Origin of the sequence: Kitasatospora sp. NPDC056531 (assembly GCF_042794375.1) — a bacterium.
Lineage (GTDB): Bacteria > Actinomycetota > Actinomycetes > Streptomycetales > Streptomycetaceae > Kitasatospora.
Window position 1 is genome coordinate 57,672 of the sequence record NZ_JBHTTU010000017.1, and the last position, 54,689, is coordinate 112,360.

Sequence of the window (54,689 nt, forward strand, 5' to 3'; positions counted from 1 at the left end):
CTTCGGCCACAAGATGGGGCCCCTGGAGACCGGCGACCTGATCGGCCTCGACACGATCCTGAACTCGATCACGGTCATGTACGAGAGCTACAAGGACAGCAAGTACCGCCCGGCTCCGCTGCTCCAGAAGATGGTCGACGCACGACTCCTGGGCCGCAAGACCGGCCAGGGCTTCTACACCTACTGACCCCGAACTACCCAAGGAGAAAACCGACATGACGAACGACGACGCGCGCGCCCGGGTCCGTGAGTTCCTCGCCCCGCAGCTGGCCGGCCAGCCACTCGCCGACAACGACGACTTCTTCGCCCTCGGCTACGTCAACTCCCTCTTCGCGATGCAGCTCGCGCTCTTCGTGGAGAAGGAGTTCGCCCTGACTCTGGGCCCGGCGGACATGGACTTCGACAACTTCCGCACGGTCGACGGCCTCGTCCGCCTGATCACGTCGCGGACGGCGACGGCGGCCTAGTCCCACCTGCGGGCGCGCGGCGCCGCCGCGCGCCGACCCGGCCCCCCTTCGGCCCGTTCACGCATCGGCGAGGAAGCAACCCACCATGACGCACCCCAACGAGGTCCTCATCCGGATCGACCTGCACAGCCCGATCCCCGAGGCGCTGGCCGTCGAGATCGAGCGCCGACTCTTCTTCGTGTCGCCCGAGATCACCGGCTTCGAGGTGACCGCGGACGGCGGCGAGGTGCGCTCCGTGACACTCCGCTCCGAACAGCCGCTCCCGCACGACGCCCTGACCGAGAAGGTCAACTCCATGGTGGACAACGACGTCCGGAAGCAGTGGGTGACGCCGGCCAAGGCCGCCTGGACCTCGCCGCACCAGCGCACCCCGCACCAGGACGTCTTCGAACTCCTCGCCACGACCGGCGCGGTGACCGAGGTCGGCGAGGGCCAGGTCGCCCTCGGGGAGCCACTGCTCTCCCTCTTCACCTACTTCGACCGGGCCGTCTGCGACCTGCTGGCCGAGGACCACGAGGTCCGGGAGTACCAGTACCCGACCCTGATCAGGACGAAGGCACTGGAGACGGCGGGCTACTTCAAGTCCTTCCCGCAGCACCTGATGTTCGTCACCCGGCTGCGCAACGACCTGGACGTCTACCGCACCTTCCAGAAGCAGCAGGCCGTCACCGGCATCGACTCCGCGGTGCTGGACTCCTGCGGCAACGTGGACTACTGCCTGCCGCCCACGATGTGCTACCACACCTTCAACCAGCACAGCAATCGCACGCTGGAGGCGGGCCGGCTCCACGTGGTCACCTCGCGCGGCAAGTCGTTCCGCTTCGAGGCGGCGTACGCCACCACCCTGGAGCGGCTCTGGGACTTCACCATCCGGGAGATGGTCTTCATGGGCTCCCGGGAGGACGTGCTGAACTCCCGCGAGCGCTTCATGCGGAAGGTCTTCGCCTTCGTCGAGGAGCTCGGCCTGAGCGGCTTCTGCGAGGTGGGCAACGACCCGTTCTTCTGCGGCACGGACACCTCCGAGCGGATCTGGTCCCAGCGGCTGATGGAGCTCAAGTACGAGCTGCGGCTCCACGTCGCGCCCGGGCGGACGATCGCCGTCGGCTCCTTCAACTTCCACGACGACCTCTTCGGCAAGGCCTTCGGCATCGACCACGGCACGGACGGCCCGGCCCGGAGCGGCTGCGTCGGCTTCGGCCTGGAGCGGCTCGTCTACGCCTTCCTCTGCCAGTACGGCCTCGACACCGCAGCGTGGCCCGCCCAGGTCCGCACCGCCGTCAGCGGGAGCTGACCATGAGTGCGAAGAAGGGCCGCGCCCCGCGAGGCCAACAGGAGGAGATCCTCTGCGCGGTGTTCGCCCAGGTGCTCGGGCTCGACCGGGTCACCATCGACGACTCCTTCTTCGAGCTGGGCGGCCACTCCCTGCTGGCCACCCGGCTCGCCGGTCGCATCCGGGCCGCCCTGGACGTGGAGGTCCCGGTCCGGACGGTCTTCGAGGCCCCGACCGTCGCCCAGCTCGCCGAGCACCTGGAACAGGGCTCCGGCAGTCGACGCCCACCACTGCGCCACCTGGACCGTCCGGCGGAGATCCCGCTCTCGCAAACCCAGCGGCGCCTCTGGTTCCTGAACCGCCTGCACGGCGCGGTCGGGCACTACAACATGCCGATGGCCTACCGGCTGCGCGGTGACCTCGACCTGCCCGCCCTGCGACTCGCCCTCGACGACCTGGCCACCCGGCACGAGAGCCTGCGCACCGCCTACCCCGACTGGGACGGCCGGCCCCAGCAGATCGTCCTGGACCCGGACGAGGCTCCGGTCGAGCTGCCGATCGACGACGTCACCGAGGCCGGCCTGCCCGAGGCGCTGAGCGCTGCGGCCGGTTACGCCTTCGACCTCACCGCCGAGACGGCCCTGCGGGCCCAGCTGTTCCGGCTGGCCGCGGACGAACACGTCCTGCTGCTGACCATCCATCACATAGCCTGCGACGGCTGGTCACTGCTCCCCCTGAACCGCGATCTCGCACTCGCGTACGCCGCGCGCCGCCTCGGAAAGGAGCCGGTCTGGCCCGAACACCCGGTCCAGTACGTCGACTACACGCTCTGGCAGGACGATCTGCTGGGCGACCCGGAGGACCCCAACAGCCTGGTCAACCGCCAGCTCTCCTTCTGGCGAAGCGAGTTGGCGGGAATGCCGGACCGTCTGCGGATCGATGTGGCGGCCCCGCGCCCGGACACCCCCTCACACCGGGGCGGTCGAGTCCCCTTCCACGTCACCCGAGCGACCCACCGGGCGCTGCACCAGCTGGCGCGGGAGACCGGCACCAGCGTGTTCATGGTCGTGCAGGCCGTCCTCGCGGCCCTGCTCACCAGGCGCGGAGCCGGCACCGACATCGCCATCGGCATCCCCACCGCCGGGCGCACCGACGAGGGCCTCGACGACCTGATCGGATTCTTCGTCAACACGCTGGTACTGCGCACCAGGACCGACAGCGACCCGACCTTCCGGGAGCTGCTGTTCCGGGTGCGCAGCACGGACCTGGCGGCCTTCGCCCACCAGGACGTGCCGTTCGACCACCTGGTCCAGGCCCTCAATCCGCCGCGCTCCCCCGCGTGGCACCCGCTCATCCAGGTGATGCTCGCGTTCCAGAACAACGCGAGCGCCGAGCTGCGCCTCCCCGGCCTGGAGGTCCGGTCCGAGCCGGTGGCGGAGCGGATCACCCGCTTCGACCTCCGCTTCGAGCTGTTCGAGGGCTTCACCGACCACCGGGCACCGGACGGCATCGACGGCAGCCTCACCTACGCCCTCGACCTGTTCGTCCCCGCGGAGGCCGAGCGGCTGGTCCGGGAGTTCACCGAGCTGCTCGACGCCGTGGCCGCCGCTCCGGGTCTGCGGCTGAGCGAACTCGGACGGGCACCCGTCCACTTGCTGACCAGCAGCCCGTCCGCCGGGCCGGAGCCCGCCGCCGCGGGCGGCCCCCGGATCGCCTTCGTCTGCTCCCCCTACGGCCAGCAGTGGGTCGGCATGGGGCGGACGCTGTTCCGCACCGAACCCGCCTTCCGCTCGGCCCTAGAGGAGTGCGACAGCGAGCTGGCCCGGCACACCGGCTGGTCCCTCGTCCACGAGCTCTTCCTCGACGAACCCGAAGCCAGGACGGGCGATGTCGGCGTCATGCAACCCGTCGTCTTCGCCATCCAAGTGGGCATCGCCCGCTGGCTGGAGGAGGCGGGCGTCCGACCGGGCGCCGTCACGGGCCACAGCATCGGCGAGATCGCCGCCAGCGTCATCGCGGGCATCCTCGACCTGCCGGACGCGGTCCGGCTCGTCCACCACTACAGCGATCAGCAACGTCGCGTGGCCGGCCCGAACTGCGGCATGGCCGTGGTGGAGCTCTCGGCCGCCGACCTCTCGGAGCACCTGCGCGGGCTCGGGGGGAGCGTGTCCGTCGCCGCGCGGAACGGGCCGCGGACCACCGTGCTGGCCGGTGACCGGTCCGAGTTGGAGGCCATCGTCGCCAAGCTCCAGGCCGCGGACGTGCTCTGTGCGATGGTCCGGGTCGACCTGCCGGCCCACAGCCCGGCGATCGATCCGATCCTGGCGGACCTCGAACAGGCCATCGGTGAGCTCACCCCGCGGCCCGGCCGCATCCCGATGATCTCCTCGGTGACGGGGCAAGCGCTCGACTGGCGGCAGGCCACCGCAGGGTACTTCGCCCGGAACCTGCGCCAGCCCGTCCTCCTGGCCGACGCGACCGCCAAGCTGCTGTCGGACCATGACGTGCTGGTCGAGATCAGCGCTCACCCGGTGCTCGCCCCGGCCTTGTGGCAGAGCGTCGAGGAGTCCGGCGCCGCCGCGACCGTCCTCACCACCATGCGCCGTGGCCAGGACGACCGGGCGGGCCTCATCGAGGTACTGAACGCCCTCGAACGGCTCGGCCTGAAGGTGGACTCCCCGGGCCGGCAGACTCGGTCGGCGTAGATCCGATGAGCCGCGCCCACTCCGCAACCCTCAAGAAGTACCCGTCCGTGCTCGTGGTGTGCACGGTCCGAGAGGCGTTCCTCAATGACAGTCCCCTCGTAGCGTGGAGTTGTGACCAGAGGGGAAGTCGAGGGGTCATGGCGGGGAAGAGGCGCTCGTACGACGCGGAGTTCCGCGCGGGGGCGGTACGGATCGTGACGGAGACCGGCAAGTCGGCCGCGGAGGTCGCGCGGGACCTGGGCGTGCACGAGAGCACGCTGCAGAACTGGGTCCACCGCGCCCGGCTGCGGGCGGACGCGGAGGCGGCGGGAGAGCGCATCTTCATGAACTCCACCGGCTGGAGGAACGGGCCGGATGCGGTGCCGTCGCCGGTCACGGTGGGGCGGACCAGGGCGTCGGCGTTGGAGTAGTGGGTGCCGAACGGCGCCAGGATCAGCCCGCCGGGGCGGGTCTGCTCGATCCACGCCTGCGGGATCTCCCGCAGCCCGTAGGTCGCGGTGATCCGGTCGTACGGGGCGCCGGGTCGGTGGCCGAGCGCGCCGTCCGCACAGACGACGGTCGGCCAGTAGCCGGCGTTCTCGAGTGCGGTGCGGGCCTGGGCGGACACGGCGGCGTCGATGTCGACCGTGGTCACGTTCGCGGCGCCGAGCCGGTGGGCGAGCAGCGCGGCGTTCCAGCCGGTTCCGGTGCCCTGTTCCAGCACCCGCATCCCCGGCTCCGCCTTCAGGTCGTCCAGCATAGAGGCGACCAGGGAGGGCATCGAGGCGGAGCTGGTAGGAACCGTGCCGGGCTCGGCGCCCTGGTGCTCGCCGTCGTCCCACTGGGTGACGATCGGGATGTCCGCGGCAGCCGCCGCCATCCAGCCCTGCTCGTCCTCGGCCCGGTTAACGGGACGGCTGGTGCCGATGGCCATGTCGTGCGCCCAGATCAGGTCCGGCAGGAACAGCGAGCGCGGGGCGGTCCTCCTGCTCAGGTGCGAGCGTCACTTGCGGTGTCCCCCGTCTCCGGGCGGGGTGGTGCCGTCAGGGGACGGCGGGTCGGACGGCGGCGTCCACGGGGTGCCCGGGTGCCCGTCCCCCTCGCCGCCACCGCCGCCCGAGCCTCCGCCGCCGTGGCCTCCGTCGATGTAAATGCCGACCTCCTTGTCGTCACTGTGATGGTGCCCTCCCGGTGCCCGGGAGGGGGCGCGCGGGAGCGCATGACCGGTCCGGGCGTCGGCCGTCCCTCGGGATTCAGCATTCGTCTGCCGAGTACCGGCCATCAACGACACGATCGGGTCCGACGACGTTGTGAAGGAGGACATGAATGACGACCAACTCCACCGGCAGCCAGACCGGTGTGCGGTCGGACCTCACATCCAGGCTCTTGGAGCTCGCCGAATTCCTCGGGCTGGGCAAGGAGACCGAGGCGCTGCGCGGTGACCTGCGTACCGAGCGGATCCTGCCCCGGCTGAAGCGCGCGCTCGATCTGCTCGGCTTGCCGATCAGCACCGGTCACGGCGTGCCCGGCATTGCAGTCACCCTGCTGGAGAGGGCCATCGCGGGCTGGCCGGCCGGATCAGTCGCGGTTGAGTGGAGGCCCGGCGCCTCCCTCATCGCCTTGGACGACGAAGCCGATGCCGGTGACGCCGTTGACCGGTTCACGCGCGGCGTCGTCACGAGCGTGGAGGAAGCCCTCGGCGCCGTCCTGCGCCGATCCGGCCTGCGCGTGCAGGCCGCCCACCACGCCGAACACCCCGGATGGCCGACGGTCGCGGCGCGGCGCCTCGCCCAGGCCCAGTGTTGGTGATCGCCGGACCTGTCTGTTCGAAGCCGGACTTTAAAGGACTCCCGGCAGACGACATCGCCGACGTTGTCCTACGGAGCGATCGGGTCGCGTATCCCAATGAGCGGTCGAGTCGTCGCGGGGCTCCGGGCGGCCAAGTTCTTTGAGCCATCAGGCGGCGACAAGCTCACAGCCATACCCGGAACCCCGGGGCTTCACTGATCCTACGAATGATCAGATCCGACCCGCTTGAAAGGTAGGACAAGCTCAGCAAGAGGCTCTGTTGCTCGCGCCTATCGGTGCCGGCCTCGCAGAGCAAGCCTCCCCGGCCGGGTGAGCCGGAATCGATCCGCGTTCCCAACCCCGCTCGCCGCCGGGCGGGTTACGCTACGACCTCGCCGAACGGGTGAGTTCACTAACCGATCCCGTGCCCTCGGGTCTCCGGCGGTGTCGTCGCATCTCGGGAGGGAAGCCCATGTCGGACCGCACCACCTCGGACGAGCAGTTCGCCAAGGACCTCGCAGGCATGCTGGCCGCGCCGCACACCGTCCCGCTGGGCCTGAAGCCCGGCATCCCGTGGTTCGACTTCGACCTCGCCTTCGAACTCGGCCTCGGCTACGCCAACCGCGGCGAGATCGCCGCTGCCGAGGCCGTCGCCGCCACCGCGATGGCCTCCTCCGGAGCGAAGACCCAGGCGGCGGGGCACCTGGTGACCGCCGTGGTGCAGCTGAGCCGCGGCCGGTTCCGCCGGGCCTGGTCGGCGGCCGGGAAGGCCGCGAAGGTCGCGAAGGTCGCGAACCCGGACGTGGCGGCCGAGGTGGCCTACGTCCGGGGGCTCTGCCTGGAAGGGCGCGGGAACCACCGGGACGCGAGCCGCCAGTACGCTCTGGTCGCCGACTCCGGGCGGCCCCGGACCTTCGCCCGCGCCGCGCTCTCCATGGGCGGGATGCTGGCACGCGAGACCCAGGACTGGGACCAGGACGCCTTCGACACCCTCGGCACCGCCATCGCCACCGGCTTCCCCGAGGTCGTCGGCCCGGCCCAGCTCGCCCAGGCGCTGATGGCCGACCGCGTCGGCGACCGGGACCTCGCGGAGTTCCTCTACCGCGAGGCGACCCACGCCGCGGTGCCTCAGACCGCCGCGCAGGCCGCCTTCCACCTCGGCGACATGCTCCAGGCCCGCGGGGACGTGGCGGGAGCCCGGGCGCAGTTCGCCGCCGCGGCCCGATCCGGCGACCCGGAGTTCTCCGGGAAGGGCACCCTGAGCCTGGGCGTCCTGCTCATGGAGGCGGGTGAGAGTGCCGACGCCATCGAGGTCTTCACTTTCGCCTCGAACTCCAACTACGAGCCGGCCGCGGCCCGGGGCCACTGTCACCTGGGCCTGCTGTCCATCGACGCCGGGGACCTCGTGAGCGGAGAGCGTCACCTGAAGATCGCCCTGAAGCACAAGGACCCGCAGGTGAAGGCCGCGGCCGAGGCCGGCCTCGCCCGGATCCGCAGCGCCCGCAGGTAACGCGGCGGCCGAACCGGCGCCTCGGGTCATTCGCTGGTCGGGCCGCTCGGGCGGCTCCTACAGTGACGGCGGATCACCAGCCGACCCGGGAGCGGACCATGCGCGTGCAGTACCCGCGGACGCCGCGCCTGCCCTGGTCGGGGCGCTCGGCGGGGTCAACGAGCGGGTGGCGCGACGGGGACGGGGCTGGAGGAGGTGGCCGCTTGCTGCTCGCTCCCGTGCGCCTGCTGAACGTGCGCCAGTCTGGTGTGGCACGGCTGCCGTTGGGGATTGTTGTGTCTCTGGCGGCCGTGGTGCTGTGGTTCGACTTCCTGGTGCGGGGTGTCTGCTTTCCGCTGGCCCAACCGGACACCAGGACGTCCTGGGGTGGTCCCACGATGGCTGGCGCCTGGTCCGTGCACTTCGCGCTGCTCGCCGCGTTCGTGGTCGCGCTGCACGGCACCGCGTTGGCCCTCGGCCCGAAGGTCTCGCGGCGATCACCGCGTAGCTGAGCCAGGGGCGTGACTGGGTTCAAGCTCAGGAGTGCGGGTGGTGCACCGTGGCGGGCTGGGTGGTCAGCGCGTTGCGGGAGCGCAGTCGCAGGGTGACGGTGCGGGTGATCACTGCGGCTACGGCCATCAGCACCAGGCCGTTGGTGACGATCGCGCTGACCTGGATGGGCAGTGCGCCGTGCTGGACGAACCAGCGGCCCATGCTCTGGGTGAACCAGTAGGAGGCGCCGTAGGAGAACAGCGTCCGTGCGGCGGAGACGGTGATCCAGATGGCGGCGTAGTCCCAGCCGCCGGTGGTGGACACGGTGCCGCCGGATGCCTGCCGCGTGATCTTCAGGCGGCTGGCAGCGGTCAGGCCGACCAGGACACCCGCCGCCAAGCCGACCGTCTCGATGGTCAGGCCGATGCCGTTGGTGAAGAGAGTGTGCATGAACAGCGGCACGATGACGGCGGCGATGATCAGCGGCCGGGTCAACCGGCCGCGGGTGACCTGCTTCGGGCCGAGGTCGGCCAGCAGGGTGGTGGTCAGGACGGCTACGTTCACCAGCAGCGCCTGTTCGAAAGCGGTCACGGTGGCTCCTCGCGGGATGGGGAGAAATGGCGGGGTTCGATCTACCGGCGATCCGGTGAACGTCGACCAGTGTGTGTCCGCCAGGCCGCTCGGGGCCTCGGCCCCTGGGCGGAGCAGGGTTGAGCCCGCGACCTCCACCCTTGTCCACCCGCCGGTTGAGATGGGCCGGGCGCCGGTTCGCTTAGCGTGATCGCATGCTGTCTGACTCCCGGCCTGATCCGGCCGCGCACGACGGGCACGACCCGACCGGTGACGCATCCCGGCGCCTGTCCAAGGCGCGCGCCGAGGTGTGGACGATGGTGCTGTTGCGGCCCATCGCACTGGCCCTTGTCCTGGCCTTGCTCGTGCCGGGGCGGCAGTTCCAGTGGAGTACGGCCCACCTGGCCGCCTTCATGGTGCTCACGCTGGTCTGGCTGGTGTGGTGCGTGGTGGCCGCAAGGGCGGCGTTCGCCCTCGACCTGGTGCCGCAGCGCACCGCGGCCACACTGCTGACAGTGGTCGTGGTGTCCGGCAGCCTGCTGCTGACAGCGGCACCCGGCACCGAACCACTCTCTGTGCTGGTCGTCGTGGCGCTGATCGCGGCTGGCGCCGACCTGCCCATGCTGATCAGCGCAGGGTCGCTGGCCTGCGGCGTGCTCGCCCTGGCCGCGGGTACGGCCCTCGGCCCGCACGGGGCCCGCACCCAGGCCCTGGAAGTGTGGAGCGCGGTCCTGCTGGCCGCCTATCTGACCGGGGTCACCCGCCGCAGCATCCGCATCCAGCACCTGCAGGCCCGCCGCCTGCTCGCGGAAACCGAGGAGGCGCAGGAGGAGCGCCAGCGCGCGGCGGCACTGGCAGAGCGCGCCCGCCTCGCGCGGGAGATCCACGACGTGCTCGCCCACTCCCTCGGCGCGCTCGTCATCCAGCTCGAGGTGATCGAGACCCTGCTCGCCGCCGATCCTGCGGACGTGGAACAGGCGACGGAGCGCGCCGGCAGAGCCCGTCGGATCGCGAAGGACGGTCTCACCGAGACCCGCCGGGCCATCGCCGCGCTACGCGCCGACACCCCGCCCCTGCCCGAGGCCCTCGCTGCCCTGGCCGCCGGCCACCACACGGCCGCGGGCAGCGCCGCGGACTTCCGGCTGCACGGCGATCCGCGTCCGCTGGGGGCGGAGGCCAGTCTGGCGCTGCTGCGCGTGGCCCAGGAGGCCCTGGCGAACGCGGCCAAGCACGCCCCGGGCCGACCGGTGCGCATGACCCTGGAGTACGCCGAGCACCGCGTCCAGCTCACCGTCGTCTCCCACGGCCCTTCCATGTCACCGGACGGGGCCTCGGCGGCTCCGGGCCCGGCCGAGCCGCCTACCGTGGAGGGCATGTCCGGCGGCTACGGGCTGGCCGGGATGCGCGAGCGACTGCTCCTGGTCGGCGGGGAGCTGACCGCCGGTCCCTGTCCGGAGGGCTGGCGAGTGACCGCGGAGGTGGAGGCATGACGGTACGGATCGTGGTCGCGGACGACCAGGCAGCCGTCCGCGAAGGACTGATGACCCTCCTCGACATGGTGCCGGGGATCGACGTGGTCGCCGGCGCCGCCAACGGCGAGGAAGCCGTCGCCCGCGCGGCCGAACTACGCCCGGACGCCGTCCTCATGGACCTGGTGATGCCCGTCCTCGACGGCGTGGCGGCCACCCGCCGGATCACCGCCGAACTGCCCGGCGTGGCCGTGGTCGTGCTCACCACCCTGGCCGACGAAGCCAAGATCATCGACGCACTGCAGGCCGGCGCCCTCGGCTACCTCACCAAGGACGCCGGCAAGGACCAGATCGCCCGCGCCATCCAAGCGGCCATCTCCCGCCAGGTCACCCTCGACCCCGAAGTCCAGCACCGGCTGCTCGCCGCAGCCGTACGCGGCCACCAGACCCAGGACCGCCCCGACCACGGCGACGAACCACGGCAGACACCGCCCTCAACCCTCCAGCTCACACCCCGCGAGGAGGACGTACTACGGCTGCTCGCCACCGGACTGCCGAACGCCGCCATCGCCCGCCGCCTGCTCATCGGCCCGGCAACCGTCAAAACCCACGTCAACCACCTGTTCGCCAAACTCGGCGTCACCACCCGCGCCGAAGCGATCGCCTGGGCCCACAGCCACGGCTACACCACCGGCAACACCGACTGATCACAGCCGCGGCCGAGGTGACGACCAGGGAAATGGGCGTTCGCCCGCACTGCCCGTCGCGTGCACCACCCAGACCCCGGCCCTCGCCGGGCAGGAACACGCCGGGCCGTCGGCCTCAGGACAGCAGGTCCAGAGCCGGGGGGATCCGGCCGACATCGAGTACCCCGTAGATCGGTACCCCGGCCTGGTAGGTGCGCCCGGCGTCGCGGACCTGCACGTCCGGGTCGAGGACGCCGCGGAGCCTCGTCTTGGTGAGGGTGCGCCTCTGGAACGCGAGGACGAACGCCGGGGCCATGGGCACGCCGAGGTAGGCCAGGGCGGGGCATTCGGGCCACATGAGGTCGAGCACGGTGCCGTCCGCGGTCGAGCACCACGCGTGCGCTTGTGCCGTGCCGTCGGCGGTGAGCGCGTACCCCTCGACGTACGCCGCGCCGGGCAGACGCCTGGCGATGCGCAGCGCGTTCGGGTGGCATTGGCCGGACGAGCCGCGGCGCGGGGCCCCGGAGCGCGGCCATGGTGCGGGGGCGAGCAGGCGGCCTTGGGCGAGCACGACGCGGGCCGCCGGGGAGTCGACCGTGGTGCCCAGGGCCGCGACGGCGGTAACGAGGGCATGGTCGTCGGCGGTCAGCAGGTCGGCAGGCATGTAGTCGAGTCTCTGTCCGGCCCGTGAGTGCGGCGAGTTGACGGACGTACCGCTGATCCGGGCGAGGGATCCCGAACACCGGCGCCAGTACGCCCTGGTGCGGCCGACGGGCGGACGTGCTGGACGCGCGGGCTGAACCGGGTCGGGGCCTCCCCGACATAGGCCGTCGGCGTGCCGGGCCTCTACTCGCGCGGGATGCCCGAGTTGTCTGGCAGCATGCCGTGGACACCGATTCCATGGTCGAAAGTGGGCATGATGAACCGCACCGAGCTGGTGGAAGCTCTCTCCGTCCGAGCATCCGTCAACAAGAAGGACGCCGACGCCGTCCTCTCGGCATTCGCCCAGATCGCCGGGGAGGTTGTCCAGCAGGGCACCGAAAAGCTGATGATCCCCGGCTTCCTGACCCTGGAGCGCACCCACCGCGCCGCCCGTACGGCCCGCAACCCGCAGACCGGGGAACCGATTCAGATCCCGGCTGGCTACAGCATCAAGGCCACCGTCGGCTCCAAGCTCAAGGACGCCGTGAAGTAAGCCCGCCACGGCCCGGACGCCTTTGCGGGCGTCCGGGACTCGTGTACCGCCATCTGCCGATCGAGGACCGCGGTGCCGACGGGTCAGCCTGCGCCGGGGCCCAGGACGGCGTTGATCTCGGCCTCGTGGCAGGCGCTCTCGATCTCGACGACGCGTCGGCAGACTCCAGCACACCGCCGCTGTTGGTCACATAGGCGTAGCGCCCGCTCGGCGTGAAGGCCATACCGATGGGCCCGGCCCCTACTGTCACGGTGGGGTCCTCGATCGCCCACGACAGCATTGGGCGAGTCGGCGTGTGCAGCACCCGCATCAGCGTGCCCTTTCGCGGTTGCGCGGGCGTCCCCACACCGTCCCCATCTACAGGACGGTGCACACCCCGCCCGGGCGACACTCGACAGGCCGCTGAACCGTCATGCCCTGCCTCATCCCGCCACCAGCCGGGGATGGGCAACCCACCAGCTAGTCGCGTCAAGTCAGCCACGCACAGTCAAGCTGCCACCACCACAAGCACGAGTTCCCACCCGAACGGCCAAGCGCACGCGACTGCCAGCACTCCAGCCGCGCCGTTCCAATTGCACCGGCCCACGCCGCCGGCCCACCGTCTGGCGGGGACGTCGAAGCCGTCGTCGTAGTCGTCGGTGCGGGTCCCGGAGAGGTCGGCCAGCAGGTTGTTGAGGTCTTCGCGCCCAGGTATGCCAGTCGCAGCAGCACGGTCGATTATGATGCCGCGGACCTCGTCGGCTCTGCCAGAGTGCTGGCTCGACCGACGAGGTCGGCACCAGTGCACCCTCGCGAAGTGCCTCTCACCAGGGCGGACGAGGCTATCGGCAAGGGCGGTGTCCTGGGGTGTCCGTGCCCCGTTCAGCGGTGATGGACTTCAAGGAAGGTGCGCACCGCGGACTCCAGGGCGCCCTCGATCCAGGCCGGCTTGAGGCTGGTGTGCTCGCCGGCGAAGTGGACGCGCCCTTCCGGGGTCCGGGTCGCCGGGTGGAGCTCGTGCAGCTGGCCGGGGGTGGCGATGGCGGCCTCGCCGAGAGCGTAGCGGGCTCGGGCCCAGGACTGCGTGGCGCCGGCACCGGTGAACTCCCGCCGTACGCGCGGGCCGAACAGGCGCTCCAGGTCGTCGAGGGCGAAGGCGTACCGCTCGCCCGGGGTGAGGGAGTCCCAGCGTGCGGCGTCGTCGGACCAGGTGTAGGAGGCGAGTACGACGCCGCCCGAGGAGTCCTGCGGGGCGTGGGAGGGCAGGTAGGTGAAGCGGCTGGCACTGTCGCTGACGCATCCGCCGCCGGTGAAGCCGTCCGGGCCCTGCTCCCAGAAGCGGTGGTGGAACTCCAGCAGGACCTTGGTGGCGCTGTCGTAGTGCAGCTCCGCGACGGCCCGGCGCTTGGGGTAGGACATCAGCGGCTCGACGCGGCAGAACCGCAGCGCGCTGAAGGGGATGGTGACGATCGCGTAGTCGCCCTCGAACGCCTCGGCCCCGGCGGTGGGGGCGCCGTCGCAGGACTCCTCGTCCCCGCTCTCCGCGACCGTTTCGATGGTGACCTTTCCCGCATCCTGCCGCAGGCGGGTCATCCGGCGCCCCAGGCGCAGTTCGTCCCCGAGCGGTGCGGCCAGGGCGTCGGTGAGCGCGGCGGTGCCGTCCTCAAGTTCCCAGTAGCGGTTGGCGGGGCTGATGACAGCGTGATCGATCAGGGTCGGGATCAGGGAGTAGTGCAGACGCGAGGTGAGGTTCTCCAGGGTGCCGGCGGCCTGGATGGACGCCGTGTCCCAGCCGGCTTCCTCGCGCAGGTACCGGCGGGTGGAGTGGTAGCCGTAGGTGCGGAAGACACCGGTCCAGGCGTCCAGCCGGGACCGGATGTCGCCGTCCGGAACGGTGACCTTCTCGAACGCCTTGTTCAGGGCGGCGGCAGCGGTGGAGTCGAACCGCGCGCCGAAGGAACGGTTGACCGTGGCCGGAGACTTCGAGTACGCCGCACGAGTGGTCATGGCGCCGTTGACCGAGATCAGGGACCGGAAAACGGCCGCAGGAGCGGTGAACGTCCCCTGCGGGCCGTTGCTCCAGGTCTCCCCGGTGAACGAACGGTACGTCACCGGTGGCACGGCACCAGACGGACCGGTACCCGGTTGGACATCGGCGTTGTAGAACAACCGCCGCTTCAGACCGAGCTTGTCCGCGAGGCCCAGGACGAGCGGGTGGAAGTCGGGCAGACGCATCGCACCGGCTTCGGCATGCAGCAGCGGGTCCGAAAAGATCCGGCGGAAGGTCTTGATCCGTCCCCCCACCCGGCTGGCATTGGCCTCGATCACGACCACCTCATGGCCGGCCTGCTTGAGCAGCGCCGCAACTGTCAGGCCCGCGATGCCCGCGCCCACCACCAGCACCCGCTTGCGGCCCGTGCGCACAGGCAGCCGGCCATCGATCAGAATCCGCAGGTACTCCAGCGTCAGATCACTCTGCTCGTCCTCACCGACCATGAGCATCTCACGCGCCAGGGCGCGGCTGACCGCCTCATCGGCCACCACCCCGGCACTCGGCGCGAACGCACGCACCGGGGTGCCCAAGGGGACGGCCGAAGCCCTCCCTCCGGCCCCGATCGCACCAGCCGCCGCGACGGCGCCAGCCGAGCCCAGCAGGGCACGGCGCGCGAGCCGGGGATGTTCCAGAGCGGCACTCGACGCGCCGGGACGGTCCACGGTCGGATCTGTCATCTCTTCTCCCAGTCATGGCAGTTGGACACCTCATCGAAGTAACGCCCGACCGCCGTCCAGGGGAACGCCAACAAACCGAAGATCACCCACACCAGTCACAGCCCGCCTGGAAACCACCCCTTCAAAGCCAACCTCGACCGGCCACCACTACCGGCCGCCCCGCCGCCGCAGGCGCGCTCGCGCTCGGCCCACCGCTCGTCCGGAAACGGCTTCGAGCAGCGGGTGTCCCGGCCGACCGCCAGGACAGTGGAATGCCGGTCAGGGAACGGGCCTCCGTGTCGCAGTCTTCCGCGCGATGCGGCGCGCCGACTGCGCGAGCGCAGGCGTGCTCTCCGCCGGTTCGACACCAGTGATGTGAGCCCTGCTGCGGTGAAGGCGTTCCGCACGGGCCCCCTGGCGAGCCATCCACACGTCACATCGCGGGTGATCGATGCGACGGCGATCGACGCGGCGGGCGACTCGTGGGATGTGGCGGTGTTCGCGATGCTGCTGCACCACCTCGGTCCCGCGCAGGTGCGGCAAGTCCTGTGCGAGGGGACCAGGGCGGCCCGTCGGCCGGTCCGCACCCGCCATCGGACCCCGTCGATCAGCCTCCGCTGGCGAACCGCCGGACGCCCCGCCATCGCCACCGGCAACAACGGTTCCAGCACAGCCCACTGCTCATCAGAAAGATCACCGCGCCCCACAACGAAGATCATCACTGCTGCGGAACGCGAGGGCCATCAGTTCCAAAACACGGCCTAGGTCCGGTGAAGTGATCGCCAAGCTTCAGCCAAGTCAACACTCGGCCTCCTCCACCATTGCACCACACCCCCGCCGTGCCGCCATCGCGGGGCCGCTGGCGAACAGACCTGGCCGCAGCCGGTTCTGGCGCTACGTCAGGCCCTTGCCAGAGATCATTGACCCGCCGCGGCAGTGGGTGGCAGTATCAGGAACAGAGCAGCGCCTGCGTCCCTCGGATGGGGGTATGCCGGGGGGCGCCGTGGTGATCACCGCGAGAGCGAGGCGGTCACCGCCCGCGTGGGCGCGTCAGCAACGGGGGTAGCGCTTGATCTCCTGGTTGCAGCGACACCGATTCGCGGGCTTTTTCCATGCTCTCAGGCGGGGTGACGATGCGTCTCCTCGAGGCGCCCACCCGTCGTCCAGAAGCCGGATCTCGATGATCGGAAGACTCGGAAAGCCATGAACCGCACCACCGTAGGTCCAGACCACATCCGGCACATGCACACGCTCGGTCCGCACGGGACCAACCTCGAGGCGGCCTCCCACGAGTGGCTGCGCCGTCGCGGCGTCAAGGGCACCGTCGAGCTCCACCCCTCGATCGAGTCGGCCCTGGAAGCCGTCCCCGCGGACGGGCGGCACGCGCTGACCGCCTGTGCGGTCTACCCGGCCCTGCACACCCTGGTGTTCAGCAACCTGCACCGGCTGCACATGATCGACAGCTTCGTCATGCCGACGCACAACATGGTGCTCGCCTCCACCGGCACGGGTATGCCCACCACTGTGGCCTCGCATCCCGCTCCGCGGGGTCTGGTGCCGACCGGCGCCCGGATTCGTGAGGTCCTGAGCAACTCCCAGGCGGCCCTGGACTGCGCCGCCGGCGAGGTGGAGGGCTGCATCACCACCATTGTGGCGGCCGAGCGCAACGGGCTGCGGGTCCTGAGCGACTTCGGCCCGGTGCCGATGGTCTTCACGGTGCATCAGGTCCTGGCGGTGGACGCCGGGACGCCCGCCCCGATCGCGGTGGGGGCGGGCCGATGACGGCCCGCGCACCGATCGCCCCGCAGGTCCTGGCGTACGCTGCCGAGCTGCGCGGGGCGCTGATCCCCCTGGTCGACACCTTCCGGCAGCGGCAGGCCGACGACGGGACGGTGGCCGATCCGTCGTCGGCCGACCGGCGGCTGCTCGAGCGGATCCGGGACGAGGCGAGCGCTTTCCACCGGCGACACGGCAGGCCGGAGCAGGCCGAGGCGCTGATCGCGGACGTCGACGGCTGGCTCGCGGCGGGCCTGGACACGCCACCGCACTTCGGCCGTTCCCGGGACGTGCTGCAGGCCCCCGCCGACGGGAGCACGGTCTTCTTCCTGGCGCCGTTGCAGAGCACCAACAGCGCGCCGCCGGTCGGCAAGCGCCTGGACTTCTTCTTCGCTCTGCGCAAGGAGCCCGACGCCCTGCCCGAGCTGGCGCTCAGCTACCCCCACCCCAAGAACAACTGCCAGTCGCTGATCCTGCTCGCCGGCAGCGCCGGCTTCGCACAGGGCAACTGCATCGTCTTCTTCCCGGAGAACGTGGCGGCGCACGACAAGATCACCGAGCAGCCCTACGCGATGTTCTTCTACAACAAGTTCCGCAGGATCCACGAGACATACGCCTTGCCGGGCGCCGCCGCCGTGCTGACCGCCGACTCGCTGCCCCGTGCCTCCAGCGACCTGGCGCCCGAGGTCTGCTTCGAGGCCCGGGCCATCTGGGGCTACCTGCACGACTCCATGCACTACCAGGGCCTGTGGCCGTTCGACCAGCACATATCGCTCAAGATGAACTGGTTCGTCGGCCTGCTGGAGGAGATCAAGGTCGACGCCAAAACCGCGTTGGCCTGTGCCGACGGCGGGGTGCCGTTCGCCCAGCAGCAGATCGACATGATCCTGCTGGAGCGGATCTTCCGCTACCCGCAGGCGGACGACGCGACGCGCAACTTCGACTCCGGTACCGGGGTCTTCCTCTACTCCTGGCTGCGGGAGTACGGCGCGCTGACCGGCTCGCCCGCCGAGGGTGGACTGCTGCACCTGGATCAGGACAAGGCCCTGGCGGCGCTGCGGGAGTTCGTGGCCACCGTGGAGCGTCTGGAGGCGGCGGTCGCCACCGACGACGACTACCGCGCGGCCGCCAAGGACCTGGTGCGCCGTCACCTGCCGGCTGGCGAGGCCAAGCAGCGCTATCGCTTCACCGAGGACCAGCGGGTACTGCTGCGGGCCAAGGGCGGTCTGGACCGGCTGCCGCCGCTGACCTTCGCGGAGGCGGAGTGGTGACCAGCGCGGCCGAGCCTCGTCGAGAGGGTGGGAAGCTGGTGGTGCCCGCCCTCTCGACGCTGATGGCGCTGCTGCTCGCCACCGGCTGGCTGCTCTCCGGTCACTTGGTCAGCGATGCGCCCGCGCTCGCGGTCGCGGCCGGGCGGACGGCGGCCAGCTTCGTGACCATCTCGCTGGTCGTCGCGCTGACCTCGCGCGGCCGTTCCGAGCGCGGCCGTTCCGAGCCCGGCCGCTCCGGGCGCCGCGGCTCCGACCTGCGAGCCGAGGTCCGCATAGCGGCGAGCCGCCGCAGGGCGGTCGTGCTGCTCGCCTTCCTGGGTTTCTTCGTCTACTACTCCGGCACGCTGCTGGGAACCAGTCGAATCGGGGCCTCGCGGGTCGGGCTGATCGTCTCGCTACTGCCCTGTCTGACCTTCCTGATCGGCATCGCGACCTTCGGCGAGAAGTCCACGCTGCGCAAGGCGTCGGGGACCCTGCTTGCCGTCGCCGCGGCGATCGGCTACGCGGTGGCCGACGGCGCCGCGGGCACGGAGAAGGCCGGCTCCGGCCACGGCGGGCTGGTGACCGGCGTGCTGCTCGCGCTCGGTGGCACGTTGTCCTACGCGCTCTACGGCTACGTCTACCGCTGGCGCATGCCCGACCTCTCCCCGCTGGCCTCGCTGCCGGCGATCACCGGAGGGGGCACCGTGATGCTGGGACTGGCCACCGTGCTGTTCGTACCGCTGGGCGGCATCGGCCTGAGCTCCTGGGCCGGGATCGCGCTGCTCGGCGCCGTCCTGACCGCTCCGGTCTTCGTCATCTCCCACGAGCTGATCCTGCGCAAGGGACCGCTGTTCACCTCGTCCGTGGCCCTGATCGTCCCGTTTCTGGTCCGGTTGGGCGAGTGGACACTGGGGTGGGCCACCGCGCCAGGGCCGCTGGTGCTCGTGCTGATCTTCCTGTGCGCGGCCGGGGTCTGGCTCACCGTGGGTGGGCCCGCCCGGCCGGTGCTCAGGACCCGTCTGAAGCAAGGAACCCCGTGACCACCTCGCAGAGTCCGACCCTCGTCCTGGTCTACCAGCGCAGCACGCTGCCCTGGATCTTCGAGAGCGCCCAGCGGGCCGGTATCCGCCTGATCCTGGTACCGCGGCCCGACGAGGCGGTGACTGAGGATCAGCTGCCGCCCGCCGTGGTGGAACTGCTGCCACTGGACCTCGAAGCCGACCGGGCCGGCGCGCTGGCCGCGTTGCGGCGGCGGTACCAGGCTGATCCGTTCCAGGGCATCGTCACCCTCTACGACCCGGCGGTGCCGTTCGTGGCCGAAGCCGCCGAGTCGCTCGGGCTGCCCGGCATCGGCCACCGGGCCGCGGTCGGCGCGCAGGACAAGCGGGTGATGCGGGAGCGGCTGGCGGCGGCCGGGCTGAACGTGCCCGGCTTCGTGCGGCTGGACGTTCCGCAGGACTGGGCCGCCGCCGAGGCGCTGATGTTCCCGGTGGTGGTCAAACCGGCACACGGCTTCTCCAGCCTCGGCGTGATGCGAGCCGACCGGCTCACCGACCTGAAGGCCGCCGTCGAGGAGGTCTGGCAGCTCTGCCTGAGCAAGCTCGGGCACGTGGCGGGCCTGGTGGTCGAGGAGTACCTGGACGGCCCGGAGTTCGCCGTCGAGTCGCTCGCCCACCGCGGTGAGGTCCAGGTGCTGAGCATCGGTGACAAGGGCTGGCCCGAGGGACCCTACTTCGAGGAGAGCATCTACCGCGCGCCCGCGCTCCTGCCCGAGGAGGTGCTGCGGGATATCCGACGCGAGGTGGTGGCCGCCCACGCCGCGCTCGAGATCACCGACGGGCCCACCCACACCGAACTACGGCTGCACGGCGGCCGGCACCCCTACCTGCTGGAGATGGGGGCCCGGATCGGCGGCTCCGGGGTCTCCCACTACATCGCCTCCCGGGTGACCGGGCGGGACTTCGCCGCCGACGCGCTGCGGATCGCGGCCGGTCTGCCCCCGCACGCGTTCCAGCCCGGAGGGCCGGTCGGCGAGATCGGGGCGGCGGCCAACTACATCGTGCCGTGCGGTGGTTTCGGCCGGATCGAGGCCATCCACGGGCTGGACGAGCTGCGCGCGGATCCGCGGGTCGAGCACGTGGTGCAGATGCTCTTCCCCGGCGACGTGGTCCGCCCCTACCCGGACTTCACCGGCTACCCGGCGTTCGTGCTGTCCCGACACGCCACCACCGCGGAGGCCGAGGAGTTCCACCGCTTCCTGGAAACCTCTGTTCGCATCGACTACACCGCTCTGGAGTCCGACGCATGACCTCCCTCCCGTTCGACGACCGCGACGGTGTCATCTGGCTGGACGGCGCCCTTGTCCCCTGGCGCGAGGCCCGGTTGCACGTGCTCTCGCACGGCCTGCACTACGGCGGCGGGGTCTTCGAGGGCGAGCGGGTCTACGCCGGGCGGCCCTTCAAGCTCACCGAGCACTCCCGGCGCCTGCACGCCTCGGCGCTCGAGCTGGGCTTCCGGATCCCCTTCGGCGTCGCCGAGTTGGACCAGGCCACCCGGGAGGTCGTCCGCCGGCAAGGCATCACCGACGGCTATGTCCGGCCGGTGGCCTGGCGCGGCAGTGAGCAGATCAGCGTCTCGGGAGCCGGCACCAGCGTGCACGTCGCTATCGCCGCCTGGGAGTGGCCGCACGTCTTCACCGCTGAGGCGCAGACCCGCGGCATCCGGCTGGGCACATCGCGGTGGCGCCGCCCGGCCCCCGACACCGCCCCCGTGCGGGCCAAGGCCGCCTCGCTGTACAACATCTGCACCCTGGCGCGGGACGCGGCGGAGGCGGACGGCTACGACGACGCCCTGCTGCTGGACTTCCGTGGCCAGTTGGCCGAGGCCACCGGTGCCAACCTCTTCCTGGTGATCGACGGCGAGTTGCACACCCCGATCGCCGACACCTTCCTCGATGGCATCACCCGCCAGAGCGTCATCGCGCTCGCACACGAGCTGGGCATCGCCGTCCACGAGCGCCACCTGGCGCCCGAGGAACTGGCCCGGGCCGAGGAGGTCTTCCTGACCGGAACGGCCTACGAGGTCCAGCCCGTGCGGGCGGTGGACGACCGCGAGTACCAGGTCGGCAAGGTCACCCGCGCACTGAGCGAGGCGTACCTGCGCCTGGTTCACGCCTGACCGTGCACCGGCGCCTCCGGCTCGGCCTTGGCGGCGGTGAGGATCCGCCGGACACCGTCGAGGCCGACGCCGGGCCACCCGCAGATCCGTTCAGCGGTCCAGCCGCGCCGGCCGACTCCGCGGCGAACGGGGTCCCAGGCGGGCAGGCGGTGCAGCTGGTGAGCCTGGACGATCCGCTCCAGCGAGCTCCAGCTCCCGGACCTGCTTGCGCAGACGAGCGATCTCGGCGTCCTTGGCCGCATCCGCCGCGGGTTCCGGCTGTGTGGGCTGTTCCGCCTTCCCGGCGGTCTTGATCCACTGGCGCAAGGTCTCGTGGTTCACGCCCAGGTCCGCGGCACCGCGGATAGCACGGCCAGGTCGAGGCCGAGTTCCTCGAGCAGCCGAGTGAAGCCTGAAGGGTGTCAAAACTCCGATCAGGCCGCTGAACTGGGGGTTTCCTGCGGGCTGCGAGGTGACTGGATCGGGGCGCCGTGGTACTCGTCGAGGAGTCCGCCGAGTACTCGACGGCGCCGAATGGCTGCGGCGGGCAACGGGATGATATTGGGTTCGTCGTCCGGGGCCCGCAGCTCCAGACTGCGGTGGGCGCGGCCGGTGTTGTCGTGCCCTGTGTATCCGGCGAGGACGGCGCGCAGGTGCCGTTCGCAGGTAGGGTTCGAAGCAAGCGACCGGGCGTTCCTGGCGGCACTGCTCCGGGGTCTGCCGGCGCAGGTGCTGCGTCGAATGCGACTGCTGGTGCGGCCGGACACCGTACTGCGCCGGCACCGTGACCTGGTCGCCCGCCGCCACGCCGCCCGGTCCCGTCCGAAGCGCCCAGGACGACCGCGCACCGTGCGCTCCATCCGCACCCTGGTCCTGCGCCTGGCCGCGGAGAATCCGGGGTGGGGCTACCGCCGCCTGCACGGCGAGCTGCTCGTCCTCGGCGTCAAGGTCACCGCGTCCACGGTGTGGGAGATCCTGAAGGAGGCCGGGATCCCGCCGGCGCCCGAGCGGACCTCCAGCATCTGAGCCAACTTCCTGTCTCCTCCCGTTGTCGGGCCATTGCCGTACGTTCGTGCCGACCGCGTGCGCCGCCCCCGTCTGAGGAGACCCATGGCCGACACCATCAACTCGCTCGCCTCCCGTGTCCATGAACTGCTGGTGGCGAACCTGACCAGTCCGGCGGCCTCGGCCATCCCCGGGCAGGGGGCTCTCTCCACCCTCGCCCGCGCGCTCATGGGCGCCCCGCAGGGCGTCGACGTCGCCACGGGCTTCCACGACGTCATCGCGCGCGCCACCGCGCTCGGCCCGGACGCGGCCTGGCTGGTCGGCGCCGCGCACAGCGGGCTCGCCGCCCTGGCCTTCAGACACAGCCAGATCGACCGGGCGCTCCTCCACCTCGACGCCGCCGTCACGACCGGCTTCAACGACTGCGTCGCCCTCCACGCCGCCCCGCTCCGGCCGCTGCACGACGACCCCCGCTTCCGCGCGATCTACCAGCGGATCCGCATCACCATGGCCGACCTCGACGAACTCGTCTGGATACACCGGGAGATACACATCATGTCCCGGGACGCCGCGAGGGCCTCCACCGAGAACATCGGCCGCCACGACACCGGGATCTCCCTGCTCCCCATGGCCCCCATTCCGACCCGGGTGCCGAACACCCCCGGGATCCTGATCACCCGGATCGACCTCGCCGCCACGCAGACCGTTCTCCAACGCGCCATCAGGAAAGCGGACATCAGCCGCGCCGCCGGCAACGCCTCCGTCAGCGCCGTCTCCTACAACTGGGACGACGCCCGCGCCCGGCGGGACGCCTGGCGCACCGACGACCTGGAGTCCCAGCGCCGCCAGGCCTCCGCCGCCCGCGCCTTCGTCGAGCGCCCTGGCGTCAGCACGCTGGTCATTCCCTGTCCGCCGCTCGGGTCGCTCATCTATCCGTCCTGACATGGTCATTCGGCCGCCCGGGGCAACGGCATGGTCCAGTAGATGGGCCACGTACGCTCCACGCAGGTCCGCCGGCACGTAGTCCAGGCCGGTGCGGACGGCTGAAGGGTGTCAAAGTCAGCCGGGCCCTGCGGAGCGACCGTCCCGCGCCGCAGGCCCGCGCGGGACCGCCTGGCCCTACCGGCCGCCGATCGACCGGATGACCTCCGCTGTGTCCCGGTCGCTCCGTAGGGCCATCTCGGTCGCGAGAATCGGTCCCGGCCCCCGGCCCCCGACCCGGGCCCTGGCACCGTCCGCGCGGGGCCCGTCCTGGGTCCGCTGCCTGTGGCGGGTGCTTTCCGGCCCCGCCCCGCAGGCTCTCCCCGCCCCCTCCGGGAGAGTGTTGGGGGTGGGGCCGCGGTCGTTGCCGGGCCCGGCAATGGCCGTGCCGGCCCGGTCCGGTGGCCGGCGCTGCCGCCCCCCTGGGTCCCCGCGCCCCGGTCCGGTGGCCGTGAGCGGTCCGTGCGTGGTGGTGGGTGTCCGGGCGGGGCGGCGCCGGGGTGTGGGCGTGAGAGCCCGTGGTGCCGGCGTGGGCTGTGTCTACTCGACCGTGGCGGCGATGACGGTCCACGCGTTGGCCGGTGTGTCGTCCAGGCGCAGGTCGAAGGTGAAGGTGATGGGCCTGCGTTTGTGCGGGTCACCGCGCAGTACCTGTTCGCTGCGGCGGTCGACTTCGTAGTAGACGCCCTCGGTGTCGACCGTGACGCGGAAGACGACCGGGTCGCGGGAGACCAGCGAGCGCACCGTGACGCGGGTGACGGTGGCCTGGCGCATGACGGTCCGGTTTGCGGTGCGTACGGGAGTGAAGTCGAGGCTGCCGTCGTTCATGGCCCATTCCTCGAGGAACCGCTCGACGGCGACCTCGAGGACGGACTTGTCGAACCGGCCGTCGAGGACGCTCAGGTCGCCGGCGGCGGTGTCGGCGTCGGTGCTCCACGAGATGTTGGTGAGCGACAGGATGTCGCTCACCTTGGTGACCGTGCTCTTGCCGGCCACCTCGAGCACGGCCTCGCGGGCGACCTCTTTCTGGTCCCAGCCGTCCGTCTCGATGGCGCCGCTCAGATGGTGCGCGCCCTCGGCGGCCTGTTCCAGCGACGACACGATCCACTGCCCGGCCGTGTTCTTGCGCAGTGTCCAGTACTCGACCGGGCGCGTCGAGCCGTCCTTGCGCACGGCCTGCCCGCCGTCGGCGCGGCGTACGTAGTCGTTGAGCGTCGCGGTGATCCGGAAGGTGACGGTGTCGTTCACCTCGCCCGCGCGGTTGGCGACGTCGACCAGTTCGACGACCGGGCCGGAGACGATCTCCACGACGTTGACCTCGCCGCGTGAGGCGTAGTCGTGCAGTTCCTCGGCCCACTTGCCGTACAGCACCGGGGACAGGATCCGCTGCAGCGTGGCGTGATCGTGCCCGCTCCAGGCACGTTGGGCCGTCTCGTACAGCCACACGGCGCGTTGCTCGAGCGCCGCGCGCTCGAAGGTCGCATCCGTGTCGGCGATGGCGTCGACGCGGGCCGAGATGCGGGCGGCGCGCTCGCGCGCCTGCGCGTCCGCGCGGTGCGCCGTGCGGTCGGAGACGGTGTTCAGGCCCTGTGCCAGTTTTGCCCTGCGGCGCCGGGACCACAGCCACAGGATCAGGAGGACGACGGCCACGATCACCAGCACGGTGAGGAGCCCGCCGCTCCCGGCCCCGACGCCCGCTCCGAAGCCGCCGCCGAAGCCGCCGCCCGACCCGTGGAACCCGCCGCCATGGCCGCCCCCACTGCCCCCGCCGCCACCGTGGCCACCGAAGCCGTGACCGCCGCCCCCACCACGGGCGTAGGCCGCCGTCGGGCTGCTCAGCGCGACGGCTCCCGCAAGCACACATATCCACCGGCGGACGCGCACCGGGCCCTCCCTCCACGAACCGGAGATGTTCCGCGCCAGCCTACAAGCCGGGGGTGTTCGGGAGGTTTGGAGGTCAGCGGGCCGCCCGGCACGGGGGGACGGCGGGCCTCCCGGGGCGGGCCTCCCGGGGCGGGCCTCCCGGGCCCGCGCGACGCCGGGGCTCCCGCGCCCGCCCGCAACGCGGGGGCCACCGGCCGCCGGCTGCGGGCATGGTCGCTGTCCTGCCCGGTCAGCACGCCGTCCAGGTCGTCACGGCCGCTGACGGCCGGCCCGTCAAACTGCGGCAGGGCATGCGTGAGCTTGCTCCGCTTTGACGGACACCGTTGGTGTGGTGGTCAGGCCGCATAGGTACCGCGCGGGGTCGCGTGGACCTCGGTGATCTTCTCGGTCAGCTCCGCGTCGCGCACCGCGCGGGGGCCGGGGGTGGCGGTTCGGCGGGCGTAGAAGGCGGCTCGGGAGACCTTGAGCCGTTCACACGCCCGTTTGACGTTGTGGCCTGTCTGCTTCTCCGCCTCGATGAACGGGTGCACCGTCACCGGGTCTCCGTCGCGAAGAAAGCCGTGGCCCGGCGGAGGATGTCCACGTCCTCGCGTAGCCGGCGGTTCTCCCGCCGAAATCGGGCCAGTTCCTCACACTCGTCGCTGGTCAAGCCGTCGCGCTCGCCCGCGTCGACCTCGGCCTGTCTCACCCAGTCGCGCACCACGGTCTCGGTCAGGTCGAAGTCCTTGGCGACCTGACCGACCGAGCGGTCACCTCGTCGGCACAGCTCGACGATCTCGGCCTTGAACTCCGGCGTGAACGAGCGGCGAGGGCGTGGCTTCTTCCCCATGCTCTCCATGATGGACATCATCCTTACCGGGGCCGAAGCCCCTGATCAGGGGTGTCCGTCAAGGCGAGTCAAGCCCAATCGTGTTCTGCTTCTTCTTGCCGGACACGAACGCCTTGCGGCCCGGCCGCCCTGCGCGGGGGCGTCGGACCTGTACCTCGGTGCCGTCGATCCGCAGGTTCACGCCGTCGGTATCGGCATAGGCGAACACGTCTTCCAAGGTCCGCAGCCTGATGCCTGGCCGGTCGGGCACGGCGAAGCCGCGGGTCGCGAGCACCGGCCTGACCTGGCGGATTGCGGCGGAGACCGTGGAGCGGTCCACCCGGTACAACTCGGCCAGAGCGGCGTGCGGCAGGCCGAGCCGCAGGTGGACGAGGGTGACGAGCAGCCGGTCGACGAACTCCAGCTTCGGCTTGCGGCCGGCTCCCTCCGCCCGGCGCCGCTCGCCGCCCCGCTGTCGATCAAGCTCCGACTCACGCCGGGCCCACCAACGTGGCGACAACTCTGCGAGCAATTCGCCGAGATGTGCGCGGGAGACCCCGGACAGGGCAGGGTGGGAGCAGGCCGCACGGGCCCAGGTATGCGTCACAACTCACCCAACCCGTGCGGCCCTTCTCACGTCACGGCGCAAGCAGAGCTGCGACGCGGGAATCAGGCCGGAACGGACCGGATCACAACCAACGAGCCCTCGTAAAAAGGCTGTTGCCGCAGGGCGCCGAACCGGGCGTCCCATGCTCCGCTGTCCAGGTCGCCCCGCAAGTCCGCGGCGAATCGTTCGCGCGACCGCTCGTCGACGAAGCTCCACGCCGAGCACGCCTGTCGAGCACCAGGGTCGAGCAGCATCTCGGGGCGCGCGTAGTACGCCTCGTTGAAGCCGTCGGTGCAGTCGACGGGTATCGGCACCCGGGTCACCGTCGTACGTCCACCAAGAGCCTCGGTCAGATCCGCGATCACCGGATAACGGCGCGCCTCCGTGTCCAACACCTCCGGCGCGTACTCGTACAGCCAGAAGTCCCGAACGAGATCAGGGTCGCAGGTCAGCACGACGACGGGGCCGCGCGCCACCCGGCGCATCTCGCGCAGCCCTGCCTTGAAGTCGCCCCACTGGTGCACGCTGAAGGTGGTCATCGCCGCGTCGAACACGTCGTCGCCGAACGGCAGGTTCTCGGCCACGGCATCGATGGCGGCCGACAGGTGCGCGGGGCGCTGGGCACGCATCGACGCCGACGGCTCAACCGCCGTCACCTCCAGCGTCGCCGACTCGTATGACCCCGCCCCGGCCCCGACATTGACCACCGTGCGCGCCCTACCCAGGGCGGCGGTGATCGCCTGCTCGATCCTTGCGTCCGGCTGCCGGTAGGTGGCGTACCCGCCGCCTATCGTGCCGTAGTCCGCATCCCCTGCGCTGCCGTCCGCCCCGCGTTCTCTCATGATCCAAACCTAGACACGCTGTCAACATTCCATCCGGGCCACCGCGCCCCCGGGCGCCGACCGGAAACCCTCGCTGAGCCTGTACCAGCAGCGCATCGGCGACCGTCCGCGGCGTTCCGGTGAGACAAGCGCGCAACGCTCAAGCACCAGCGCCGAGTCTCCGCGGCCACGAGTAGCCTCCTCCAGCCGAATGCCATCACCATCTATGTGCGCAAGCCCGCCGCCGATCAACCGCCGGCCCAGTACCAGCACGTCCCCAAGCAAATTCCCCCGAAGTCGTTAGAACCGGCCGAGGGCGACGGCGAACTCGCGGCGCTCCGGACCGCGTCAGGAAGCGTCGAAGAACTCGAAAATCGCCGTAGGCGTCGCTGGCGATCACCCGCATGCGCCCGTCAGCCGCCTTGAGCGGGTCGATCCCAGTCTCCTCGGGGCGAGCCTCGGCCTGCATCTTGGCGCACACGCCCTGCGCCGGCTGCTCGGGGTCGATGGCGACGGGCTACTGGGCGTCCTCGCAGGCCCGAGCGGATGCCAGGGCCTTGGCGAGGGCGCGGGCGTCGACGCGGTGAGCCAAAGTGCAGCACACGGCCTTCCGCGGCCCCCTGGCGGCCCTTACGGCTTTCGTCCAGCACGGCGACGGCCGCGGGGCCCGGCCCAGTCTGCGAGTCGCCGCACCCGAGCCTCTCGCGGGGCGCAGCCTGCCAGGGGAAGGCTGGCCCGGGCTCGCTGCCCGGGCCAGCAGCGATCGGACGACGGCGGAGTCGGCGACGACGACCCGGTCCGCGTCCGGAGGTGCCGGGTGGCTCAGGGCGCGTACCGGCACACCGTGACGCCGCTCTTCGCTCCGCAGCCCATCTTGCTGTAGCTAGGGTTGATCATGTTGTAGTAGTGACCCCAGCGGTAGTACCCCGCCTGGTTGGCATACGGGTCATGGTTGGGATCGGAGTCGTAGGCGCTCTTCTCGCTGGCCCACTGCCCCGTGGCGTGGCTCGGCCCGGCGCTCGACATGTTCTCGGCAGCGTTGCTTATCGGCGCGTGGTGCAACGAGCCGCCCGCAGTGGATGCCGGGTTGTCAGCCCAGGACTGTGCCGCGGAGGCAAGCCCGCCGTCCCAGGTCAGACCTGACTGGCCGGCCTGGGCACGAACGCTGTTGGTCTCGGAGAGAATGGCCTGTTGGTCGCCGGGGCTGATCTGGGCGGGGAACTCCGCCGCATGGGAGACGGTCGCGGTGGCAACCGTCGCCAGCATCATGCCTCCGGTCATCAGCGCCGTTGCGAAGATGTTCGCGGCGCGATGCTGTACCCGAGTTGGATTTCTCATTGCGACCCCCCTGGTCGCACAGAAAGCAGCAGCAAGTGCCGGCGCGGACTACGGGCGTCACGGAAGCGGGCCGCACGCCTGGCTCATGCGATGGCCAGGATGCCATCGGCGACAAATCGCTCTGTCCGGCGGCCACATGACCGCCGCCAATAGCACCAGCGTACGTCTTCGCGGCGACTGAAGAAGCCACTGAGATTTCTTTGTGCAGCCGGTGACCGAGGCTCTGCGCTTCGTAGCGTCGAATCCCGCCGCCCTGGCCAACTGACTTTCCCAGACGGCGATTTCTGCGAATTCGTCACGGTTTCAAGTCAGGAGCTCCCGCGAATCGGACTCCGGCACCTCCGGCCGTTTCGCGCCGCGTCCGGCACCGGAGCGCCTCCGCACGCCCCGGCCCGCGTCGACCTCATTCAGGTGCCCGCATATCTACAAGTCACCTTTCCCGAACCAAGAGTTGGTCAAATCAGCACACTGCCGAGATGTGCTCTGCCGTCGGCCCGGCGAGGCGCGACAGGCAATGCGACAGCACCCACCCACCACCAGCACAACCCCGCAGCGGCCTCCCGAACCACCACCAGGGCAGCCTGACGGCCACTCAGCAGCAACCCCCAGCCAACCCGGCCGGGACGGCGGCGCAGCACCGGGCCGGGCAGACGGAGGCCGGGCACACGGCAAGGGCGCAGCCCGGCCCCAACAAACCGAACACCGACCCCCGCCACCACCCCACCAACCACGATTCCAACCCGAATCCAGAAAACCACCGGCAACCAACCCACCAAAACAACCGGACGGAATTCACGGCTAAATTCACCACCGAATACAGGCCCACAACACCGAGCCCCCCAGCAGGCCGACAGGGCCCCCGGACCCCACCCACCACCACACACCGTCACCAACCCAGCCACCAACCCACCACCCCGACAGGTCCGACCAAAGGTCCAGACAATCTGGCGCGAGAGGCCATTTCACGCCGCCCACAACTCACAGCAACAGGTCACACCCTGTCCTTCGCCGGGTAGAGCTTCGCGTGGAGCACGCGGTCCTCCCACCACGGATCGTCCCAAGCCGACACCAGCGCGGCCACCAGCTCCCGCTTCGTCGGGACCGGCAGCACCAGCGGGCCCAAGTCCTGTGCGGCGCGGGCCTGCACGCACTTGGGGCACTCCAGCCGGTCGGGGCCGGCCTTCTCCCGCAGCTCCAGCTTCGAGCCCTCCTCCCCGCCGATCGAGCCCCGGCACGTCCAGCACGGGCGCAGCGCGGCGTTCGCCGTGCGGGCGGCTTCCAGCTGCTCCTCGGCCTCTCGTTCCAGCCGTTGCTTCCGGTCCTGGTGGCAGGACCAGCAGTGGCCGCCGGGGCGGCGGGTCCACTGGCGGCTGCCGTACACCCAGGAGCTCTCCTCCTCGGGAACGTCGCCGCAGTCGACGCAGGCCAGGGAGTCCATCAGTTCCTGGTGGGCCTTGCGCTGCTCGTCCTCGCGGGCGGCCTGGCGTCGGTCGTAGGCTCGTCCCCAGCGAGGACTCCTCGGGTTACCGGCGTCGCCAGGGCAGGATCGTCAAGACCGGCGCCGCCCCACAAACCGGCTGGCGGGAGCCCGACCACGGGTGCAGCGCGAGGAACGACCCGCGAAGGCACTATGGGCAGCCCGGCCCACCACCGGGCCACGCCTGATCGCTAGACGAGCGGCCCGCTCCCGACGCACAACCGGTCATGCGGTTACCAACCCGCGCACATCATGCTGACCGCGCGTAGTCGCACGACACGCACCCAACCCGGACCCCGCCAGCCCCCAGCACACCACGCCGAGGGCAGGTCACCCCTGCACCGCTTGACAAAACGCCCTACATATCGACTCTCCGACGGGTCGCGTCACCGACCCCGCACCCGCCAGCACCCGTCACCCGAATGGCGCAACATGACGTGCCACCCACATACTGAGTTAGTGCCCCAATCGAGGTAATCCGTGAAAGGGGAACCAAATGCGCATTCGACGAATACTCGCCGCCGTCACTGCCACGGCAGCCCTGGCCGGACTCGGCCTCACAGGCGCTGCCACCGCCACCGCCGCCGCACAGGGTGCCCCATCCTACGTCACCCCTTCTCAGTGCGAGAAGGGCGGCGGAACGCCCCGGATCGACTTGCCGGGCAACCCCTGCGTGGGCGGTACGTACGACGGGCAGCCGGTCGACTAAACCCCACAAGGCGCCCTGCGGCCACGCGCCGCGGGGCGCTCCCGAGCGAGCGTAGCCGGGAGAGTCGCAGGGACTGTGCCAACCCGTCGGACACGCTAGGGTCTGTTTCAGAAGTGGATCAAGGTCATGCGATGATCATGTTCCATGGCTCGGGGAGATCTGACGGACGCCCAGTCGGCGGTGCTGGAACCGCTGCTGCCGCGCGGCATCAAGCCGGGTCGGCCGCCGGTGCACACCAAGCGGCAGCTGATCAACGGCATACGGTTCCGTACCCGTACGGGCATACCGTGGCGGGATCTGCCTGGGCGGTACGGGCCCCGGGAGACGGTGTACGGGCTGTTCCGCCGCTGGCAGCGCGACGGCACGTGGCACCGGATTCTCGAGCAGCTCCAGGCCCGCGCTGATGCAAAGGGCCTGATCACCTGGGACATCTCCGTGGACTCCACGATCGCTCGCGCGCACCAGCACGCGGCCGGTGCGCGCAAAAGGGGGACCTGCAGGTCGAGCCGCCCGGCGGCGTCTTCGTCGAGCCCGACGACCACGGGCTCGGGCGCTCTCGCGGTGGACTGACCACCAAGATCCACCTGGCGGTCGAGCAGGCGCAGAAGCTGATGTCGCTCGTGATCACGGCCGGACAGCGCGGTGACTCCCCGCAGTTCCAGGTCGTCCTGGGCCGCATCCGTGTGCCGCGTCTCGGCCCGGGACGCCCGCGCACCCGGCCGGACAAGGTCCGCGCCGACAGGGCGTACGGCTCCCGCGCGAACCGCGTCCACCTGCCCAGACGTCGTATCGGCTGCACGATCCCGGAGAAGCGCGACCAGATCGCCAACCGCAAGAAGCGTGGCACCCACGGGGGCCGGCCGCCGAAGTTCGACAAGGACGACTACCGCGAGCGTCACGCGGTGGAGTGCGGCATCAACCGCCTCAAGCGCCACCGCGCGGTCGCCACGAGGTACGACAAACTCGCCGTCCGCTACGAAGCCACCAGACTCATCGCAGCCATCAACGAGTGGCTGTGAGAGGGTGATGGCGCGCGCATTGCTCCGTGGGTGACCACGGGACCCAGGGAAGAGCATCACGCCAACCGGGTCGCCCGAAGGCCCAGGCTTGAAGCACCTCAGCCACAGGTTCCACAGCAAAGACCTGGTGCTCGCGGGGGACCCATGCCTGGAAGTGCTTCTCCGGCCCTCCCTCACGGTATTCCACTTGATAGCTCAGGTCATCGTTGAGATAGACCTGCATGTAGTACTGATCGACAGGCTCCAGGTCAAGCCTCCTTACGACGACGAACCGCCAGTTGAGGCTCATGTCCGCCAGCAAGTCGTGTAGTTGTTCCTCGGACGGATCGTCCCAGGACGTCCCGTCGGCCTCAATCGCCTGAAGCACCGGTGTTGCCATGCAGGGGACTGTACCTGCCGCCCACGCTCTCAACCTCGGCGGGCTTAGCTTCTGAAACAGGCCCTAGCTAGGAGGCCACCAGGGCGTCTGCGAGGCACGCTGAACGTATGATGCCGTTCTTCCGCTCACCCTCTCGACCAAGAGCGGGAGGTCAAAGCAGGGGCCTGCTCGCACTGGCGCAGTGCGTGCCGTTCGTCATCGCGCTGGCCGTGCTGATCATCGAACTCACCCCTGCCCACTTCATCTATACCGGCCCCTTTCTCACTGCGGTGCCGGCGCTGGCGGCGGTAACGATGGACCCCAAGCGCACCGCCCTGGCGGCGGCTCTCGCACTGGCGGTCAGCGTGACCACGGCCACCTACAACCAGGCATGGGGAACCCTGCAGGTCTATACCAACTTCCTCGCTCTGGCTCTGGTCTCCGTAGCCGGTTTCATCACAAGTAGCGTCGTGCGTGCCTACAGGAGGAGCGAGTTCGACCAAATCCGCCGGATCGCCGTGTGCGCGCAGGAGGTCATCCTGCGACCAGTCCCCGAGCGCCTGGGCCCGGTGCGGGCGGCGAGTCTGTGTCTCGCGGCCGGGACCGGGGCACAGGTCGGCGGTGATCTGTACGAGGCCATGCAGACGCGGTACGGCGTCCGGATGATCGTGGGGGACGTCCGCGGCAAGGGGCTCACTGCCATGCGCGCGGTCGCGGTGGCGCTGGGCGCGTTCCGGGTGGTCGTGCACTATGAGGACGACCTCGTGGGGGTCATGAATCACTGCGCAGCCGCGCTGCGCCGGGAAGCCGCCGTGCCGGGCGCCTTCCCCGAGGAAACTCTGATGGAAGGATTCACCACCGCACTCATCGCCCAGGTGCCGAACGACGAACCCGTAGTGCAGCTGGTCAACCGCGGCCATCCGCCCCCGCTGGTACTCCACGAGGGCCGAACCCAGGCTTTGATGCCCACCTCGCCGCGCCCGCCCCTGGGCCTGGAGGACCTGGTCACCGGCCCTCCCGAGACGCCAGAGGGCTATCCGTTCGTACCGGGCGACCGTCTACTTCTCTACACCGACGGCGTGATCGAAGCCCGCGACCCCGGCAACGGATTCTTCCCCCTGCCGGAGACCATGGAGTCGATCAGCTTCAACACCACCCCTCAGGAGTTCCTTGAGCAACTGCACCAGGCATTGATCCGCCACACCGATGGCCACTTGGCGGACGATGTGGCGATGATCCTTGTCGACCGGCTCGACGAAAGAGCCGCCATATCGGCCATCTGAGACCTCGGCCAGTCACCGGGCGCTGACGCACGGCGACATCTCGGCGCACCAGTACACCCTTGCGAACGGGTTCCCGTCGTCGCAGAGCCTGCCCGACTGCTTCGGTGAACTGGACGGGCTGGCGGTGCGTGGGAGCCGGGGCTGGCGTTCGGTCAGCCTGGAGCCGCGGTGCCGGCCCTGCGGCGAGTACGGGCTGGTCGTGTTCCCCACCACGGTCACCAGGGAGAGCGGCCTGTCCGATCACTTCCAGGTCGTGCTGGACGGCGACTACCGGCTTCCGCAGCCCGGGCCCAGGCAGCAGGCAGGCCCGGCCGAGGAGGCCGACGACCCCGAACTGGCCGTGGCACGCCTGCGCGAGTACCTGGCGCGCCGAACCGTGATCCTCGGGCACGAGGAGCCGCTGCCGCCGCCGGTGTCCGCCGCTGCGCTCGCCGACGTGGACGGAACCTGCCGCTTCTGGCGCAGCACGGCGGGTTTCGTTCCGGCCGGGAGCAGGGTGGCGGCCTCGCGGGCCCGGTCGGCGAACTCCTCCTCGCCCACCGCAGACAACACCTGCTGCTCCGCGTCCCGGTGCCGGAGGACCTCGACACCCTGCCCTCCGCCGTCGAGACCGCGCTCAAGGGCTACGGCTCCGGGCGCCTCGCGCTGAAGAAGCAGTACGCCCCGGTCGATTGGTGCTGGCTGGACACCGTCGCGCAGGTGTTCCACCACTGAGCGCTCGCGCCCGTACTCCCCTGCGGTCCACGGCTCTGCCGGTTGCGCCGGCGCGTACCAGAACACCGCCGAACGGCCCGCGCGACGTCAGACCCGTGCACGGCCCGCCGAAGCTGAACAAGGCGATCACGAGCGCGGACCCGGACACGATGGTGCGCATCATCGGGGGGCTCCACCGGATGAAGAAAGACCGGGAACGTCTCTGCGGCCCTGCTCTCCAGACGCAGGGCGTCCTCTTCCAGCCGGCGGTGACGCCAGGGATCGACCGCCAACGACAGCTGTCGCGATCGCGTCCGCGATGCCGGCGTGGCCGGTGACGGGCTCGCCGATGAGCTCGTCCATGTCCAGGTCCCAGCGCCGGACCGCCCCGCCGGCGGTGACGGCGGGGCAATCGCCCGTCCAGCTCCGAGATCGCGACCCGGTCCACCAAGGTCCCACAGCCGAACCGTCCCGTCGCGGCTGCAGGTGACGGTCATGGGGCGGTCGTCCGCCACCGCCGTGGCGACCGCATTCACCTTCTCGTCATGGCCGACGAGCGGCGCTCCGAGCAGCTGGCCGGTGGTGACGTCCCATCGGCGGACCGTTCTGTCATGGCTCCCGGTCACCGCGACCCGGCTCCCGGGGCCGGCCCCGGAGCGGGGAGCACCCGACAGCGGTGTCCCCGGCCCGGCTCTCCTCGGCGTGCCATCAGCGGCGGGCGGCGCGGCGGCGGCCGACGTAGACCGCTGCGGCGCCGGCGGCGAGCAGTGCTGCGGCGCCGACCGCGGTGGCGGTCAGGACACCGTCGTCGGCTCCAGTGGCGGCCAGCGTCGGTGCGGGCGCGACCGGGGCCTGGGGCGAGTGCGAGGGGGTCGGGGACGGTACCGGGGCGGGGCTGATGGTGGCCGTCGGCGTCGTCGCCCCGGTCGGGACCGGGATCGGGACGACGGGCGGGGTCGGGGCGGCGGTGGCGGAAGTGGGGGTGGGCGTCGGGGTGGTGGTCGTGGGGCTGCCGGTGGGCTTGGGCGTGCATGCCGTTCCGCCGTTCCAGGAGGCGATCATCAGCCCGGAGAACGGCTCGTCCGGGTAGTGCGGCAGCGGGTGGTCGCTGTCGCTGCCGTCGTACTTCTCGCCGACCGCGTAGAGGGCCAACTCGCCGTAGCACTGGGGAAGATGGGCGGTGATGTCGAGCGTGGCCCGGTCGTGGTCACGGGTGAGCGTGAGGGTCGCCCAACCGAGGAAGGTCTGGTGGCCGGAGGCGGCCCAGGTCGCGCCCTGCGTCGTGTACGAGCCCAGCGATACGTGATACTCGCAGCCCGCGGTCGGCTCGCCGGCCAGCCGGACCTCGACGGTGCCGGATTCGGCGGGCATCGTCGCGTCGGCCGTCCAGTGCGTGCCGCCGTCGATGGAGTACTGGACCGGTCCTCGCCCGCAGTTGGTCCCGGCGTGGGCGGCGGGTGCGACGAGGAGAAGAACTCCGGCGGTGAGGCCGAGTGCCGCGAGTGTGGGCAGGCCGCGGCGGAGTCGTGCGCGCATGAGGATGTGCTCCTGATCGGGTGGTTCTGGAAGGGTGTGGGGGTTCAGGGAGGGTTCACAGGGCCGCGGGTGCGGGGGCGACAGCGCCCTCCGCTGCGACCGGCTGATCCGTGTGGCCGTCGCCCTCGATGTCGACGTGGGGCAGCAGGCGGTCGAGCCAGCGGGGCAGCCACCAGTTGCCGTCGCCGAGCAGGACCATGGTGGAGGGGACGAGCAGGCCGCGGACGATGGTCGCGTCGAGTGCGACGGCGCTCGCCAGGCCGATGCCGAACATCTTGACGACGGGGTCGTCGGAGAGCAGGTAGCTGAGGAAGACCGCGACCATGATCAGGGCTGCGGAGCTGATGATCCGTCCGGTGCCGGCGAGTCCCGCCACCACCGCACGGCGGTTGTCGCCGGAGCGCAGGTAGCCCTCGCGCACGGCGCTCAGCAGGAACACCTCGTAGTCCATCGACAGACCGAAGAGCACCGCGAACATCAGCAGCGGCACGTAGCCCGGGATCGGTACGGTACTTTCCAGACCGATCAGCCGGGCGCCCCAATCGTGTTGGAAGACCGCGGTGAGCACGCCGTACGCGGCGGCGACCGAAACCAGGTTCATCACGGCGGCCTTCAGCGCGACGATCGGTGAGCGGAAGGCGAGCAGTAGGAGCAGGCCCGCGACGGTCAGGACGAAGCCGACGACGAGCGGCATGCGGTGCGTGATCCGCGCGTTGAGGTCGGCCTGGGCGGCCGGGGTGCCGCCGACGTGCACCGTCTGGCCGGTGCCGGTGGTGGCGGCGGGCAGGACGTCCGAGCGGAGGCGGTGGACGAGTGTGGTGGTGGCGGGGTCGGAGGGGGCGGTGGTGGGGGTGACCTGCCAGCGGACGGTACGGCCGTCGGCCGCGACCGCGGGCGGGCTGACGGCGGCGACGCCCTCGCCTCCGCGCAGCGCGGTGGTCACGGCCGCGAGGCGCGGGTCGCTGGTCCCCGCGCTCGCCTGCGCGGGCGTGGGCAGGACGTCGACGACCTGGAGCACGCCGTTGGAGCCCGGGCCGAACGCGGCCGCCATCCGGTCGTACGCGGTGCGGCTCATGGTGCCCGCGGCCTTGCTGCCGGCGTCGAGTTGGCCGAGGTGGAGACGGGCCGCGGGGGCGGCGAGGGCGCCGAGCAGGGCGAGGCCGGCCAGCAGCAGAGGCCACGGCTTGGCCGCGACCAGCGCGGCGACCCTGCCCCACCCGCGCGGGCGTCCGTCGGCGGCGGGAGCGGCGGGCTCGGGGGTCAGCCGATTCCCCAGCAGGACGAGGAGCGCGGGCAGCAGGGTGAGGTTGATGCCCAGGGCCGCCACCACGGAGATCGCGGGCGCGAGGGCCAGGGCGTAGAGCAGCGGGAGACCGCCGAGGGCCAGGCCGGCCAGGGCCGCGACGACGGCGCTACCGGCGAAGGCGACGGACTTGCCGGAGCCGGCGGTGGTGCGCACGGCCGCCTCCTCGATCCCGACTCCGGCGGCGCGCAGTTCCCGGAAGCGGGTGAGCCCGAAGAGGGTGTAGTCGATACCGACGCCCAGTCCGATCATGGCGGCGATGGTCTCGCCGGCCTCGGGCACGTCCATCAGGTGGCCGACCAGGCCGAGGACGGGCAGGGCGATGCCGAGGCCGATGACTCCGGCGAGCAGTGGGAGCCCGGCGGCGACGAGGCTGCCGAAGGTGAGGGCGAGGATCACCAGGGCGGTGCCGAGACCGATGGCCTCGCTGCGGCCGGTGCTGCCCTTGTCGACGGCTGCGGCGAGGTATCCGCCCGGGGTGACCTCGATGCCGGCGGCGGTGGCCGGTGCCGCCGCGGCCAGGACGGCGTCGGTCATCTCGGGCGTCACCTCCCGCCCGGTGACGTCGAGCTCGACGGAGAGGTAGGCGGTGTGGCCGTCGGCGCTCATGGCCGCGGCGCCGGCCGGGTCGTAGGGCGTGGTGACGGCGACCACGTGGGGCACCGCGGCGATGGCGGTGGCCGCGGTGCGCACGGCCGCCGCCGTGTCGGTGGCGGTGAGCGGGGCAGTGGCGGCGGCGGTGTGCAGCAGGACGGGCTGCTTGCCGGAGGCCGAGCCGGGGAACGCGCTGTCGCCGATGTCCCGGGCGGCCTGGCTGTCGCTGCCGGGGATGGAGACCGCGTCGCTGGTGACGCGGCCGAACAGGCCGACGGCCGTGAGCGCGGCGGTCAGCACGAACAACCAGACCGCGACCACGCGCTTGGGTCTGCGGGCGCACCAGCGCCCCACAGTGGTGAACATCTGCGGCGAACAGCCCTCTCGTACACAGTGGGACGGCGACGGCCCCCCAAAAAAACTCATTGCACTCAGCGTGCAACGCGTAGACTTGCACTCGTGGTGCAAGAATGTCAACGAGAGACCGGAGGAGCCCACGTGAAGCGGACCGAAGCCGCCGCACCCGCCACTGACGGACGCACGGAGCGCGGGCGACAGACCCGGGAGAAGATCGCCGACGCGATGCTGTCGCTACTCGACGAGGGCCAGGCCCACTTCCCCGCCGACAAGGTGGCCGAGCGGGCGGGAGTCTCCCGCCGGCTGGTGTTCCACCACTTCGCGGACATGGCCGAACTGGCCGAAGTCGCCGTCAACCGGCGCCTGGAGCAGTTGGCGGCCCAGATCCTGCCCGTCCCCACCCAGGGGCCGCGTGACCTGCGGGTGGCGGCCGTCGCGGAGCAGCGCGCCCGCATCCTGGAGGGCGTCACCCCCGCCCGACTCGCGATCATGCGGCTGGAGAACCCGTCCCCCCGGGTCCAGGAGGCCGTTCAGCAGATGCTGGACTTCGCCCGCCTGAGGCTCTCCCAGATCTTCGCCCTGGAACTCGTCCCCCTGCCCGAGCCGACTCGGACGGACCTGCTCAACGGCCTGGACGCAGTGACCACGTGGAGCGCCTGGCACCACTGGCGCAGCTCCGGGCTGAGCATCGAGGAGGCCCGGCACACCATGGCCGCGACCGTGCACGCGCTCCTCGCCGCCGCTGACCGAGTGAAGGCCGACCGTCCCGACTGAGCCCTGACCGGACCGACCAGTGCGAGGGTAGGGCCCGCCCCGTCACCAAGACGCCACTGGCGAATGCGGCACATCGCACCCCTTGAGCCGGGGTGTTGCCACGACCGCTAGAACGGAAGGCACCATCGGTCTGGGGCTCGGCCCGGGCCCCGGCGCCGGCGACCGTGCGCTGGACCTGTCCGCACCGCTCGGCCCGCAGGGCGTGGCGGTGGAGATCGAAGGCCCGGACGGCCTGGTCGCCGGGGCCCACGGGCTCCCGCTCACACCCGACGAAGACGCCCCGTCCGACGCGGGCGCCACCGTCCACGTCGCACCCGAGAACGGCGCCTCCGTACAGGTCACCCTCCCCGCCGAGGCCCTGTGCCCGGGCGTCGACGGCTTCGCCCTCCAGCAGTTCCTGGTGGCGCCGACCGACTCGCACAACACCATCACCGGCCAGCCGCCCTACCGGCTCACGGTCTCCACATCCGATCCGGCGATCGGCGCGCTGCGGCGCCAGGTGGGCTCGACGGTGCCCGGCGACGTGCTGGCGACCGACGACCGGGCACCCCGCTGACCAGAGTCACCTGAGACACCGTCGGCGAATACAAGGCGGGCCTCTGGCCCAACTACGGGTCGCCCTCGAAGCCCCTCGCGATCTCCAGTGTGGACAGCGTGACCCTCGGCAACACCGTGCACGTCTTCGTGGTCGGCACCGACGGCAAGGTCTACGGCCGCGACGGAAGGCTCGGCGACAGCTGGACCCCGTGGGTCAAGGTCCCCGGCGGCGCCGCCGATACCAAGGCCATCACCGCCACCACCACCGGCTGACCGCTCGGAAACCGGTGGGGGCCCGGCCGATGCCCGGGCGCCCACCGCGCCGATCCGCAGGACCGGCGGCTACTCCTGCGAGGTTGCGGACAGTGCCCGGTGCCGGTGCTCACTGGGGGAGAGCCCGTACGCGGACTTGAAGGCGCGGCAGAACTCCGGGGCCCGGGGAATGCCACAGCGGGCGGCGACGACGTGGACCGGCACGGCGCACAGCGCGGGGTCGGCCAGCTCGCGGTGAGCCTTCTTCAGTCGTTGGCCGCGGATCCAGGCGGCGACGGTCTCACCCTGCGACTCCTGGGTGAAGAGGCGGTGCAGGTAGCTGACGGAGATGTGGTGGGCGGCGGCGACCTCGGACGGGGTCAGACCAATGTCGTGAAGGTTGTGCCGGATAAACGACCGGACGTTCTCCACCAGGGCCCGCCGCCGGGCATCCGGCGACAGTGTGTGCTCGGCGTCGAGCTCGCGGGCCATCCACGCCGCCACCAGGTCGACTAGGACCACCCCGATCCGGGATGCCTCGGCGGGCCGCAGCACAGCGGCCTGTCGGTGCAGGCCGCGCAGGAACTCCAGGAGCAGTGCACCGGCGCCATTGCGCCCGAGAAGCCCCTGGCCCAGCAGACCGCGCACCTGACGCCGGGGAATCGACAGCATCGCCGCCGGGACGTCGATGCCCACGCCTTCGACCCGGGGTTCCGCCGGGCCGGTAGCGCGGGCGCTGGTGGCGCGGGCTTCATACGGATGTGAGCTGTCCGCCAGGAATATGTCGCCGGGCCCGTAGACCTCGGTCCGGCCGGTGCAGTGCCTCATCGCCATGGTGCCGCTGAGCATCAATGTCAGGTGGACCAACTCCGGATCCGACTGCCGTACCATGCGCTCGGTCCGCCGGAACCGTGCGGACGGGAACGACGTCCCCAGCAGGACCACCGGCCCCAGCTCCGAACGCTGCATCTGTGCGGTGAAGTTGCCGGCGTGAGCGCTGCTCATCTCGCAGTCCCGCGTCCTTGTGATCGCCTCCCGCCAGTAATCGAAACAGTCCTCCGCGGGCATACCATCGGCGTGCAGCGCGCCCTCCGTCCCCATGGACATCTCCGCCCCCTCCGTGTCCGATTCCTTGCCGAACCGGCGAGGCCTCCCCGACGACATCATGGGGGTCTCATGGCGACCCGGCCAAGTGGGAGTTTCGGACACGACCCGGGCGGTCTCGGCCCAGCCACCGTCCGCAAAGTCGGTGTCGGGTGTCCAGCCACACTCCCCGCACTCGGCGCGGCCCCGCCATCCGACCGGGTCGGCGTCTTCCTCGTCGCAGTCGTGGTCGGCGTCGACCAGGCCGCCATCCTCGAACCAGGCCTCACCTGTGCTGCCGCAGTCTCCGCAGTACCAGTCGGCGCCCTGTGCAACGACGAGCGCTTCGGCACGGCCGCTGACCGCGCCGAGGAACTCCTCGGCCACGTCCTCGGTCCGCCAACCCGCTTGCCGGCCGCCGCGCGGTTCGAGAAGCCGGTGCCACTGCAGTTCACGATCTCCGCGCCGCAGTGGGGGTACCCCCGTCAGCGGCGAGCCCTCGGCGGTGTGCCGGGACCGGTTGAAACGGTCCACCGGATCACCCGCCCGGACACCGAACCTTGTGGGGATCTGGTCCTGCCGGCGCTCGCGCAGGAGCTCCAGGAACGATCGCAGCGCCTGAACGTACGCGCGGCGGGTCCCCGGCGCGCCAGCGCCGGAACGGCTCCGCCTCGCCCAGCCGCTCGGTCTCCTGGTCCTGGACGAAGCGCAGCACCGGCGGCGCGGGCAGCACCGCCAGGTCGAAGCCGAGCTCTTCGAGCAGCTCCCTGCCCAGCGCCTGCGGCGGGTCCTCGCCGTCCTCGACCCAGGCCTCCGGCCAAGGAGTGCTGGAGACCGGCCGGGCGCTGACGCCGGATCAGGCAGACCCGGCCTCGTGAATCAGCACCGCGCACATCCGCACCCGACCCGACCCGGTCACCGCGCTGGTGGTCACTGCCGGGCCCGGGTCGGGCAAGCGGGCTCATGTCAGGTCGTCCGGACGACCACCCCGCCCGGGGTCAGACGCTCGCTCGACCAGGTCCGGCAGCACCCGCCGCCGTCCGACCGGGCCGGGGCCGACGGCCATCCGGAGCGGACCAGGGCGGTGGGCACGGCCGGACGGCGGCGACGGCGGCGCCTGGTCATGGGTGTCGTCATGTCGCAGGCTCTGCCCACCCAGCCGTCTCACCGAACCCGACCGCCGCCACGCCCGACCAGCGAGCGGCCGGCACCGGGACCGCGATGACGGTCTGATTCAGGACGGCAGCGTCTTGCTCGCCAGCATCCTCCCCTGGGCGTCGTACGCGGCGATCTTGATGCCCTTGAGCGGGTCCTTCTTCGGATCGGTGGAGGGCTTGAGACTGGACCCCCAGACATAGCCGCTGGCGTAGCCCGGGCTGCCGGGGAGCGAGGCGACGGTGGCCCAGTACGCCCGGCCGTCCAGCTCGATGGTCATCCGGGCCACCTGCCCGGGCCCGTGGTAGACGAGGTTGTACAGACCCTCGTGGTTCTGCCCAGGGGCCCCGTAGTACTGCATGGTGATCTCGCTCGCGCCCGCCGCCCAGGAGTACCCGCTGCATCCCGGGCCGCTTCCGTAGGCGGGAGCGTCGTGGATGCAGATCTCCTGGTCCTTCAGCTGCACCCACCAGTCCGGGCGGCCCAACGGCAGCTGCTGGCCGGACTCCACCACCACGGCCTCGGGAGCCGGTCCGACCGGTACCCGCGGAGCCTGCGCGGCCGGTCCGACGTCCTGGGCCCCGCGCTGCGCGGACAGCACCGCACCGGTGCCGGCCACCACCGCGAGTGCGGCCACCACGGCTGATGCGCCCATCGCCACCCGGCGCACCCGTCGCTGCCGACGCACGTGGATCCGTACGGGCTCGGCGGACCAGTCCGCCACCGTGGCCCGGGCCGCCTCGTCCCGCAGGGCGTCGCGCACCATGTCCTCGGTGTCCATCACCTGTTGCCTCCGTTCGTGCCGTCGGTCGTCGAACCGGTGCCCGTCGAGTACGGGGCCAGCGCCGGGTGTCGGCGCAGTTTCGCCAGGCCTCGGCTGGCCTGGCTCTTCACGTTGCCCAGTGAGCAGCCGAGGATCTCGGCGACCTGGTGTTCGCTCATGTCCTCCCAGTAGCGCAGGACGACCACGGCCCGCTGGCGCTGCGGCAGCTGCGCCAGCGCCTGGAGCAGCACCGAGCGCTCCTCGACATCGCGGTGGCCGCCGCCTGCGGTGTGCACCCGATCGGGCAGGACGGGCACGAGCAGCTGTCTGACCCGGCGCCGCCGGTGGCGGCTCAGGTTGTTGTTCACCAGGGCCCGGTGGACATAGGCGTCCGGCTCCTCCAGGCGGCTGATCCGGGACCAGTTCCTGAAGACCTTCGCGAACGTCGCCTGCACCACGTCCTCGGCCTCGTGGTAGTCGCCTGTGAGCAGGTAGGCGGTGCGCACCAGCCGCCGCCAGCGCGTGGCGGCGAACCCCTCGAAGTCGAGCTCCCGCAGGCCGGGGCCGCCCGCGGAAGCCGGTGCCGTGACGGGCCGAGGCCGGTCCTCCACCGGGACGGGCAATATGCTCGCGGTCATTCGATTCCTCTTCGCGTCCGCGCGACGACCCGATCGGACCATCGCTCTGCCCTACTCACCGCCGCGCCGCCGCAAGGGTTGCATGGCTCTGTCCGCGAGAACGGGCCCCGGCTCAACTTCCGGGCGCTATCGCTGATTGAGGGGTCCTCCGCTGGTTGATCACGGCGCCAGGAGGATGGCGCGCCTTCCGCACCGCGGCCGGCTCCGCCTTGACGACCACTTTCCCCGAAACCGTGCACCCGAGCGCCCAGCCGCTCGGCGTGGAGAAGCCGGCCGTCCGACACGGACACGAGCACCTGCTCGACGTCGGCCGGATCCACGCCGCCTTCGTCGCCGACGCCCGCACTCGCGGCGAGGTATGCGGCCCGCTCGACCTCGTCCCCGCCCCGGAGATGCCCACCGGCGGCACCGAGGTCTACCGGCCCGCCGCCCACCTCGCGTACACCGCAGGCCAAGGCGACGACGGGCACCGCCTGCGGGCGTTCGTCGAACGCCACCGCCCCGGTGTCGGCGCCGAGGAGACCGCGGCGCAGCTGGCGGCCTGCGCCCGGGCGTGGGAGCAGGCGGGCGAGGACGGGGCGGGTCGGGCGTGGGAGCGGCGCTGGCGCTCCTTCCCGCGGCTGCTGGTGGTCCTGGTCGGCACGGCGGCCGCCGGGGTGCGCGGCGCGGTGGCGGACCTGCGGCTGGCCGCCGAGGAGAACCCGGCCACCACCGAGATACTGGCCGCCGTCCCGGCCGGCGCCGCCCGCATCGAGGACCTGGTGCAGCGCAGACCGTCCGCGCCCGTCTGGCACCCGCTCGGCGCCCGGGGCGGGCGTGCGGGTGGACGGAGCTGTAGGCGGCGGGCGGGAACGGCGAAGGGGCGGCCCGCGCTCGGGCCGCCGCTTTCCATCGCTGTTCTGCCTTCCCGAGCGGCCGAAGCCGCTCCCGGCAAGGCCACGATCAGCCCATGGCCGCACCGCAACGGCGGGCGCGGGCAAGTGACTTATCGTCCGGCCCGGCGCCGGGTCCGACAGGGAAGGGTGTCAGCTGCCGCACGCGCAGCCGGCGGCGGCCTTCGCCTCGGCCGGGCTCTGGGCCGGGTCGAGGGCTTCCTCGTCCGGCATGCAGCAGGCGGTGGTGCCGCAGCAGGCCTCCGGCGCGCTGTCGGCGCTCTTGCCGAGGGTGTCGGCGTCGGCCTTGACGACGTAGACCTCCCAGGGCTCCTTGCCGGGGCCGTGCACCCACACCTTGTCCTGGAGCGCGTAGCAGCAGGAGGTGTCGTTCTCCTCGAAGGTGGCCAGGCCCGCGTCCTTGAGCCGGGTGGTGGCGGCGGCGACCTGTTCGGTGGACTCGACCTCGACGCCGAGGTGGTCCAGGCGGGTGTCCTGGCCGGGCCCGCCCTCGATGAGGACGAGCTTGAGCGGGGGCTCGGTGATGGCGAAGTTCGCGTAGCCGGGGCGGCGCTTGGCGGGCTCGGTGCCGAAGAGCTTGGAGTAGAAGGCGACGGAGCCTTCGAGATCGGCGACGCGCAGGGCGAGCTGAACACGGGACATGGCTGTCTCCCCGATCCGAGGTCTTGTTTCGATAGCTATCGATACAGCGAGCTTGCCCCTCCGAATAGATGACTGTCAACATAGACGTATGTCGAATCTCGAATTGCCGGTGCTCGACCGGGACGACGCGGCCGCGTGCTGCTCGCCGATGGTCCGCGAGCCACTCGGGGAAGGGGCCGCCGCCGACCTGGCGAAGATGTTCAAGGCCCTGTCGGACCCGGTCCGCCTGCGCCTGCTGTCGCTGATCGCCTCCCACGAGGGCGGCGAGGCGTGCGTCTGCGACCTGACCGGCCCGTTCGACGTCTCCCAGCCGACCATCTCCCACCACCTGAAGGTGCTGCGCGAGGCCGGCCTCGTCGACTCCGAGCGCCGAGGGACCTGGGTCTACTACTGGGTGCTGCCGGCCGCCCTGGCCAGGCTCTCCTCCCTCCTTGAGGCCCCGGCCACCACCACTGCCCAGGCCGCAGGGGGCGCGAGATGACCGAGACAGCCCCGCTCAAGCGCCGGGCGGCGGTCGAGTTCGTCGGGACCGGCGCCCTGGTCGCGGTCGTGGTCGGCTCCGGCATCCAGGCCGCCAAGCTCTCCCAGGACGTCGGTGTGCAGCTGCTGGCCAACTCCCTGGCCACCGTGTTCGGCCTGGGCGTGCTGATCGCGCTGCTCGGCCCGGTCTCCGGCGCGCACTTCAACCCGGTGGTCACCCTGGCCGCCTGGTGGACCGGCCGCCGCAGCGGCGAGGGACCGGCGGCGCGCGAGGTCGCCGCCTACGTGCCCGCCCAGATCTCCGGGGCGATCGGCGGGGCGGTGCTGGCGGACGCGATGTTCGCCGAGCCGTTGGTGCACTGGTCCGTCCATGACCGCTCGGCTCCGCACCTGTGGCTGGGCGAGGTCGTCGCCACCGCCGGCCTGGTCCTGCTGATCTTCGGCCTGGCCCGCGCCGGCCGTGCACACTTCGCCCCGGTCGCCGTCGCCTCCTACATCGGCGCCGCGTACTGGTTCACCTCCAGCACCAGCTTCGCCAACCCTGCCGTGACGATCGGCCGGGCGTTCACGGACACCTTCGCGGGCATCGCGCCCGCCTCGGTGCTGCCGTTCGTCGGCGCCCAGCTCGTCGGCCTCGTGGTCGGCGTCGCCCTGGTCGCCGTGCTGTTCGGCCGACCCAGCGCGCCCGTCGCCGAGGACGTCGTGGTCCCGCACGGCGAGCACCACCTGGCCGCCACCAGCCGCTGAACCCCACCCCGCACCTGCCCCGAGGGAAGAGATCCGTGAGCACTCCCGCCGTCCCGTCCGTGCTGTTCGTCTGCGTCCACAACGCCGGCCGCTCCCAGATGGCCGCCGCCTTCCTCACCCACCTCGGTGGTGAGCGGGTCGAGGTCCGCTCGGCCGGCTCCGCCCCCGCCGACACCGTGAACCCGGCCGTGGTCGAGGCCCTGGCCGAGGTCGGCATCGACATCTCCGCCGAGGTGCCGAAGGTGCTCACCGCCGAGGCGGTGCAGGCCTCCGACGTGGTGATCACCATGGGCTGCGGCGACGCCTGCCCGTACTTCCCCGGCAAGCAGTACCTGGACTGGAAGCTCGACGACCCGGCTGGCCAGGGCGTGGACGCCGTCCGCCCGATCCGCGACGAGATCGCCCAGCGCATCCGCGGCCTGCTCGCCGACCTCGGCATCGAGGCCGCCGCGTGACCACCACGTCGGTGACCGTCTAGAGACGGCCGTCGTGGAGCAGGACCGCACACACCCGCACCCGGACCGGCTCGGTGTGCGCGGCGGTGGACCTGTGACGCCTGCGGACGCACCTGTGGGGCTCGGAAAGTCGTCGCTGCTGGTCAAGCCGCGTACCGATACTCATTGATGAGGCCGCCGAGGACGCGGGTACGCAGGAGTCTGCGGCTTTCGAGGTCGTGAGCGATGGTGGGCTGCTGATCGGCGCCGGGTGGTATCTGGTTGCGGGCCCGGTGGGGACGGTGCTCGTTGTAGTGCCGTTGGTAGGCGGCCAGGACCTGCCGGGCGTGGGCCTCGTTCATGATGAGGACGTGGTCCAGGGCCTCACGGCGGATGCTGCCGATCATTCGCTCGCAGTGGGCGTTCATCCGGGGAGCCCGGGGCGCGCTCTTCAGGATCCTCCATCTCCTCGGCCTCGAAGACGGCATCGAACGACTGCCCGTACTTGCCGTCGCGGTCACGCAGCAGGAAGCGCAGGGAGTCCGTGCGCCTGCCGAGGTCGGTGGCTGCGTTTCGGGCCTGCTGCACCGCCCACTCCCGGGTGGGGCGGGCGGTGACGCCGACGATGTGCAGGCGACGGGTACCGTGCTCGAGCAGCGCCAGTGCGTACAGGCGTCTGCCGAGCACGGTATCGAGATGGGAGAAGTCGACGGCCGTGTCGCGGCGATGCAGCACCTCGGGGACGGACAGCAGCTTGCGCGCCACCTTGTACAGCATCGAAACGATCACGCGAGCATCGTGCCGGCCCAGGCCGTACCACCCCTGTCACCTGCGGCGATGACTTTTCGAGCCCGACACGAGGCCCCCTGGCCCGGCCTCACCGGGTCCGAGCGCGCGCTGCGCCGGGCCGAGGAGACGCTCATGCGCCCGCAGCCGGGTCCACCACCACGACCCGGACCGATAGCCGGACCGACACTCCCGTCCCCGCCCCGGCCGAGCACATCGCCCGCCTGTACGCCGCGCTCGGCCCGGCCCCCGACACGAGCGAATGTGCTGGGCCAGAACGGTTCGGCGGCCGAATTCGGTTCACGAATTCAGAAAATTTTTCCATCCTTTCTCGGGACGGTGGGGCGAACCGGACATCGGGTGGGTCTCGGGACTTCTTCCTGAACAACCCGTTGACAGCAGCATCGAAGGGGGGATTTACTGGCGCCCAGCGCACTGAATTTCCAAATTCAGGGCATTCCGTTTCATGGAGGTGACACACATGAAGATTCTGTTCGCGATCCGCAACACGCTGAGCGGCCAGGAAAGCCTCAAGAAGAAGGCCTGGTACTTCTGGTACTAAGCCGGGGAATTCGTCCCCGCCCCCGGGCGGGGACGAGCCCGGCATTCTCCCTTCCGACCGACGACCCGTCAGCCCTGCCGGCCCCGGAGACCCGCCATGTCGCTCACCGCCAGCTCGCGCACCCGCACCACGGTGTTCGCGCCGCGCCTCGCTGCCCTGCTCCGGGACCACCTGGGCCGGGACGTGTTCCGCCTGGAGCCCGACACCGTCGGAGTGGCCGGCCCCGAGGCCATGGACCGCATCCTGGCCGCCCGCCGCGCCACCGAGACCGAGCGGCCCACTTTCAAGCCGCTGCACGGCCGCTCGATAGGCCGCCCCGAGGCCGCCGCGATCATGCGGACCATCGGCGCCGACGTGCGCGCGGCCCTGAAGAATCCCATTCCGGAGAATGTCGACCTGAGCGGTCCGTGGCCGATCACCGGCCATTTCTTCCTGCGCGACCTCATTCTCGGGAACGATCCGTACCGGCTCCGGCTGCTGATGAGCCGCTATCTGGAATTGACGCCGAAACTCACCTGGTCGGTCATCGCGGCCGGCGCCGCGCTGCCCCGGCGCCCCCGGCCGGACGACCGGCTGACGGCGCTGGCCAGCCTCTTCACCGACGCCGCCGGCTACCAGGACCGCCGCTACGCGATGGGGATGTACCGGCGCGCCGCCGCCCCCGTCTGCTTCACCGTCTCCACCCTGGTGGCCAACGCGCTCTGGCTCGGTGCGCCGTTCGACGAGGACGTCTCCAACCGCAACCTCATCCACGAGTCGGCCCGGCTGCTGCCGCCGTCCTGGAACATCCTGCGCTACGCCTCCCCGGAGTATCCCGCCATCGACCAGCGGATCGGGCCGGCCGACGACGTGCTGATCCTGCCGCTGCTCTCGCACCGCGACCCGGCGCTGTGGGACGCCCCGGAGAAGTTCCGCCCCGAGCGCTGGGACTCGCTCGACCCGGACACCGCTCCCGGCTACCTGCCGTTCGGCCACAGCTCCGAACGCTGCTGGGGCCGCCACATGGTGATGCCGCTGGCCGAGCTGCTGCTCGACCTGATCCGGCGCCAGGGCCTGACCGTCGACCCGGAGCAGCAGCGGGCCAAGGTGCCGCTGGTCGGACTGCTCGGCGTGGAGGAGGTCCGACTGGTCGGGGGCCACCGTGGCCGCCTTTGAGCCGACCGCCGCAGCGGCCGCGCCCGTGGCTGCCACCGAGCCGACCACCCCGGCGACTGCGTCCGCAGCCGCCGCTGAGCCGAGCGGTGCGGCCGCTGCTGAGCCACTCGCCGCCGAACCGGTGCCGGTCGGCGCGGAGTTCTTCGCCCACCAGCACCAGGAGTACCGGCGCTGGCGCGAGCAGGGCGTCGTGCGGCGGGTCCGGTTCGGCGAGCCGGTGCCGATCGAGGGCTGGCTGGTCACCGGCCACGCCGCCTGCCGCGCCGCGCTGGCCGATCCCCGGCTGAGCAAGGAGGGCGCCGCCGAGCGGTACGGCGCGCTGCTCGGCAACACCGAGGGCCCCGGCGCCGGCCTGATGCGCCACATGCTCAACACCGACCCTCCCCACCACACCCGGCTGCGCCGGCTGGTCCAACAGGCCTTCACCGCCCGCCGGGTGGCCGCGCTGCGCCCCCTGGTCGAGGCCCGGGTCGACCGCCTGCTGGACGCCCTGGCGGGTCGCGCCGAGGCCGACCTGATCGCGGACTTCGCACTGCCGCTGCCCCTCGGGGTGATATCCGACCTGCTCGGCGCACCGGCGGACGGCCGCACCGCCCTGCAGGTGCGCGGCAACGCCGAGGCCGAGGGCGACGGCGAAGTCTCGGTGCCGACCGCCGAGTCGATGCTGCGGCACATCCAGGAGCTGCTGGACCACAAGCGCGAGCACCCGGCCGACGACCTGCTCAGCGGCCTGTTGGCGGCCCGCGACGGTGACGACCGGCTGACCGGGCCGGAGATCACCTCGATGTGCTTCCTGCTGGTGCTGGCCGGCCACCAGACCACCGTCAACCTGATCGCCAACGGCATGCTTACCCTGCTCGACCACCCGGAGGAGCTCGCCGCACTGCGCGCCGCCCCGAACCTGCTGGCCGGTGCGATCGACGAAGTGCTGCGCTACGAGAGCCCGTTCGCGATCGCCTCGCTGCGCTACACCACCGAGCCAGTGGTCATCGCCGGCACCAGGATCCCGGCGGGGGAGTTCGTGCAGCTCGGTCTGCTGGCCGCCAACCGCGACCCGGCCGCCTTCCCGGACCCGGATCGGTTCGACATCACCCGGGACGGTACCGGGCACCTGGCGTTCGGCCACGGCATCCACCACTGCCTGGGCGCACCGCTGGCCCGGCTGCAGGCCGAGGTGGCGTTCGGCCGACTGTTCCGGCGCTGGCCCGCACTGCGGCTGGCCGAGCGGCCGGTGTGGCAGGAGAACCCGAGGCACCACGGACTACTGCGACTGCCGGTGCTCCTTGGCTAGGGTCGGGGGTCGGCATCGCCGAGGACCAGGAGCTCGCCGCCGCGCGGGCGGCGACCCCGGCAAAGCCGAAGATGTCCCGCGCCAACCGCTTCCAGCAGGGCCTGGCGGCGCTCGCGGCACTCGTCGAGAGGGAGGGGACACGTCCGGGTGCCTCGGCCACACAAGGAGCCGCTGGAGACCCTGGAGGCTGGCCCCGGGGGTGAGGAGCGGGTAGTGGTGTCGCACTTCGCCCTGGGCACCTGGCTGAACAACCAGAAGGCCCGCCGAGCGAAGCTGGCCCCTGGCCAACTCGCGGAGCTCACCGAGCACGGTGTGGAGTGGGCGTAGCGGGCCGTCCCGGCCGGGCTGGTGTCCGGTGCCGGCGGTAGGCTGCCGGGGCTCCGAGAAGGCACAGGAAGGCCCTCACCTGCGGGTGGCCGGCCTCCAGCGCCCGGGCTCAGCTTGGTGACCCAGTCGGCCATACTCCTGGTCGCGGGTCAGGCCCGATAGGCCAGGACCCCGATCATCCCGGCCTCTTCGTGATACGCGTTGTGGCAGTGGGTGACCCACTGGCCAGGATTGTCCGTGTCGAACTCGCAGGTGACCGTCTGTCCGGGAAGCACCATGACGGTGTCCTTCCGGGGGCCATTCGGTCCTCCGACGGCGAAGCTGTGGCCGTGGAAGTGCATCGGGTGCCACATCATCGTGGTGTTGGTGTAGCTCAGCCGCACACGTCGGCCGGATGTCATGACCGCCAGGGGTACCTTGGGGTTGTACGCCAGGTTGTCCAAGCCCCACTGGTAGCCGACCATCGAGCCGGTCATGGCGATGGGGATGTCCTGGTCGACCGTACGAGCTTCGAGTTGGTGGCCCTGGGCGGCGGTCAGGGACGCCACGTTTCGTCCTCCCACCACCGTGCCGGTGAGCTGCGCGGGGCGTGTGGTGGGCGGTGGCATCGAGCCGGACGAGGTCCGCACCACGGCGAATGCGCTGTCGCTCTTGCCCTCGGCGAGGGCGACGAGGGGGAAAACCCCGTCCTTGAGCGTGACGATGACGTCGTAGCGCTCGCCCATCCCGATGAGCACGCAGTCCGCTTCCACGGGCTCAACGGGAGTTCCGTCCGTCTGGACCACCTGCATGCGGTGGTCGCCCAGAGCGACCAGGAACGCGGTGTCGGCACCGGCGTTGATGAGCCGTAGCCTCACCCGGCTGCCCGGCTTGCCTCTGAAAGTGACGGGGGATCTGGCGATCCGGCCGTTGATCAGGTAGTAGGGGTGCCGCACATCTCCCGGGTCTCCGTCCATGCCGTGCATCCAGGGGCCGACGTAGTAGCGGCCACGCCATCGGTGAACGACAGCACCTCGGCCGGATCGCTCCTGCGGGGCGCGGGCGGGTGGCGCCGGCGGGGGCGTGGAGGTAGCCGGGCAGGGCGACCAGGAACATGTCGACGACGCAGTGGCTGAGGTTCTCCACCGTGCCCTTCAACTCCGGCCGGCGCGGCGGGAGGTCCTGCACCGGGACCGCGAGCGTGCCGAGCGCCCGGGTGACCGTGGCGCACAGGAACTCCTTGCCGCGGTCGACCCGCACCAGTTCCGGCAACCCGCCGATCGGGCCGTACGGGCCGCCCGGCTCATCCCGTGACAAGGCGATCCGCAGCGCGGCCAGCACCGCGTCCTGGGGGGCTGGTGTGGGGTGACGGCCACACCGGTGATGGCGTTCCTCGCACAGTCGATGAACCACGTCACCCACGGCCGCACCAGTTCCCCGTCCAGCTCGACCTCGACGGGCAGGTGCTTGTGGTCGCCCTCCCAGCAGGCGTTGCGCCACTGCGGCGGACGCGCCAGATGCACATCATGCGCCCAGCTGGAACGCTCACCGCCTTTCAGCGCGGCCCGCTGACCAGCGTTCAGATCCCGGCGCACCGCCCGCTGAAACGTCGCCGACGACGGCACATCCACTCCCCCACCGGTGTCCGGACGGCACGGCGCATCCGCTCCCTCGTCTCCGCTGGCGGGCGCGTCCGTGCGAGCCTGCGCGACCAGTTCCCGGTGGACCGCCGCCGCGTTCCCTCCCCACGGGGCCAGCCGCGCGTGGATCTCCTCGGTCACCGTGAACCGCCGCCCGGGCCTGGGGGTGCTCCGGCCTTCCTCGCGGGCCGTCTGAAGCCATCGCTGCACCGTCCGCACCGACCGGCCCGCCGAAACCGCCGTAAGGCGCACCTGCTCCGGTGTCAGCGGGCCCCGTTCCTCCAGGGCCCGAAGCCGGCCGTCAGCTGACTGACAGCCGCCTGACTGGCAGTAACGGCTGCCTGACAAGGCTTCGCGAAGTCCTCGCCGATGGCCCGCGCCACACCTGCGGACTTGTAGCCAGCCTCTGACGAGCCGGCAGGTCCCGGTCGTCCCCGGCGTCGGGGTCGTCCGTCCGTGCGGCGGCGGCGAGTTCGGTGAGGTGCGGTGCGGTGCGGTGCAACAGGCTGCCGGGGGCGGCGCCGCCGAGCGGGTTCGGCAGCCCGGGGGCGGCGAGCGCGCGGACGGCGCCCGCGGCCTCCCGCCAGCCGCCCCGGTTCGCCGGGTCGGTGACGGCCCGTCGGGCCACGTCTGCGGTCTCCGGGGCCCAGGCGGCCCAGCGCGGCAACGCGGCGAGGGCGGGCGTGGCGACTTCCGGGTCCGGCGCGGCGGCGACGGAGGCCACCAGGTGGGCGTAGCGGGCCCGGCGGGTCGTGGGAAGGTGCCCCGGGTCGGCCCGCAGTACGGCGCGGCGCACGGGTGGCGGAGCCTGCCAGGCGGCCTCGGCGAGCAGTTCCCGGACGGGTTCGGCGTCCAGCAGGCCGGTCGTGAAGGCGATCGCCGCGGCGCGTACGTCGCGGTGCTGGCCTTCGACGCGGTACGGACCCACCACACCCACCGTCTGATGCCCACTCACGGCCACCAGCATCGCAGACCCGCATCCCGCCCCCGGCGGGAGGGAATCCAGGGTGGCGCACGACCCCGGACGGGCTGAGCGTCGAACAGGCCCGGTCCGGCGTCGACCGGCTCGCCCCGCGGACGGACGGGCGACGCCGCCGGATCAACGGGGCCGTCGGCGCACGGTCGCCCAAGCCCGCGCCGGCGGGCCGGCTCCGCTCGGTCTTCGACGGGCCGGGCGGCGCGCTGTGAGGGGGCGGCGTCGGTCGGTGCGCTCGGCACCGGTGACCGGTTGCGGTTCCAAGATCTGCTAGCTTTTCGGCCTCGGTGCCCTTGTGCGAAGCGTGTGACCTGTTGTTGCGCGTGTCCTGGCCCTGGCACCGGTCTCTTGATCGACCACGGGGGAAGTCATCAACGCATATGCGGGCGCCGACGGCCCGGGTGTATACGGCCCGTTCGACGACGCGCCCACCGGGCTCGTCGGCCGATGAACGGTTCGCTGCGGAACACCCGCCGGCTGGGCGTCGCGGTCGCCGCCCTGACGCTCGCCCTGACCGCGTGCTCGTCCAACGCCGGGGCGCCCGAGCGGCTCGTACCACCCGACCAGGCCCTCCAGCGGATGGACGCCCTGCTCGACGAGTCGCTGACCGACGTCCGGCCGGCACTGCGGTACTGGGACGACAACCCCGACGCGGTCGAGCAGTACGCCAAGGGTCTCGACGAGCACTCCCTCGACTACGCGAACGCCAACCGGCGGCGCCACATCATGACCAAGATCGCGCCGGCCAAGTACAGCACCCTGCTGGACATGGTCGAACGCGGCTGGAAGGCCAAGGGGTACACCGTCACCAGGACCGACTCCAAGCCTCCCAGCAGCGTCGCCGGCGCCCCGGACGGCGCAGGTGTCGGGATCACCGTCCACGACTCCGGGATCATCGACATCACGGCGCAGGTCGCCCCCGTCCCGGTGATCCACGGCGCCTTCGGGACGCCCACCCCCGTTCCGACCATGCCCAACGGCAACCCCGACGACGTCCCCGCGTACGACGACCCCTTCTGGTCCGTATGACCGGCTGTCACGGCAGCGGCGCGGGGGCCTGAGGGCCTGGTACCCGACCGGGCTCGTTCGCGTGCGGCGGCGCCTGGGTCTCGTGGGCGGCGGGCCGCAGGGGCGGGTGAAGGCCTCGCGCCCGGCGTGGCGGGCCGCGCGGAAGGCCCGGTCGTGCCGGTCGATGTCGTGCACGGCGGTGCGGTGCACGAGGAGTGCCGGTGCGGCGGCCGAGCGGCGCCGCACCATACGCACCGGCACCCTCCGGCAGGGCGGGCGTTTCGCGTGGTCGGTGCGGGCGGCCGGGAAGTGTTCCTCGTCCTCGCGGTGGGTCCTGGCGGCCGCGCCCGGCGTGGCGGGGTGGCAGGTGCCGCCCTTGCGGTGCGTCCGGTGGCGGGTCCGGGTGCGGACGCGGGGTCCGGGTGCGGACGCGGGGTCCGGGTGCGGACGCGGGGTCCGGGTGCCGGGTCCGTTGACGCACGCCGCCCCTGGTGCCGGGTGCGGGCACCAGGGGCGGCCGGGCAGGTGCTCGGGGTGGTCACCCGCGGCGGGGCGTCACTGCCAGACGCGGTAGACCGCCTCGCGTGCCCGGCCGAGGTACTGCTGGTAGGTGCCCAGGTGCCAGGCCGCCCAGGAGGCCCAGCCGCGGCCGGTGCCGTCGTTGTCGATCGCGTGGGCCTTGCGGGCCGACCAGCCCATGTCCTGCCAGTTCTCGGGGGTGACGACCCCGGCATCGTGGCCGTGGACCTCGGGGTACCACCGCTCGTTGATCTGCCAGGCACCGAGGTCCTTGGTGCCCGGGTCGGGGTCG

55 protein-coding genes and 4 pseudogenes (2 of these 59 cut by a window edge) are annotated in these 54,689 nt (G+C 71.4%); 32 read left to right on the forward strand and 27 right to left on the reverse strand.

All coding sequences use genetic code 11. The features are described 5' to 3' along the window. The 5 genes from ACFQ87_RS17485 to ACFQ87_RS17505 all read left to right on the forward strand — a co-directional run. Window positions 1-187, forward strand: partial view of a 3-hydroxyacyl-CoA dehydrogenase family protein gene (locus ACFQ87_RS17485; protein WP_380611638.1) — the 3' portion only. 665 nt of this gene lie to the left of the window's left edge; 187 of the gene's 852 nt are visible here — the last part of the coding sequence; its start codon lies beyond the left edge, outside the window; the stop codon is at window positions 185-187. Between the two features lie 28 nt (window positions 188-215). Next, window positions 216-467 (forward strand): acyl carrier protein, encoded by a 252-nt coding sequence (locus ACFQ87_RS17490; protein ID WP_380419426.1) that lies wholly within the window; start codon window positions 216-218, stop codon window positions 465-467. Between the two features lie 85 nt (window positions 468-552). Next, window positions 553-1,758 carry a hypothetical protein gene (locus tag ACFQ87_RS17495; RefSeq protein ID WP_380611639.1) on the forward strand — a complete coding sequence of 402 codons (1,206 nt, stop codon included), beginning with the start codon at window positions 553-555 and terminating at the stop codon, window positions 1,756-1,758. A 2-nt stretch (window positions 1,759-1,760) separates the two neighbouring features. Then, complete coding sequence (locus tag ACFQ87_RS17500) at window positions 1,761-4,442, forward strand: condensation domain-containing protein (protein ID WP_380611640.1); 2,682 nt, start codon at window positions 1,761-1,763, stop codon at window positions 4,440-4,442. Between the two features lie 137 nt (window positions 4,443-4,579). Continuing rightward, entirely contained in the window at window positions 4,580-4,852 is a 273-nt protein-coding gene (locus tag ACFQ87_RS17505; RefSeq protein ID WP_380611696.1) for a transposase, read from the forward strand. On the opposite strand, the pseudogene ACFQ87_RS17510 reads toward ACFQ87_RS17505, so the two are convergent. Continuing rightward, window positions 4,780-5,355: pseudogene (locus tag ACFQ87_RS17510) on the reverse strand (methyltransferase domain-containing protein); the annotation flags it as partial. The gene ACFQ87_RS17505 and the pseudogene ACFQ87_RS17510 sit on opposite strands and share 73 nt — an antisense overlap. Window positions 5,356-5,747: 392 nt before the next feature. On the opposite strand from ACFQ87_RS17510, the gene ACFQ87_RS17515 reads away from it, so the two are divergent. The 3 genes from ACFQ87_RS17515 to ACFQ87_RS17525 all read left to right on the forward strand — a co-directional run bounded on the left by ACFQ87_RS17515 (window position 5,748) and on the right by ACFQ87_RS17525 (window position 8,210). Then, a complete protein-coding gene (locus ACFQ87_RS17515; RefSeq protein ID WP_380611641.1) occupies window positions 5,748-6,230 on the forward strand; it encodes a hypothetical protein in 483 nt (160 codons plus the stop codon). 451 nt (window positions 6,231-6,681) lie between these two features. Then, a complete protein-coding gene (locus ACFQ87_RS17520; protein WP_380611642.1) occupies window positions 6,682-7,719 on the forward strand; it encodes a hypothetical protein in 1,038 nt (345 codons plus the stop codon). 203 nt (window positions 7,720-7,922) lie between these two features. Further along, the gene (locus tag ACFQ87_RS17525; protein ID WP_380611643.1) at window positions 7,923-8,210 is read left to right on the forward strand and encodes a hypothetical protein; all 288 of its coding nucleotides are present in this window, start codon (window positions 7,923-7,925) and stop codon (window positions 8,208-8,210) included. A gap of 25 nt (window positions 8,211-8,235) precedes the next feature. Here ACFQ87_RS17525 and ACFQ87_RS17530 read toward each other — a convergent pair whose 3' ends face one another. Next, window positions 8,236-8,781: a hypothetical protein gene (locus ACFQ87_RS17530; RefSeq protein ID WP_380611644.1), complete on the reverse strand. Its 546-nt coding sequence runs from the start codon at window positions 8,779-8,781 to the stop codon at window positions 8,236-8,238. Between the two features lie 194 nt (window positions 8,782-8,975). Between ACFQ87_RS17530 and ACFQ87_RS17535 the strand changes: the two genes are divergently transcribed. Beyond that, a complete protein-coding gene (locus ACFQ87_RS17535) occupies window positions 8,976-10,250 on the forward strand; it encodes a sensor histidine kinase (RefSeq protein WP_380611645.1) in 1,275 nt (424 codons plus the stop codon). Then, complete coding sequence (locus tag ACFQ87_RS17540) at window positions 10,247-10,936, forward strand: response regulator (protein WP_380611646.1); 690 nt, start codon at window positions 10,247-10,249, stop codon at window positions 10,934-10,936. Before ACFQ87_RS17535 ends, ACFQ87_RS17540 begins: the two co-directional genes overlap by 4 nt. A gap of 115 nt (window positions 10,937-11,051) precedes the next feature. On the opposite strand, the gene ACFQ87_RS17545 is transcribed toward ACFQ87_RS17540, so the two are convergent. Further along, the gene (locus tag ACFQ87_RS17545; RefSeq protein ID WP_380611647.1) at window positions 11,052-11,579 is read right to left on the reverse strand and encodes a hypothetical protein; all 528 of its coding nucleotides are present in this window, start codon (window positions 11,577-11,579) and stop codon (window positions 11,052-11,054) included. Between the two features lie 255 nt (window positions 11,580-11,834). On the opposite strand from ACFQ87_RS17545, the gene ACFQ87_RS17550 reads away from it, so the two are divergent. Then, window positions 11,835-12,110 (forward strand): HU family DNA-binding protein, encoded by a 276-nt coding sequence (locus ACFQ87_RS17550; RefSeq protein ID WP_380611648.1) that lies wholly within the window; start codon window positions 11,835-11,837, stop codon window positions 12,108-12,110. Window positions 12,111-12,971: 861 nt separating this feature from the next. Here ACFQ87_RS17550 and ACFQ87_RS17555 read toward each other — a convergent pair. Together ACFQ87_RS17555 and ACFQ87_RS17560 are read right to left on the reverse strand one after the other, a co-directional pair. Then, complete coding sequence (locus ACFQ87_RS17555) at window positions 12,972-14,819, reverse strand: flavin monoamine oxidase family protein (RefSeq protein WP_380611649.1); 1,848 nt, start codon at window positions 14,817-14,819, stop codon at window positions 12,972-12,974. A gap of 95 nt (window positions 14,820-14,914) precedes the next feature. Beyond that, the gene (locus tag ACFQ87_RS17560; RefSeq protein ID WP_380611650.1) at window positions 14,915-15,517 is read right to left on the reverse strand and encodes a transposase; all 603 of its coding nucleotides are present in this window, start codon (window positions 15,515-15,517) and stop codon (window positions 14,915-14,917) included. A gap of 523 nt (window positions 15,518-16,040) precedes the next feature. Here ACFQ87_RS17560 and ACFQ87_RS17565 point away from each other — a divergent pair. From ACFQ87_RS17565 to ACFQ87_RS17585, 5 genes are read left to right on the forward strand one after another with little or no spacing between them, the layout of a single operon-like run. Continuing rightward, complete coding sequence (locus ACFQ87_RS17565; protein ID WP_380611651.1) at window positions 16,041-16,580, forward strand: bacilysin biosynthesis protein BacA; 540 nt, start codon at window positions 16,041-16,043, stop codon at window positions 16,578-16,580. After that, complete coding sequence (locus ACFQ87_RS17570) at window positions 16,577-17,845, forward strand: DUF6421 family protein (protein ID WP_380611652.1); 1,269 nt, start codon at window positions 16,577-16,579, stop codon at window positions 17,843-17,845. The genes ACFQ87_RS17565 and ACFQ87_RS17570 overlap by 4 nt, the downstream gene beginning before the upstream one ends. Continuing rightward, entirely contained in the window at window positions 17,842-18,867 is a 1,026-nt protein-coding gene (locus ACFQ87_RS17575) for a DMT family transporter (RefSeq protein ID WP_380611653.1), read from the forward strand. Before ACFQ87_RS17570 ends, ACFQ87_RS17575 begins: the two co-directional genes overlap by 4 nt. Continuing rightward, window positions 18,864-20,135 (forward strand): ATP-grasp domain-containing protein, encoded by a 1,272-nt coding sequence (locus tag ACFQ87_RS17580; protein WP_380611654.1) that lies wholly within the window; start codon window positions 18,864-18,866, stop codon window positions 20,133-20,135. Before ACFQ87_RS17575 ends, ACFQ87_RS17580 begins: the two co-directional genes overlap by 4 nt. After that, window positions 20,132-21,004, forward strand: a complete 873-nt coding sequence (locus ACFQ87_RS17585; protein WP_380611655.1) for a branched-chain amino acid aminotransferase — start codon at window positions 20,132-20,134, stop codon at window positions 21,002-21,004. Before ACFQ87_RS17580 ends, ACFQ87_RS17585 begins: the two co-directional genes overlap by 4 nt. Here the strand turns inward: ACFQ87_RS17585 and ACFQ87_RS17590 are convergent. Further along, on the reverse strand, window positions 20,995-21,246 hold the full coding sequence (locus tag ACFQ87_RS17590) for a hypothetical protein (protein WP_380611656.1): 252 nt from the start codon (window positions 21,244-21,246) through the stop codon (window positions 20,995-20,997). The two genes, ACFQ87_RS17585 and ACFQ87_RS17590, sit on opposite strands and share 10 nt — an antisense overlap. 478 nt (window positions 21,247-21,724) lie before the next feature. Between ACFQ87_RS17590 and ACFQ87_RS17595 the strand changes: the two are divergent. Together ACFQ87_RS17595 and ACFQ87_RS17600 are read left to right on the forward strand one after the other, a co-directional pair. Then, a pseudogene (locus tag ACFQ87_RS17595) lies at window positions 21,725-22,003 on the forward strand (integrase); the annotation flags it as partial. A 90-nt stretch (window positions 22,004-22,093) separates the two neighbouring features. Beyond that, entirely contained in the window at window positions 22,094-22,930 is an 837-nt protein-coding gene (locus tag ACFQ87_RS17600) for a hypothetical protein (RefSeq protein WP_380611657.1), read from the forward strand. Between the two features lie 579 nt (window positions 22,931-23,509). Here ACFQ87_RS17600 and ACFQ87_RS17605 read toward each other — a convergent pair. From ACFQ87_RS17605 to ACFQ87_RS17635, 7 genes are all read right to left on the reverse strand, one after another. After that, window positions 23,510-24,829, reverse strand: a complete 1,320-nt coding sequence (locus tag ACFQ87_RS17605; RefSeq protein WP_380611658.1) for a Tim44-like domain-containing protein — start codon at window positions 24,827-24,829, stop codon at window positions 23,510-23,512. Between the two features lie 359 nt (window positions 24,830-25,188). After that, complete coding sequence (locus ACFQ87_RS17610; protein ID WP_380611659.1) at window positions 25,189-25,389, reverse strand: hypothetical protein; 201 nt, start codon at window positions 25,387-25,389, stop codon at window positions 25,189-25,191. Beyond that, window positions 25,386-25,682: a transposase gene (locus ACFQ87_RS17615; protein ID WP_380611660.1), complete on the reverse strand. Its 297-nt coding sequence runs from the start codon at window positions 25,680-25,682 to the stop codon at window positions 25,386-25,388. The genes ACFQ87_RS17610 and ACFQ87_RS17615 overlap by 4 nt, the downstream gene beginning before the upstream one ends. A 58-nt stretch (window positions 25,683-25,740) precedes the next feature. Further along, the gene (locus tag ACFQ87_RS17620) at window positions 25,741-26,193 is read right to left on the reverse strand and encodes a transposase family protein (RefSeq protein ID WP_380611661.1); all 453 of its coding nucleotides are present in this window, start codon (window positions 26,191-26,193) and stop codon (window positions 25,741-25,743) included. Between the two features lie 137 nt (window positions 26,194-26,330). After that, on the reverse strand, window positions 26,331-27,110 hold the full coding sequence (locus ACFQ87_RS17625; protein ID WP_380611662.1) for a class I SAM-dependent methyltransferase: 780 nt from the start codon (window positions 27,108-27,110) through the stop codon (window positions 26,331-26,333). Between the two features lie 801 nt (window positions 27,111-27,911). Next, window positions 27,912-28,358 (reverse strand): CAP domain-containing protein, encoded by a 447-nt coding sequence (locus ACFQ87_RS17630; protein WP_380611663.1) that lies wholly within the window; start codon window positions 28,356-28,358, stop codon window positions 27,912-27,914. Window positions 28,359-29,418: 1,060 nt separating this feature from the next. Next, complete coding sequence (locus tag ACFQ87_RS17635) at window positions 29,419-29,865, reverse strand: hypothetical protein (protein ID WP_380611664.1); 447 nt, start codon at window positions 29,863-29,865, stop codon at window positions 29,419-29,421. 892 nt (window positions 29,866-30,757) lie between these two features. On the opposite strand from ACFQ87_RS17635, the gene ACFQ87_RS17640 reads away from it, so the two are divergent. After that, window positions 30,758-31,632 (forward strand): IS5 family transposase gene (locus ACFQ87_RS17640; protein WP_380611665.1). Its coding sequence is split into 2 segments (ribosomal slippage): window positions 30,758-31,147 and window positions 31,150-31,632, totalling 873 coding nucleotides; the frame shifts between segments, so codons are not numbered across the junction. Here ACFQ87_RS17640 and ACFQ87_RS17645 read toward each other — a convergent pair. After that, a complete protein-coding gene (locus tag ACFQ87_RS17645; protein WP_380611666.1) occupies window positions 31,616-32,011 on the reverse strand; it encodes a hypothetical protein in 396 nt (131 codons plus the stop codon). The two genes, ACFQ87_RS17640 and ACFQ87_RS17645, sit on opposite strands and share 17 nt — an antisense overlap. 185 nt (window positions 32,012-32,196) lie before the next feature. On the opposite strand from ACFQ87_RS17645, the gene ACFQ87_RS17650 reads away from it, so the two are divergent. Further along, a complete protein-coding gene (locus tag ACFQ87_RS17650) occupies window positions 32,197-33,273 on the forward strand; it encodes a PP2C family protein-serine/threonine phosphatase (RefSeq protein WP_380611667.1) in 1,077 nt (358 codons plus the stop codon). Window positions 33,274-33,540: 267 nt separating this feature from the next. On the opposite strand, the gene ACFQ87_RS17655 is transcribed toward ACFQ87_RS17650, so the two are convergent. After that, window positions 33,541-33,825, reverse strand: a complete 285-nt coding sequence (locus tag ACFQ87_RS17655) for a hypothetical protein (protein ID WP_380611697.1) — start codon at window positions 33,823-33,825, stop codon at window positions 33,541-33,543. Window positions 33,826-33,843: 18 nt separating this feature from the next. Between ACFQ87_RS17655 and ACFQ87_RS17660 the strand changes: the two genes are divergently transcribed. Beyond that, on the forward strand, window positions 33,844-33,987 hold the full coding sequence (locus tag ACFQ87_RS17660) for a hypothetical protein (RefSeq protein WP_380611698.1): 144 nt from the start codon (window positions 33,844-33,846) through the stop codon (window positions 33,985-33,987). A gap of 443 nt (window positions 33,988-34,430) precedes the next feature. Here the strand turns inward: ACFQ87_RS17660 and ACFQ87_RS17665 are convergent. From ACFQ87_RS17665 to ACFQ87_RS17675, 3 genes and pseudogenes are all read right to left on the reverse strand, one after another. Beyond that, window positions 34,431-34,592: pseudogene (locus ACFQ87_RS17665) on the reverse strand (hypothetical protein); the annotation flags it as partial. A gap of 82 nt (window positions 34,593-34,674) precedes the next feature. After that, window positions 34,675-35,502 (reverse strand): LPXTG cell wall anchor domain-containing protein, encoded by an 828-nt coding sequence (locus tag ACFQ87_RS17670; RefSeq protein WP_380611668.1) that lies wholly within the window; start codon window positions 35,500-35,502, stop codon window positions 34,675-34,677. A 55-nt stretch (window positions 35,503-35,557) separates the two neighbouring features. Next, window positions 35,558-37,765 (reverse strand): MMPL family transporter, encoded by a 2,208-nt coding sequence (locus ACFQ87_RS17675; protein ID WP_380611669.1) that lies wholly within the window; start codon window positions 37,763-37,765, stop codon window positions 35,558-35,560. 132 nt (window positions 37,766-37,897) lie between these two features. Between ACFQ87_RS17675 and ACFQ87_RS17680 the strand changes: the two genes are divergently transcribed. The 3 genes from ACFQ87_RS17680 (at window position 37,898) to ACFQ87_RS17690 (ending at window position 39,340) form a co-directional block, all read left to right on the forward strand. Further along, the gene (locus ACFQ87_RS17680) at window positions 37,898-38,530 is read left to right on the forward strand and encodes a TetR/AcrR family transcriptional regulator (RefSeq protein ID WP_380611670.1); all 633 of its coding nucleotides are present in this window, start codon (window positions 37,898-37,900) and stop codon (window positions 38,528-38,530) included. Between the two features lie 82 nt (window positions 38,531-38,612). Further along, window positions 38,613-39,086: a hypothetical protein gene (locus ACFQ87_RS17685; RefSeq protein ID WP_380611671.1), complete on the forward strand. Its 474-nt coding sequence runs from the start codon at window positions 38,613-38,615 to the stop codon at window positions 39,084-39,086. Between the two features lie 89 nt (window positions 39,087-39,175). Then, the gene (locus tag ACFQ87_RS17690) at window positions 39,176-39,340 is read left to right on the forward strand and encodes a hypothetical protein (RefSeq protein ID WP_380611672.1); all 165 of its coding nucleotides are present in this window, start codon (window positions 39,176-39,178) and stop codon (window positions 39,338-39,340) included. Between the two features lie 69 nt (window positions 39,341-39,409). Here the strand turns inward: ACFQ87_RS17690 and ACFQ87_RS17695 are convergent, their stop codons facing one another. From ACFQ87_RS17695 to ACFQ87_RS17715, 5 genes are all read right to left on the reverse strand, one after another. Beyond that, window positions 39,410-40,324 carry an AraC family transcriptional regulator gene (locus ACFQ87_RS17695; RefSeq protein WP_380611673.1) on the reverse strand — a complete coding sequence of 305 codons (915 nt, stop codon included), beginning with the start codon at window positions 40,322-40,324 and terminating at the stop codon, window positions 39,410-39,412. Window positions 40,325-41,368: 1,044 nt separating this feature from the next. Further along, window positions 41,369-41,539 carry a hypothetical protein gene (locus ACFQ87_RS17700; RefSeq protein ID WP_380611674.1) on the reverse strand — a complete coding sequence of 57 codons (171 nt, stop codon included), beginning with the start codon at window positions 41,537-41,539 and terminating at the stop codon, window positions 41,369-41,371. A 97-nt stretch (window positions 41,540-41,636) separates the two neighbouring features. Continuing rightward, the gene (locus ACFQ87_RS17705; RefSeq protein ID WP_380611675.1) at window positions 41,637-42,338 is read right to left on the reverse strand and encodes a hypothetical protein; all 702 of its coding nucleotides are present in this window, start codon (window positions 42,336-42,338) and stop codon (window positions 41,637-41,639) included. Then, complete coding sequence (locus ACFQ87_RS17710) at window positions 42,338-42,958, reverse strand: SigE family RNA polymerase sigma factor (protein ID WP_380611676.1); 621 nt, start codon at window positions 42,956-42,958, stop codon at window positions 42,338-42,340. The genes ACFQ87_RS17705 and ACFQ87_RS17710 overlap by 1 nt, the downstream gene beginning before the upstream one ends. A gap of 1,025 nt (window positions 42,959-43,983) precedes the next feature. Next, complete coding sequence (locus ACFQ87_RS17715) at window positions 43,984-44,493, reverse strand: ArsI/CadI family heavy metal resistance metalloenzyme (protein WP_380611677.1); 510 nt, start codon at window positions 44,491-44,493, stop codon at window positions 43,984-43,986. An 88-nt stretch (window positions 44,494-44,581) separates the two neighbouring features. Here ACFQ87_RS17715 and ACFQ87_RS17720 point away from each other — a divergent pair, with 88 nt between their 5' ends. From ACFQ87_RS17720 to ACFQ87_RS17730, 3 genes are read left to right on the forward strand one after another with little or no spacing between them, the layout of a single operon-like run. Beyond that, a complete protein-coding gene (locus tag ACFQ87_RS17720; RefSeq protein WP_380611678.1) occupies window positions 44,582-44,974 on the forward strand; it encodes an ArsR/SmtB family transcription factor in 393 nt (130 codons plus the stop codon). Continuing rightward, window positions 44,971-45,720 (forward strand): aquaporin, encoded by a 750-nt coding sequence (locus ACFQ87_RS17725; RefSeq protein WP_380611679.1) that lies wholly within the window; start codon window positions 44,971-44,973, stop codon window positions 45,718-45,720. Before ACFQ87_RS17720 ends, ACFQ87_RS17725 begins: the two co-directional genes overlap by 4 nt. Window positions 45,721-45,755: 35 nt before the next feature. Continuing rightward, window positions 45,756-46,175, forward strand: coding sequence for an arsenate reductase ArsC (locus ACFQ87_RS17730; RefSeq protein ID WP_380611680.1), 420 nt, complete (start codon window positions 45,756-45,758; stop codon window positions 46,173-46,175). A gap of 143 nt (window positions 46,176-46,318) precedes the next feature. Here the strand turns inward: ACFQ87_RS17730 and ACFQ87_RS17735 are convergent. Further along, window positions 46,319-46,868 (reverse strand): annotated as a pseudogene (locus ACFQ87_RS17735) (integrase core domain-containing protein); the annotation flags it as partial. Between the two features lie 553 nt (window positions 46,869-47,421). On the opposite strand from ACFQ87_RS17735, the gene ACFQ87_RS17740 reads away from it, so the two are divergent. From ACFQ87_RS17740 to ACFQ87_RS17755, 4 genes are all read left to right on the forward strand, one after another. After that, window positions 47,422-47,502: a tryptorubin family RiPP precursor gene (locus tag ACFQ87_RS17740; RefSeq protein ID WP_355676402.1), complete on the forward strand. Its 81-nt coding sequence runs from the start codon at window positions 47,422-47,424 to the stop codon at window positions 47,500-47,502. 96 nt (window positions 47,503-47,598) lie between these two features. Continuing rightward, window positions 47,599-48,657 carry a cytochrome P450 gene (locus tag ACFQ87_RS17745; RefSeq protein ID WP_380611681.1) on the forward strand — a complete coding sequence of 353 codons (1,059 nt, stop codon included), beginning with the start codon at window positions 47,599-47,601 and terminating at the stop codon, window positions 48,655-48,657. Next, the gene (locus ACFQ87_RS17750; protein WP_380611682.1) at window positions 48,644-49,948 is read left to right on the forward strand and encodes a cytochrome P450; all 1,305 of its coding nucleotides are present in this window, start codon (window positions 48,644-48,646) and stop codon (window positions 49,946-49,948) included. Before ACFQ87_RS17745 ends, ACFQ87_RS17750 begins: the two co-directional genes overlap by 14 nt. A gap of 147 nt (window positions 49,949-50,095) precedes the next feature. Further along, window positions 50,096-50,275, forward strand: a complete 180-nt coding sequence (locus tag ACFQ87_RS17755) for a hypothetical protein (RefSeq protein ID WP_380611683.1) — start codon at window positions 50,096-50,098, stop codon at window positions 50,273-50,275. A gap of 149 nt (window positions 50,276-50,424) precedes the next feature. On the opposite strand, the gene ACFQ87_RS17760 is transcribed toward ACFQ87_RS17755, so the two are convergent. Together ACFQ87_RS17760 and ACFQ87_RS17765 are read right to left on the reverse strand one after the other, a co-directional pair. Beyond that, on the reverse strand, window positions 50,425-51,231 hold the full coding sequence (locus ACFQ87_RS17760; RefSeq protein ID WP_380611684.1) for a multicopper oxidase family protein: 807 nt from the start codon (window positions 51,229-51,231) through the stop codon (window positions 50,425-50,427). A 964-nt stretch (window positions 51,232-52,195) separates the two neighbouring features. Beyond that, complete coding sequence (locus tag ACFQ87_RS17765) at window positions 52,196-52,849, reverse strand: hypothetical protein (RefSeq protein ID WP_380611685.1); 654 nt, start codon at window positions 52,847-52,849, stop codon at window positions 52,196-52,198. Between the two features lie 468 nt (window positions 52,850-53,317). Between ACFQ87_RS17765 and ACFQ87_RS17770 the strand changes: the two genes are divergently transcribed. Next, a complete protein-coding gene (locus ACFQ87_RS17770) occupies window positions 53,318-53,899 on the forward strand; it encodes a hypothetical protein (RefSeq protein WP_380611686.1) in 582 nt (193 codons plus the stop codon). Window positions 53,900-54,433: 534 nt separating this feature from the next. Here ACFQ87_RS17770 and ACFQ87_RS17775 read toward each other — a convergent pair. After that, a protein-coding gene (locus tag ACFQ87_RS17775; RefSeq protein WP_380611687.1) for a hypothetical protein crosses the window boundary here: on the reverse strand, window positions 54,434-54,689 show its 3' portion. The gene runs 254 nt beyond the window's last position; only the last 256 of its 510 coding nucleotides appear in the window; the start codon falls outside the window, past its right edge — the gene reads right to left on this strand; its stop codon occupies window positions 54,434-54,436.

Excerpts from the sequence above, each read along its gene's own strand:
- ACFQ87_RS17490 (WP_380419426.1), top strand. The coding sequence starts at position 216 with ATGACGAACGACGACGCGCGCGCCCGGGTCCGTGAGTTCCTCGCCCCG.
- ACFQ87_RS17495 (WP_380611639.1), top strand. The coding sequence starts at position 553 with ATGACGCACCCCAACGAGGTCCTCATCCGGATCGACCTGCACAGCCCG.
- ACFQ87_RS17500 (WP_380611640.1), top strand. The coding sequence starts at position 1,761 with ATGAGTGCGAAGAAGGGCCGCGCCCCGCGAGGCCAACAGGAGGAGATC.
- ACFQ87_RS17505 (WP_380611696.1), top strand. The coding sequence starts at position 4,580 with ATGGCGGGGAAGAGGCGCTCGTACGACGCGGAGTTCCGCGCGGGGGCG.
- ACFQ87_RS17515 (WP_380611641.1), top strand. The coding sequence starts at position 5,748 with ATGACGACCAACTCCACCGGCAGCCAGACCGGTGTGCGGTCGGACCTC.
- ACFQ87_RS17520 (WP_380611642.1), top strand. The coding sequence starts at position 6,682 with ATGTCGGACCGCACCACCTCGGACGAGCAGTTCGCCAAGGACCTCGCA.
- ACFQ87_RS17535 (WP_380611645.1), top strand. The coding sequence starts at position 8,976 with ATGCTGTCTGACTCCCGGCCTGATCCGGCCGCGCACGACGGGCACGAC.
- ACFQ87_RS17540 (WP_380611646.1), top strand. The coding sequence starts at position 10,247 with ATGACGGTACGGATCGTGGTCGCGGACGACCAGGCAGCCGTCCGCGAA.
- ACFQ87_RS17545 (WP_380611647.1), bottom strand. The coding sequence starts at position 11,579 with ATGCCTGCCGACCTGCTGACCGCCGACGACCATGCCCTCGTTACCGCC.
- ACFQ87_RS17550 (WP_380611648.1), top strand. The coding sequence starts at position 11,835 with ATGAACCGCACCGAGCTGGTGGAAGCTCTCTCCGTCCGAGCATCCGTC.
- ACFQ87_RS17555 (WP_380611649.1), bottom strand. The coding sequence starts at position 14,819 with ATGACAGATCCGACCGTGGACCGTCCCGGCGCGTCGAGTGCCGCTCTG.
- ACFQ87_RS17560 (WP_380611650.1), bottom strand. The coding sequence starts at position 15,517 with ATGATCTTCGTTGTGGGGCGCGGTGATCTTTCTGATGAGCAGTGGGCT.
- ACFQ87_RS17565 (WP_380611651.1), top strand. The coding sequence starts at position 16,041 with ATGCACACGCTCGGTCCGCACGGGACCAACCTCGAGGCGGCCTCCCAC.
- ACFQ87_RS17570 (WP_380611652.1), top strand. The coding sequence starts at position 16,577 with ATGACGGCCCGCGCACCGATCGCCCCGCAGGTCCTGGCGTACGCTGCC.
- ACFQ87_RS17585 (WP_380611655.1), top strand. The coding sequence starts at position 20,132 with ATGACCTCCCTCCCGTTCGACGACCGCGACGGTGTCATCTGGCTGGAC.
- ACFQ87_RS17590 (WP_380611656.1), bottom strand. The coding sequence starts at position 21,246 with ATGCGGCCAAGGACGCCGAGATCGCTCGTCTGCGCAAGCAGGTCCGGG.
- ACFQ87_RS17600 (WP_380611657.1), top strand. The coding sequence starts at position 22,094 with ATGGCCGACACCATCAACTCGCTCGCCTCCCGTGTCCATGAACTGCTG.
- ACFQ87_RS17615 (WP_380611660.1), bottom strand. The coding sequence starts at position 25,682 with ATGGGGAAGAAGCCACGCCCTCGCCGCTCGTTCACGCCGGAGTTCAAG.
- ACFQ87_RS17625 (WP_380611662.1), bottom strand. The coding sequence starts at position 27,110 with ATGAGAGAACGCGGGGCGGACGGCAGCGCAGGGGATGCGGACTACGGC.
- ACFQ87_RS17630 (WP_380611663.1), bottom strand. The coding sequence starts at position 28,358 with ATGATGCTGGCGACGGTTGCCACCGCGACCGTCTCCCATGCGGCGGAG.
- ACFQ87_RS17635 (WP_380611664.1), bottom strand. The coding sequence starts at position 29,865 with ATGGACTCCCTGGCCTGCGTCGACTGCGGCGACGTTCCCGAGGAGGAG.
- ACFQ87_RS17645 (WP_380611666.1), bottom strand. The coding sequence starts at position 32,011 with ATGGCAACACCGGTGCTTCAGGCGATTGAGGCCGACGGGACGTCCTGG.
- ACFQ87_RS17670 (WP_380611668.1), bottom strand. The coding sequence starts at position 35,502 with ATGCGCGCACGACTCCGCCGCGGCCTGCCCACACTCGCGGCACTCGGC.
- ACFQ87_RS17675 (WP_380611669.1), bottom strand. The coding sequence starts at position 37,765 with ATGTTCACCACTGTGGGGCGCTGGTGCGCCCGCAGACCCAAGCGCGTG.
- ACFQ87_RS17695 (WP_380611673.1), bottom strand. The coding sequence starts at position 40,324 with ATGAGCAGCGCTCACGCCGGCAACTTCACCGCACAGATGCAGCGTTCG.
- ACFQ87_RS17700 (WP_380611674.1), bottom strand. The coding sequence starts at position 41,539 with ATGACGACACCCATGACCAGGCGCCGCCGTCGCCGCCGTCCGGCCGTG.
- ACFQ87_RS17705 (WP_380611675.1), bottom strand. The coding sequence starts at position 42,338 with ATGGACACCGAGGACATGGTGCGCGACGCCCTGCGGGACGAGGCGGCC.
- ACFQ87_RS17710 (WP_380611676.1), bottom strand. The coding sequence starts at position 42,958 with ATGACCGCGAGCATATTGCCCGTCCCGGTGGAGGACCGGCCTCGGCCC.
- ACFQ87_RS17715 (WP_380611677.1), bottom strand. The coding sequence starts at position 44,493 with ATGTCCCGTGTTCAGCTCGCCCTGCGCGTCGCCGATCTCGAAGGCTCC.
- ACFQ87_RS17720 (WP_380611678.1), top strand. The coding sequence starts at position 44,582 with ATGTCGAATCTCGAATTGCCGGTGCTCGACCGGGACGACGCGGCCGCG.
- ACFQ87_RS17725 (WP_380611679.1), top strand. The coding sequence starts at position 44,971 with ATGACCGAGACAGCCCCGCTCAAGCGCCGGGCGGCGGTCGAGTTCGTC.
- ACFQ87_RS17740 (WP_355676402.1), top strand. The coding sequence starts at position 47,422 with ATGAAGATTCTGTTCGCGATCCGCAACACGCTGAGCGGCCAGGAAAGC.
- ACFQ87_RS17745 (WP_380611681.1), top strand. The coding sequence starts at position 47,599 with ATGTCGCTCACCGCCAGCTCGCGCACCCGCACCACGGTGTTCGCGCCG.
- ACFQ87_RS17760 (WP_380611684.1), bottom strand. The coding sequence starts at position 51,231 with ATGGACGGAGACCCGGGAGATGTGCGGCACCCCTACTACCTGATCAAC.
- ACFQ87_RS17770 (WP_380611686.1), top strand. The coding sequence starts at position 53,318 with ATGAACGGTTCGCTGCGGAACACCCGCCGGCTGGGCGTCGCGGTCGCC.